Source organism: Pseudomonas sp. EA_65y_Pfl1_P113, assembly GCF_963970525.1.
Taxonomy (GTDB): domain Bacteria; phylum Pseudomonadota; class Gammaproteobacteria; order Pseudomonadales; family Pseudomonadaceae; genus Aquipseudomonas; species Aquipseudomonas tritici.
Genome location: NZ_CAXAQM010000042.1, coordinates 1 through 43,218 on the forward strand (window position 1 = coordinate 1; position 43,218 = coordinate 43,218).

At 59.1% G+C, this 43,218-nt stretch carries 38 protein-coding genes; 16 read left to right on the forward strand and 22 right to left on the reverse strand.

Annotated elements, in window-relative coordinates; genetic code table 11:
- On the forward strand, nucleotides 1-120 hold a 120-nt coding region (locus tag AACY52_RS25040), incomplete at its 5' end, for a transposase (protein WP_141228961.1).
- A gap of 356 nt (nucleotides 121-476) precedes the next feature.
- On the opposite strand, the gene AACY52_RS25045 is transcribed toward AACY52_RS25040, so the two are convergent.
- The 12 genes from AACY52_RS25045 to AACY52_RS25100 all read right to left on the reverse strand — a co-directional run bounded on the left by AACY52_RS25045 (nucleotide 477) and on the right by AACY52_RS25100 (nucleotide 17,876).
- Entirely contained in the window at nucleotides 477-3,215 is a 2,739-nt protein-coding gene (locus AACY52_RS25045) for a type VI secretion system tip protein VgrG (RefSeq protein ID WP_339560914.1), read from the reverse strand.
- Between the two features lie 2 nt (nucleotides 3,216-3,217).
- Complete coding sequence (gene tssH, locus AACY52_RS25050) at nucleotides 3,218-5,875, reverse strand: type VI secretion system ATPase TssH (protein WP_339560915.1); 2,658 nt, start codon at nucleotides 5,873-5,875, stop codon at nucleotides 3,218-3,220.
- 143 nt (nucleotides 5,876-6,018) lie between these two features.
- Nucleotides 6,019-6,510 carry an Hcp family type VI secretion system effector gene (locus AACY52_RS25055; RefSeq protein WP_124377347.1) on the reverse strand — a complete coding sequence of 164 codons (492 nt, stop codon included), beginning with the start codon at nucleotides 6,508-6,510 and terminating at the stop codon, nucleotides 6,019-6,021.
- 15 nt (nucleotides 6,511-6,525) lie between these two features.
- Entirely contained in the window at nucleotides 6,526-8,253 is a 1,728-nt protein-coding gene (locus AACY52_RS25060; RefSeq protein ID WP_339416747.1) for an OmpA family protein, read from the reverse strand.
- An 8-nt stretch (nucleotides 8,254-8,261) separates the two neighbouring features.
- Nucleotides 8,262-8,942, reverse strand: coding sequence for a type VI secretion system protein TssL, short form (gene tssL / locus AACY52_RS25065; protein ID WP_339427386.1), 681 nt, complete (start codon nucleotides 8,940-8,942; stop codon nucleotides 8,262-8,264).
- Nucleotides 8,939-10,294: a type VI secretion system baseplate subunit TssK gene (tssK, locus tag AACY52_RS25070; RefSeq protein WP_339560916.1), complete on the reverse strand. Its 1,356-nt coding sequence runs from the start codon at nucleotides 10,292-10,294 to the stop codon at nucleotides 8,939-8,941. Before tssK ends, tssL begins: the two co-directional genes overlap by 4 nt.
- A 24-nt stretch (nucleotides 10,295-10,318) precedes the next feature.
- On the reverse strand, nucleotides 10,319-11,860 hold the full coding sequence (tssC, locus tag AACY52_RS25075; RefSeq protein WP_339427388.1) for a type VI secretion system contractile sheath large subunit: 1,542 nt from the start codon (nucleotides 11,858-11,860) through the stop codon (nucleotides 10,319-10,321).
- A gap of 34 nt (nucleotides 11,861-11,894) precedes the next feature.
- Nucleotides 11,895-12,398, reverse strand: coding sequence for a type VI secretion system contractile sheath small subunit (tssB, locus tag AACY52_RS25080; protein WP_339416743.1), 504 nt, complete (start codon nucleotides 12,396-12,398; stop codon nucleotides 11,895-11,897).
- Between the two features lie 1,253 nt (nucleotides 12,399-13,651).
- On the reverse strand, nucleotides 13,652-15,484 hold the full coding sequence (locus AACY52_RS25085) for an ABC transporter ATP-binding protein (protein WP_339416742.1): 1,833 nt from the start codon (nucleotides 15,482-15,484) through the stop codon (nucleotides 13,652-13,654).
- Nucleotides 15,485-15,567: 83 nt separating this feature from the next.
- Nucleotides 15,568-16,131, reverse strand: a complete 564-nt coding sequence (locus tag AACY52_RS25090) for a peptidylprolyl isomerase (protein ID WP_065873821.1) — start codon at nucleotides 16,129-16,131, stop codon at nucleotides 15,568-15,570.
- 3 nt (nucleotides 16,132-16,134) lie between these two features.
- Nucleotides 16,135-16,938: an alpha/beta hydrolase gene (locus tag AACY52_RS25095; protein ID WP_339416738.1), complete on the reverse strand. Its 804-nt coding sequence runs from the start codon at nucleotides 16,936-16,938 to the stop codon at nucleotides 16,135-16,137.
- Between the two features lie 14 nt (nucleotides 16,939-16,952).
- Nucleotides 16,953-17,876: a LysR family transcriptional regulator gene (locus tag AACY52_RS25100; RefSeq protein ID WP_339416736.1), complete on the reverse strand. Its 924-nt coding sequence runs from the start codon at nucleotides 17,874-17,876 to the stop codon at nucleotides 16,953-16,955.
- A 49-nt stretch (nucleotides 17,877-17,925) separates the two neighbouring features.
- Between AACY52_RS25100 and AACY52_RS25105 the strand changes: the two genes are divergently transcribed.
- The 3 genes from AACY52_RS25105 (at nucleotide 17,926) to AACY52_RS25115 (ending at nucleotide 20,060) form a co-directional block, all read left to right on the forward strand.
- Nucleotides 17,926-18,240 carry a 3-phosphoglycerate kinase gene (locus AACY52_RS25105; protein ID WP_339416734.1) on the forward strand — a complete coding sequence of 105 codons (315 nt, stop codon included), beginning with the start codon at nucleotides 17,926-17,928 and terminating at the stop codon, nucleotides 18,238-18,240.
- Between the two features lie 151 nt (nucleotides 18,241-18,391).
- On the forward strand, nucleotides 18,392-18,991 hold the full coding sequence (locus AACY52_RS25110) for an FMN-dependent NADH-azoreductase (RefSeq protein ID WP_339427390.1): 600 nt from the start codon (nucleotides 18,392-18,394) through the stop codon (nucleotides 18,989-18,991).
- 202 nt (nucleotides 18,992-19,193) lie between these two features.
- Nucleotides 19,194-20,060: a carboxylate/amino acid/amine transporter gene (locus AACY52_RS25115; protein ID WP_065873817.1), complete on the forward strand. Its 867-nt coding sequence runs from the start codon at nucleotides 19,194-19,196 to the stop codon at nucleotides 20,058-20,060.
- Between the two features lie 113 nt (nucleotides 20,061-20,173).
- On the opposite strand, the gene AACY52_RS25120 is transcribed toward AACY52_RS25115, so the two are convergent.
- Nucleotides 20,174-21,472 carry a mechanosensitive ion channel family protein gene (locus AACY52_RS25120; RefSeq protein WP_339416728.1) on the reverse strand — a complete coding sequence of 433 codons (1,299 nt, stop codon included), beginning with the start codon at nucleotides 21,470-21,472 and terminating at the stop codon, nucleotides 20,174-20,176.
- A 193-nt stretch (nucleotides 21,473-21,665) separates the two neighbouring features.
- On the opposite strand from AACY52_RS25120, the gene AACY52_RS25125 reads away from it, so the two are divergent.
- Nucleotides 21,666-23,012 carry a DEAD/DEAH box helicase gene (locus tag AACY52_RS25125; RefSeq protein WP_339437489.1) on the forward strand — a complete coding sequence of 449 codons (1,347 nt, stop codon included), beginning with the start codon at nucleotides 21,666-21,668 and terminating at the stop codon, nucleotides 23,010-23,012.
- 50 nt (nucleotides 23,013-23,062) lie between these two features.
- Here the strand turns inward: AACY52_RS25125 and AACY52_RS25130 are convergent, their stop codons facing one another.
- Nucleotides 23,063-23,338 (reverse strand): hypothetical protein, encoded by a 276-nt coding sequence (locus AACY52_RS25130; protein WP_339416725.1) that lies wholly within the window; start codon nucleotides 23,336-23,338, stop codon nucleotides 23,063-23,065.
- Between the two features lie 156 nt (nucleotides 23,339-23,494).
- Here AACY52_RS25130 and AACY52_RS25135 point away from each other — a divergent pair, with 156 nt between their 5' ends.
- A complete protein-coding gene (locus AACY52_RS25135) occupies nucleotides 23,495-23,884 on the forward strand; it encodes a transcriptional regulator (protein ID WP_339560917.1) in 390 nt (129 codons plus the stop codon).
- Between the two features lie 95 nt (nucleotides 23,885-23,979).
- Here AACY52_RS25135 and AACY52_RS25140 read toward each other — a convergent pair whose 3' ends face one another.
- The 3 genes from AACY52_RS25140 to AACY52_RS25150 form a co-directional block, all read right to left on the reverse strand.
- Nucleotides 23,980-24,846, reverse strand: a complete 867-nt coding sequence (locus tag AACY52_RS25140) for a DUF6279 family lipoprotein (RefSeq protein ID WP_339427393.1) — start codon at nucleotides 24,844-24,846, stop codon at nucleotides 23,980-23,982.
- 65 nt (nucleotides 24,847-24,911) lie between these two features.
- The gene (locus AACY52_RS25145; protein WP_339416719.1) at nucleotides 24,912-25,634 is read right to left on the reverse strand and encodes a TorF family putative porin; all 723 of its coding nucleotides are present in this window, start codon (nucleotides 25,632-25,634) and stop codon (nucleotides 24,912-24,914) included.
- Nucleotides 25,635-25,842: 208 nt separating this feature from the next.
- Complete coding sequence (locus AACY52_RS25150) at nucleotides 25,843-26,022, reverse strand: hypothetical protein (RefSeq protein ID WP_003193095.1); 180 nt, start codon at nucleotides 26,020-26,022, stop codon at nucleotides 25,843-25,845.
- Nucleotides 26,023-26,358: 336 nt separating this feature from the next.
- Here AACY52_RS25150 and AACY52_RS25155 point away from each other — a divergent pair, with 336 nt between their 5' ends.
- From AACY52_RS25155 to AACY52_RS25165, 3 genes are all read left to right on the forward strand, one after another.
- Nucleotides 26,359-27,195 carry a S1-like domain-containing RNA-binding protein gene (locus AACY52_RS25155; RefSeq protein ID WP_339560918.1) on the forward strand — a complete coding sequence of 279 codons (837 nt, stop codon included), beginning with the start codon at nucleotides 26,359-26,361 and terminating at the stop codon, nucleotides 27,193-27,195.
- Between the two features lie 52 nt (nucleotides 27,196-27,247).
- Nucleotides 27,248-27,646 (forward strand): DUF2177 family protein, encoded by a 399-nt coding sequence (locus AACY52_RS25160; protein WP_339416715.1) that lies wholly within the window; start codon nucleotides 27,248-27,250, stop codon nucleotides 27,644-27,646.
- A 198-nt stretch (nucleotides 27,647-27,844) separates the two neighbouring features.
- Nucleotides 27,845-29,287, forward strand: a complete 1,443-nt coding sequence (locus AACY52_RS25165) for an NCS1 family nucleobase:cation symporter-1 (protein ID WP_339416713.1) — start codon at nucleotides 27,845-27,847, stop codon at nucleotides 29,285-29,287.
- Here the strand turns inward: AACY52_RS25165 and AACY52_RS25170 are convergent.
- Nucleotides 29,199-30,407: an MFS transporter gene (locus tag AACY52_RS25170; RefSeq protein ID WP_339416711.1), complete on the reverse strand. Its 1,209-nt coding sequence runs from the start codon at nucleotides 30,405-30,407 to the stop codon at nucleotides 29,199-29,201. The genes AACY52_RS25165 and AACY52_RS25170 overlap by 89 nt on opposite strands.
- 103 nt (nucleotides 30,408-30,510) lie before the next feature.
- Between AACY52_RS25170 and AACY52_RS25175 the strand changes: the two genes are divergently transcribed.
- Together AACY52_RS25175 and AACY52_RS25180 are read left to right on the forward strand one after the other, a co-directional pair.
- Nucleotides 30,511-31,404 (forward strand): LysR substrate-binding domain-containing protein, encoded by an 894-nt coding sequence (locus AACY52_RS25175; protein ID WP_339416709.1) that lies wholly within the window; start codon nucleotides 30,511-30,513, stop codon nucleotides 31,402-31,404.
- A 142-nt stretch (nucleotides 31,405-31,546) separates the two neighbouring features.
- Nucleotides 31,547-31,669, forward strand: coding sequence for a PA1414 family protein (locus AACY52_RS25180; protein ID WP_003193089.1), 123 nt, complete (start codon nucleotides 31,547-31,549; stop codon nucleotides 31,667-31,669).
- A 513-nt stretch (nucleotides 31,670-32,182) separates the two neighbouring features.
- Here the strand turns inward: AACY52_RS25180 and AACY52_RS25185 are convergent.
- The 4 genes from AACY52_RS25185 to speB are packed head-to-tail and all read right to left on the reverse strand — an operon-like array spanning nucleotide 32,183 to nucleotide 36,505.
- Nucleotides 32,183-33,565 carry a sodium:solute symporter gene (locus AACY52_RS25185; protein WP_339416707.1) on the reverse strand — a complete coding sequence of 461 codons (1,383 nt, stop codon included), beginning with the start codon at nucleotides 33,563-33,565 and terminating at the stop codon, nucleotides 32,183-32,185.
- Nucleotides 33,566-33,599: 34 nt separating this feature from the next.
- A complete protein-coding gene (locus AACY52_RS25190; protein WP_339427395.1) occupies nucleotides 33,600-35,111 on the reverse strand; it encodes a cytosine permease in 1,512 nt (503 codons plus the stop codon).
- Between the two features lie 21 nt (nucleotides 35,112-35,132).
- On the reverse strand, nucleotides 35,133-35,555 hold the full coding sequence (locus tag AACY52_RS25195; RefSeq protein ID WP_339416703.1) for a nuclear transport factor 2 family protein: 423 nt from the start codon (nucleotides 35,553-35,555) through the stop codon (nucleotides 35,133-35,135).
- Entirely contained in the window at nucleotides 35,555-36,505 is a 951-nt protein-coding gene (speB, locus tag AACY52_RS25200; RefSeq protein ID WP_049712093.1) for an agmatinase, read from the reverse strand. Before speB ends, AACY52_RS25195 begins: the two co-directional genes overlap by 1 nt.
- A 242-nt stretch (nucleotides 36,506-36,747) precedes the next feature.
- On the opposite strand from speB, the gene AACY52_RS25205 reads away from it, so the two are divergent.
- The 5 genes from AACY52_RS25205 (at nucleotide 36,748) to relA (ending at nucleotide 43,069) form a co-directional block, all read left to right on the forward strand.
- On the forward strand, nucleotides 36,748-37,641 hold the full coding sequence (locus AACY52_RS25205) for a LysR family transcriptional regulator (RefSeq protein WP_339416701.1): 894 nt from the start codon (nucleotides 36,748-36,750) through the stop codon (nucleotides 37,639-37,641).
- 7 nt (nucleotides 37,642-37,648) lie between these two features.
- The gene (locus tag AACY52_RS25210) at nucleotides 37,649-38,254 is read left to right on the forward strand and encodes a DTW domain-containing protein (protein ID WP_339427396.1); all 606 of its coding nucleotides are present in this window, start codon (nucleotides 37,649-37,651) and stop codon (nucleotides 38,252-38,254) included.
- 196 nt (nucleotides 38,255-38,450) lie between these two features.
- Complete coding sequence (gene cysM / locus AACY52_RS25215) at nucleotides 38,451-39,353, forward strand: cysteine synthase CysM (protein WP_339416697.1); 903 nt, start codon at nucleotides 38,451-38,453, stop codon at nucleotides 39,351-39,353.
- On the forward strand, nucleotides 39,353-40,705 hold the full coding sequence (gene rlmD / locus AACY52_RS25220; RefSeq protein ID WP_339416695.1) for a 23S rRNA (uracil(1939)-C(5))-methyltransferase RlmD: 1,353 nt from the start codon (nucleotides 39,353-39,355) through the stop codon (nucleotides 40,703-40,705). The genes cysM and rlmD overlap by 1 nt, the downstream gene beginning before the upstream one ends.
- Nucleotides 40,706-40,825: 120 nt before the next feature.
- Nucleotides 40,826-43,069 carry a GTP diphosphokinase gene (gene relA / locus AACY52_RS25225; RefSeq protein ID WP_339416694.1) on the forward strand — a complete coding sequence of 748 codons (2,244 nt, stop codon included), beginning with the start codon at nucleotides 40,826-40,828 and terminating at the stop codon, nucleotides 43,067-43,069.
- Nucleotides 43,070-43,218: the final 149 nt, after the last annotated feature.

Here is a 43,218-nt window from a genome sequence, read left to right on the forward strand (position 1 = left end):
ACCGGTCAGTTGGAAGGAATAAACAATCGAATAAAGGTCATCAAACGAATGGCGTACGGTTACCGGGACAGCGAGTTCTTCTTCATGAAGATCAAGAGCGTCTTTCCCGGCAATCCGTGAAGAACCTAAAATAACCCATAAAAACGCACCCACCAAAAAGCCAGCAGACAACTTCATGCGCAACCTTATAGCGCCTGGCAAGCGAGCAAGTTTTTTAGGATTAAACATTCCACTACGAATATGCTTACCAGAAAAAATCACACTTCCCATCACGATATAAGATAATGTAAAGCGCGTCAAAAACGAGCCATCACGCCATATATCCCCATAAGAGCTGACGATAATACTCTCTCTAAAATTATCTAAAACCTTATTCAAATCTCGACACACAATATAAGTATTCACTCCTGCAGAAGCGAAAAACATAAGAAATGGAAAAATAATTAATGCAAAAATCTTCAAAATTACCATTTTGATTATTTCGCCAATTTTCTTAGTAGACTTTCCGCACCACTGGGTACATTTTCTTGATCGCTCAGACGTTCCACCTCAAACTTTATGCAGGAGCTTCCGGTAAAAGAATAAAAACTCGCTTTGTTCTCACTATCAAACTCACCCTGTAGAACCGTTCCGTCATCCATCGTCGCAGTGCACTTTATGCCTTCGTAATTCAATTCAGGCGGGGCAGAAAAACTGATCCATTTTTCGGACTCTGGCAGTTCAATCTTCAAGCCACCTGGCACCAAGGTGTGGACGCTCATGGTCAGACCGTCCTTGTCAGTCACCCCGCTGAATACCTCGCCTTGTTGGGTGGTTACTCGGTAGCGAGCAAATGGCATCGGTGCTTGGGCTTCGTCTTTCAAGGTGTAGCCGCCGGCGTACCCAGACGGCAACAGTGACGCCGGGGTATTAAGGCTGGCGCTGCCAAGCTTTTGCACATTGGCAGTCTTGAGATAGATGTTTCCGGGTGCCCCCAACTCTATATCGCCGTCCTTGAGACGGATGTAGGCGCCACCACAGTTAAGTACCAGCTCTTGCGGGGCGCTGATTTCTATACGGCCTTCGACGCTTTCGATCTTGATGTCGGTCTTTGCCAGAGCGTGCAGGTCGTTGCCCTGAGCGTGCAGTTCGACTTTGCCTTGAGCGGCCTTGAGTTGCAGGTCGGCAGTTTGTGCGAGCACGCTGACGCCGCCCTCGGCGGCTGCGGTGATGTCTTGCCCGGCGCTGATGTCAGTGTTGTGGGCGGCCATGATGCCCACGCTTTCCCCACCGGACGACAGGCATACGGCTTTAGGGCTGAGCACGCCGATACCCGCTGGTGCATGCAGCAGAACACCTGGTTGTACCAACCCCTTGAGTGCCTCAACCAAAGCTAGTTGGCTCTCGGTATCGTTGGACTTCACTTCAGCGCTACGGGCAGCTTGAGCCATGGAGCGAGCCAGTGATAAGGCGCTTTCCAGTTGCTCAATAGCGGCCTCCATATCGAGTTGCTCACCCCGAGCCTGACCCTGTTCATCAGCACTGATAAACAACCCTTTCCCACCCCTAATCGCACCCCAACCATCAGTGCGCAGTTCAAAGCCTTCACCGCGCTTGTGCTTCTGCGCATCGACCAGGTGCCCGAGGTTGAGTTGGCTCTTGCCGCTGTGCTCGGTACTGAGCTTGATGTGCTCCTGCCCGCGCAGGTCTTCCATGCGCAGCTTATTGTTGGCTGGCGTGCGCAGCACGTTGCGCGTGTAGTCGCGTTTACCCAGCGTCACGTGGTCGGGGTGCTGGCTGTCGTGCAGGGCATGGGCGATGTACGGACGGTCCGGGTCGCCCTGTTCAAAGGCAATGGCGACTTCGGTGCCAGGAATCAGCGGCAGGTGCAGACCGTGGGTATCGCCGGCGTAGGGTCGGGCCAGGCGTAGCCACAAGCTTTCTTCACCGGGTTTCCAACTGTCGCGGTCAAACAGGAAGCTGACTTTGTAGCGCCCTTCGATATCGATGTGGCCGTAGGGGTCGTGCTCCTGCGGGCTGGTGACACGGGCCGGGACGGTGCCGGCAATTTGCGGTTTATCTTTCAGCTCCGGGCGAAAACACACCGTTTCCGAGTAGGGAATGGCCTCAAAGCTGACCTCAAAACTACGGTCGCGAGCAGCGCGGATGGTCAAATGAGTGATCACCGCACCCGGTGCAAAAGCCTGCGGGGCGCCACCGGATATTTTAAGCACCTGACCAGGCGCCAAGGTGGCGCTGCTGCTGATGCCGCTAAGTTGCGTCTGGCCATTGAGGTAACGTTCATGACGCAGGCGTGCATAGAAAAAACCGCTTTCGCTTTGCAGGTCTTCGTCATGGGCATAGGGATCACCCAGTACGGTGTACGGTTCGGCGTAGTGGTAGGCCTCACCGTAGGTGGTGCTGGCACCACGGGTTTGATCGATGTCGCCGTTCAGGTGCGCATTGGCGACGCGGTGATGGTAGGCACGGATATTGACGTGCTGCTCCACCACCTGATGGCTCGATTGCAAGGCCCACACGCCGTCTTGCCCGCTGCTGCTCAGGCCCGATTGCGGGCGATACGCCAGCGCGACGTCGAACTGATAGTGACGTTGGTCATCGTGAAACTCCACCACGTCGATGTTCAGGCGCTCGTCACGGGTGAAGCGGTACCAGATGCCGACGTCGGCCAGCAGACGGTTGATGAAGGCCAGATCGCTTTCGCCGTACTGCATGACTTGTTCGCGCTTGGGGTATTCACGCACTAGGTTGAAGAGAAAGTCCTGGCCTTCAAAATCGTGGCGGGTACGCAGAATACTTTCGACGATCTGCGGCACCGACTGGTGTTGGTAGATCCGAAATTGCCGGCCTTGGCCAAGCAGCGCCAGGTGTGGTTCGAGGGTGATTTCGTAGCGGGCTTCATCAATGGAGCCGGACAGGCGTTTAAATCCGGTGACCACACCGTGCAGCGTGCGCAGTGGCTTGACCTTGGGCGCACTCAGGCCCAAAAACGGCAGGTTGTGCGGTGCACCGTGCAGGCTGAAACAGGCGTTCTGGCCGAGGATTTTTTCGGCGCCGATATCGCTGTCGAAGCAGGTGAATTCAACACGGTAGTTGAACGGTTGGCTCAGGGCCTCTGAACCCTCGAAAGCGAGAACGTCGAGCCGTGCGTCAACGTCGCGAACGGTGAGTGTGTGACGGCTGTGATCGAAGAAAGTGCGCAGTTCGTTGAGCATGTTCAGACCTCCATGGCGACGGGTAATGTCGCGTCTTGGGTGTCTGTGAAATTCAGCACAATGCCTTCTTCATCGCTGTAGCCCAGGGTCACGCCGAGGATTTTCTGCTGGGCGGCCTGGCGTTGCAGCAATTGCTGACTGAGCACCGGCAGGATCTGCTGATTGAGCAGACTGTCGATGTTGCGCGCTCCCGTGTCAGGCAGCAGGCAGGCGGTCACCAGGGCCTCGTTGAGGGCTGCGTCGATCTGGCAATCCAACCCGTAGTGGCGCTGCAGACGTTTGGCGACCTGAGCAAGCTTGATCGCGACGATGTTTTTGAGGGCGTCGGCTTGCAGCGGGCGGTAGATCAAAGTCTGGAAGCGCGCCAACAGGGCCGGCTGGAAGTGCTCGCGCAGGATCGGGCGCAGCAGCTCGTGCAGAATGCTGTCCGGCGCGCCGGGGAACTCTTGCAGGCAGGCTTGCAGTTCATCGCTACCCAGGTTGGAGGTCATCAGAATGACCGTATTACGAAAGTCGATTTCCCGTCCTTCGCCATCACGCATGCAGCCACGGTCGAAGACTTGATAAAAAAGATTGAGGACGTCGCGGTGCGCTTTTTCTACCTCATCGAGTAGCACCACGCTGTAAGGACGTTGGCGCACCGCTTCGGTGAGCACGCCGCCCTGGCCGTAACCGACGTAACCGGGCGGTGAGCCTTTGAGCTGGCTGACCGTATGGGCTTCCTGGTATTCCGAGAGGTTGATGGTGATCAGTGATTTTTCGCCACCGAACAGCTTGTCGGCCAGGGCCAGGGCGGTTTCGGTCTTGCCGACGCCACTGGTGCCCACCAGCAGGAACACACCCAGCGGTGCCTTCTCGTCCGTGAGTCCGGTCTTGGCCGCACGCAGGCGTTGGGCCAAGGCGCCGAGGGCGTGGTCCTGGCCGATCACTTGTTCACCCAGTTGTTGCTCCAGCTCCAGCAGGTTGGCTTGTTCGTCCTTTAGCAAGCTGCCCAGCGGCACGCCGGTCCAGTCGGCAATCACTTCGGCCACGCTGCGGGCGTCAACGTCCAGGGAGAGCAATGGCTGGTTGCCCTGGGCGTCGCTCAGTTGTTGTTGCAGGTGCAGGCAAGCGTCCATCCGTGGCGGTTCGGCCTGACGGGCATCAAGCAGTTGTTGGGTGAGGTCGAGTTCGCGGCGGTATTGCTCCTCAAGCTCTAGTTGCTGGCGGTGCAGGTTGGCGTGTTGCGCGGCAATGATCGCCAGACGCTCGCCTGCGGAGCTGCCGCTCAGTTGTTGATCTTCTTCTAGGGCTTGACGCTCCAGCTCCAGGGCGGTCTGCTGGGCCTTGAGGCGGACCAGCGCCTGGGGCTCGCAATCGAGGCTCATGCGTACCCGTGCGCTGGCGGTGTCCAGCAGGTCGACGGCCTTGTCCGGCAGTTGGCGGCCGGTCAGGTAGCGCCGCGACAGGTTGACCGCCGCCTGTACCGCAGCGTCCAGAATATGCACGCCATGGTGGCTGGCATAACGCGCCTTGAGGCCGCGCAGCATCAGGCTGGCGTTGGCGTCATCCGGTTCGTCGACCTTGACCATCTGGAAACGTCGTTCCAGGGCGGCGTCACGTTCAAAATACTGTTTGTATTCGCTCCAGGTCGTGGCTGCGATGGTGCGCAACTCGCCGCGCGCCAGGGCAGGCTTGAGTAGGTTGGCGGCGTCAGCACCGCCGGCCTGGTTGCCGGCGCCGATCAGGGTGTGCGCTTCGTCGATAAACAGCAGTACCGGGTGAGGCGATTGCTGCACGGCGTCGATGACGTTTTTCAGGCGTTGTTCGAACTCGCCTTTCACCCCGGCGCCGGCCTGCAGCAGGCCCAGATCCAGCGTGCGAACACTGACAGGCTTGAGGCTGTCAGGGACATTGCCTTCAACGATGCGCAATGCAAGGCCTTCAACCAGCGCGGTTTTACCCACCCCGGGTTCACCCACCAAGATCGGGTTGTTCTTGCGCCGGCGACTGAGAATGTCGATGACCTGCCTAATCTCATCGTCACGGCCGAACACCGGATCGATCTGTCCCGCCCAGGCCTTAGCGGTAACGTCGTGGGTGAATTTGTCCAAGATGACTTTCAGGGCTTCTGACTTGTCCGCACTGGATGAAGCCTGTGTTACAGAGGTCTCGGTTCGGTTCAGCACGGCCTCTTGTTGCACCTGTGGCCGCTCTTCGGAATGCTGGTCGAGCATTTCGAATAACCGCTGTAACTGGGTGTCGCTGATACTGAGCAGCGGCCAGGCGGCATCACAGGTGAGCAGGCTGGGCGTCTCCAGCAGTGCGCCGAGCAGGTGGGCCGAGCGCAACGTGTCGTTGTTGCCATCCAGGGATGCCTGCAACCAGGCGTTCTTGATCAGTTGTTGCAGCTTGCCACACAGCTGCGGCTTGGCCTGCACACTGCGCGGCAGACTGTCGAGGTGATCGAGCAGGCCGCGCCAGAGTGCATCCATATCCCATTCGTAGCGACGGGCGATGAGGGTCAGGTCGCCTTCGCCCTGCTCCAGCAACTTGAGCAACCAGTGCTCGATACTGATCAGCCCATGGGCGCGGCTCTGGCACAAGGATGCCGCCGCGCTCAGTGCCTGAGCGCAATAGGGGTTGAGGCGGCGAAGCAAACGGGCAGAACTCTGAGCCATGGGATACATCCCTGTTGTGGATTTTCGGTGTGCCGTCTACAGCACAGACAGTTCGATGTGTTTGGCTCAGCGCCCGCGAGCGGACGCTCAACCCTGCACACCGCGAACCAGCAGACGGAAACCCGCCTGCTGGCCTTCTCGCATCAGGCGCTCTGGCGTTCGTTCCAGGAATCGGAGTGAATGATGTTGCCGTCTTTGTAGGTCCAGGTGACCTTCTCGTAACGCAGCTCGATCTGCTCCAGGTGGTTGTGCTTTTCCTTGCTCGGGTCTTTGACGTCGTGCATTTTCGGCGCGACTTTTACGACCTTGACGTTTTCCAGCTTGGTGATGAAGTACTCGACTTCCTGGCCGGCGTCATCGATGCGGTACCACTTGAACTCGGCGCTCTTGAGGGTCTGGCCAGTGGTCACCGCCTTGTACAGGTAAGGACTGGACGCATCGATTTCCTTGGAGAACAGGAACGGGGTGTGCACCCGGGTGCCAGTCAGCTTGCCGGTGTTGTTGTCGGTGGGGATGTACAGGCTGTGGTCCTGGGCGATGACCTCGATACTGCCTTCGCGCTTTTGTACGTCCACGGACCCTTTGATTTCAGCACCGCCGTCATCTTGCAGCCAGAGGTAAACGGGAATAGCCATGTAAAGCTCCTTTTCTCAAAATTTGAATGCCGCTGGATGCGGCCGGGGGTGTCTGTCCAGCACCGCTGTGGGCAACGCACAGGCCCCCACCTCCGGCACCAGACGGATATCGACGCGACGGTTGGCAGCACGCCCAACCTCGGTGTCATTGCTGGCCACTGGCTGGTTGGCACCAAAGCCCTGGACCGCAAAACAACTGTCGGGGATGTCGCCCATGCGCTGCATCCAGTCACGCACCGAGGCGGCGCGGGCGCGGGACAGTTCAAGGTTTTGCTCGGGGCTGCCGGTGACATCGGTATGCCCGGCAATAACAATCAGCCAGCCTGGCTGGGCCTTGATGTTGACCAGGGCGTTGATCAGCACCTTGGTCGAGCCAGCCTTAAGTTCAGCGCTGCCCGTGCCGAACAGTGACAGGCTGTCCAGGCGCACCGGGTTGGGAACCTTCGCAAGCGGGGGGGCTTTGGGCGGTTGTCGATGACTGGCGATGGTCGCCAACAGCGGCTGGCGCAAAATTTCGCCGCGATACAGTCCCAGGCCCAGTGCCAGCGGTTCGCCCTGTCGGTAGTAGTCGTCCAGGCGACTGGCATCTTGGCGCAACACTGCAACAGCGTTTTCACGCAAGACGAATTGGGGTTGGTCACGACGCTCGGCTGGGGGAATGGAGGCATAGCGTCGCAAGTCGTCACTGACCTGCCGCAGCAGCAGGTTGTTCTGCCATGCCGAGCTGGCCAGGGCCACGACGCCAGCTACCGCAAACAACCAGCACGCCACTACACTTGCCCACAGGGCTGGGGAGCGTCGGGCGTGGAGCGGCAGCAGATTCAGCAAGGGATCAGGAAACGGTAAAGCCGGACTTACCTCCACCAGCGGTTGCCCGGCATCACTCAACCCCACCTTGTCACGTAACCATTGTTGCCATAGATTGCCGGCGACCTGTAGGGGTAGAACCGGTACCAGAGTGATGGCGCAGGCCAGTGGGTGATGAGTGTCACGGGGCTCGAAGTGCGGAAGTAGTGTTTCCTTCAGCCACGTCGCCACGCTGCTGACCTGAACGCTCCTGCACAAACGTGCGGCGTAGGTTGCACTGTCGGCGGCCTGCCGCTGCCAGTCGGTCAGGCTGATACAGGCACCAGCCTCGCGCACCAGAGGGCTGGGTTGACCGGCCTCCCAACTGAACCAGGTCCTTTCGCCTTTTGCGGCTTGCACATAACTCACCAGCATTAGCGGCAGTGCCAGGCCGCGCTTGCGCACCAGGGCGAGCTGATGGCAAAAGACGCGCACCTGACCCGCAAGCTCTGCGGCGTCGGTGTGCTCGCCGGGGTTGGCAACAAACATGACGCTAAGTTGCCCACCCCAGTCCGGGCGAAAGGCCTGGATGCCCGTGATGATCGGTAATAGTTGCTCAAGGCTGGGGATACGCACATAACACCCCTGCGAGGTGGTGCGCAGGGCCAATTGGTCAGCTGGCACCGCACCGAATAGACCACTCAGGCCATCGCCACAGACCAATATCACCGGCTGACGGTAGGCAGTCGGTGGCAGGAAGGTATCGCCGACCAACACCAACTGCTGGCCCTGCCGTGCAAAACGGCGTCCCACCCGGACCCAGGCCCAGGCGACCACGATCACAACGACCAATGCCGCCACGGCACTTATCCAGCCGGCGAACGGTATGACCATCAGCAGCATCAAGGCAAGCGTGCCGCCCCACAGCCAAAGGTTTTGTGTCAGCTTGAGCGTCATACCACCACTCACGCCTGGCCAGGTACAAGCGTGGCGATCAGACTGCCCAGCCAGTGATCCAACCCCCACCAAGCACCGATCAGTAACAGGCCCGCCGCCAGGATATGAACCAGTGGAGATCGCAACCCACGCAGAGGATTCATTCGATGGCCGATGCCCTGGGTCATGACCGCCTGGTTGAGCGCCAGGGGGGCGACCCGTGCATTCAACGCGTCCAGCAGTTGCTCACGCTCGGGATCGCCCACGTTACGGTACCGGCCCTGAAAGCCGAGCATCAGGACCCGCTGAAAGGCTGTCAGTACCAGTACGTCAGGCGAGGGCTGGCGAAGTGATTCGCGCATGTCTTCATACAAAAACTCACCGGCCTGGTGGCGATTGAAGAACTTGGCCTGCAAGGGCTCACTGGCCCATTGGGCATGGGCATCACCCTTGGCACAGCTGAGCGCGGTCTCGTCCAGCAAGGCACACAGGGCGTGACTGATCAGCTCAATGCTGCGTGTGTTTATGTTCGCATCCTTGAGCCCCTGCTGGACCTGCTCGACCTGCTTCTCGCAGCGTTTCCACAGTTCCGGACCATCTTGTATCGAGGCGCCCTGGCGCAGTTCGACGACCAGTAGGTAGCTGTCTTGCAACAGCGCATCAAGCTCCTGCGCGGTGACGGCATGTTTTTTCGAGGGAGTCAGATTCATGCGCGCAGTACCGCAAACAGTTCGAGTTTGATGTCAACCAGCGTGCTCGGCACATAGAAGGCGCAGGTCCCTTCGGCCAGCATGGCTTGCCCTTTGGCGTGACCTAGATCCAGAACGAAGTACTGGTTTTCCAGGCGCAGCGGAATGGCCGCCGGCACATGACTGAGCGGCTGCAAGGGAACACCGTCGAGCGCAGCATTGACCAGATAATCGACATCGTCCGGCGTCCCCACCTTGCACAGACGCGGGAACTGGCTCTGCAACTGTGCGGCCGGCATTCGGCAGCGCACCGACAGGTAGAAGTCGGCACCGTCCCTCTCACGCAGGCGTGCATCGTTGAGTGTGACTTGCCAGCGATTAGCCCCCACTTCCTCCAACTCCAGGGCAATAACCCGCGACGGCAGACTGGCTTCCAGCAAGGTGGAGATGGTGCGCATCAGGGGCGGGAATACACTTTCCAGCTGTTCGTGTCGGTAAGCAGGAATACAGTCCAGGTCCTGCTCCAGCGAAAAAGTCAGCAGGCTGCCGGCCAGCTTGATCAGCTCCAGGTACACCTGTTCGGGGTGCCGTGCCGGATGTACCTTGAGGTCGGCCAGTACCGGTTGGTAGGTGTTCAATGCATTGAGCAACCAGAACAACGACACATCGGCCACGGCAAAATCCGCCATGCGCTGATTGCTCTCGCGGCGCATGCCCATCAGCCGTTGCCGCTTGGCGGACAATTGGGTCAGCAGGTTATCGAGCTGGGTCAGCAGCCCTGGATGGGCCGCGAAGCTGAGTAACGGCGGCACATAATCAGGATCAAGGTTCCACTCGCCCTGTCCGTCACGCACCAGACGTACGATCGGACAGGTCAGGTAATCGGCATTTTCGTCGTCAGCCAAGCGCAGGGTCAGGGCGTGCTCCAGCACGCCAATCGACTGCACCTCGTCGGCGTAGATATCCTGCACTTGCCGCCAATCCTGGCGATAACGCGTTGGCCGCTCGGCCCTCGCTCCGTCGAACACACAGTTATTGCCATTGGCTTGTTCCAGTGGCAACGCCAAGAGCAACGTAGCCTCTTGGGCGTCATCGGGCAGCAGGCGAGCCAACTCCAGGGCGGCCGGCAACCGATCCACATGGTCGGTATCGACCAACGTGCCATCAGGCATACGCACCCGCACATGAGTGGCCTTGAGCTTACCCAGGCGTAAGGCTTGCAGGTCGAACGCCACCCCCTGAACACCCCAGGGGTGTACCAGAGACAGATGGGCCACACTCTCGTTAGCCCAGGCCTCCCAGCGTGCCTGCTGCTGGAATTGTTGCGGGGACAGTAAGGCCCCCGCAGCCCACAGGGGGCGGTCGATCTTCATGACATCATTTCCCTACGAAGTGGCTTAGGCTTTTGCCTTGGGCATCTGCGAAACCAGCGACAAGTTCACGTCCATGCCTTCGACCTGAAAGTGCGGCACCGCGTACAGCTTGACGCGGAAGAAGCCAGGGTTGTCCTCGATGTCTTCTACCGTCACCTTGGCATCGCGCAGCGGGTGGGAGGCTTGCAAGTCGTCGCCAGGGTCGGTCATTTCGGTGACCAGGCCACCGATCCACTTGTTCAGCTCCAGTTCCAGCAAACGGCGGTCCTTGGTCGTCCCGATGTTTTCGCGCTGGATCAGCTTCAGGTAATGGGCGATGCGCGACAGCAGGAAGATGTACGGCAGACGCGCATTGATTCGGCTGTTGGCCGTGGCGTCAGCAGTGTCATACAGCGCCGGCTTTTGCGCCGAGTTGGCCGAGAAGAAACACGCGTAGTCGCGGTTCTTGTAGTACGACAGTGGGATGAACCCGAGGTTGGCGAATTCGAATTCGCGGGTTTCCGGAATCATTACCTCGGAAGGAATCTTCACCTGGTTGCCAGTGCCCAGGTCGTACAGGTGAATCGGCAGATCGGTGACTGCGCCACCCGATTGCGGTCCGCGAATCTGTACGCACCAACCGTTGGTGATAAAGCTCTTGACCATGTTGGCGGCGAAAGCGAACGAAGCGTTGGTCCACAGGTATTTCTCGTGATCCGGGCCCTTGACGCTTTCGCTATAGTTAAAGCTGCGCACCGGGACAGTGTCCGGGCCATACGGCAGACGACCCAGCACGCGGGGCATGAGCAAACCGATGTAACGGGAGTCGTCGCTGTCGCGGAACGCCTTCCACTTAATGTATTCGGCCCGGTCAAAGTAGTTGCCGATATCTTTGATCGCCGCCACTTCTTCCATCGACTGCTTGCCAAAGAACGCAGGACCTACGGAACCAATGAACGGCATGTGCGCCGCTGCTGCCACTTTGGAGATATTACGCAAAAGAGCAATATCCTGCGGGCCGCGATTGAACTCGTAGTTGGAAATCGCCGCTGCAATCGGCTCGCCACCCGGGGTGTCGTATTCCTGGGTGTAGGTGTGCAGATACAGACCGCTTTGGGCAATTTCAGGCGCATCTTCGAAGTCTTGGACCAGATGATCCTTGCTGATATCCAACAGTTCGATACGCACGTTCTGGCGGAAATCGGTCTGGTCAATCAACGATTTCACGCCGCGCCAAGTCGACTCGACACGCTGAAAGTCGGGATGATGCATGACCGCGTCGAGTTGACGGCTGATCTGTGCGTCCAACGACGCAATGTGTTCATCCAGCAGGGCTTTGTCTAGGCGCTCGACTTTATGTGACGACTGTTTGAGCAGGTCCAGGAAGACACTGACGGCCGCAGTGACCCGTTCATCCGCAGACGCTTCGGACAGGGCCTCGGAGTTTTGAAACGCTTCGATGCCACTCAACTGCGCAACCGGGCTGAGGTTGATCTTGGCGAACAAAGCGCCATAGATACCTTGGCCGCTGTCTGCGTCGTGGGTTTTAGTCAACTGCGAGGGTGCGGATGATTGTTCTGCGGACATGGTAAAAACTTCCTTATTAACGAACCGAGGGCAATTAACGATCTTCTTGTGGTGCCAGAGCGGCCAGTTCGACTCGTAGCTCGTCACTCAGCGCGTCATCTCTGAGGATGCGTTCCAGCTCGTGGCGGAAGGTCGCGTTGTCCAACAGGTTGGATTTGAGGTCGCGTAGCAGATTGCGCATCGCCAGCAGGGCTCGCAGTTGCGGAATTTGCCGCGCTACCTGCTCTGGCTCGAAATCTTTCATGCTCTGGAAATTCAACGCGACAGCGGTGTCGGCGTCATCATCGACCAGGGTATTTTCCACCGCCAATTTCAAGCTTGGAGAAAACTCAGCTAAGACACTGTCGAAGTTGTTTTTATTAATGCCTACCTTGCTTCTTTCTGATAACGAGCGCTGTTCTTTACCGTTGCTGTAATCGCCCATCACCATCAGCTTCAGTGGTAATTCAATTTTTTTCTGTGCCCCGCCGGTGTGCAAATCGAGCTTGATATTGACCCGTGCCTTGGGCACTTCATTTTGAAAGCTGTTTGAAGCCATACATCCTCCAGACATAACTCTACGAGACGGAAGAACGCCATCACGAAAACCAGGCAGCTCAGAGCAAAATTACTATTTGGTGTATTGCGTGGTAGGAAATTACCGAGGAGGATTCTAGTCAGCTCACAAGATTAAAAACAACCAATAAATAATCAAGCGTTATGAAATACTCATGAGTCTTTATGAATTCAATTTTGTATGTAGGAAATTACCGAAATACTATGAGATCTGTCTGATGTTGATTTGCATGGCAGTGCCATACCACCCTCACAGCCCTTTGCAGTCCACGCGGAACGGGCCCCGCAGGGTGCCGAACGCAAAGTCTCAGCAAGTAAGAGTTCACCTGACGAAAGCTCGTATCGTTAGTTTGCTTATCAGGAAATGAGGGGGTTTGCGCACCCTCAGTTAACGAGCAGCTTTTCGCGGAAGAACAGGTAGAAAGCTACTTGAGTTGATCGTGGTTTATACGATTGCGGCAGCGGTAGCGAAATATTATGTTGCACATTGTCGTGAGCAACCTGTAACTACTGAGTTTAAACATCGTTGAAATAATTTGCATTATGAGCATGTGAATATGGTCGTTTTCGATTGCAGGCTGTTACAGCTTTGGAATCTGCTGTCGATTGATGGTGGGTAGAGGGTGGGATGGAAACTGCTCATCCAATCCCGGCTGTAAGCGTTGTAGGCCCACCGTACAAATTGTTCGAGTAGCCGATCATTCTCCCTCTGTAGACGCTCGTTCTCACCTTTCAAACGCGCAATGCAGTCGTGTGCCACTTGCAGTTCGGGACTGCTGAACTTGTTCGCCCGAACCGAAGTTGAGAGTGCCTGTTTGCGCAACATGAACGCGCGCTGAATTCGCTCATGTTTATGCAAGGTAAACAATGATAAACCCTAGGCTACAATTCTGTTTACGCAAAAAAACGCGCTTTTTTTTATTATATTTTCATCACGACTATTTACGTTTTAATAGAAGTCAGCCCTTCTGACAAACCCCGCTGACAACCTGCGCCACGATGTACACCGGTAATTCCCTGGCCCGAAACCTTCCGCCAACACGCGGCCAACACCAACCAAACCGTACCTAACCCCGCTGTGACTGAACGCTTGAACACGTGCAACACGTCCTTGATAGATCGCTCTACCGAATCAGTAAATCAGTGATGCTCCCTGCAGATTTACTTCCGCGCCCGTGTGGGCAGTGCACTGCGTACAGCACGATTGCGGCTCCCACAGGGGATCGCGGTGTTGTTTCAGTCGATACCGACGAAGCCACCCGTCTGGTGCTGCCACAACCGCGCATACAACCCCCCATGCGCCAGCAACTCGGCATGGCTGCCACTCTCGGCAATCAGGCCCTTCTCCAGCACCACCAGGCGGTCCATCCGTGCAATGGTCGACAAGCGGTGCGCAATCGCAATCACCGTCTTGCCTTTCATCAAGGTCTCCAGGCTTTCCTGGATCGCCGCTTCCACTTCCGAGTCCAGGGCTGACGTGGCTTCGTCCATGATCAAAATCGGCGCGTCCTTGAGCAGTACGCGGGCGATGGCGATACGTTGGCGTTGCCCACCGGAGAGTTTCACGCCGCGCTCACCCACGTGAGCATCCAGCCCTGTACGGCCTTCAGCGTCCGAGAGCAGCGGGATGAACTCGTCGGCGCGGGCCTTGTGCACGGCGGCCCAGAGTTCTTCGTCGGTGGCGTCGGGCTTGCCGTACAGCAGATTGTCGCGGATCGAGCGGTGCAGCAACGAGGTGTCCTGGGTGATCATGCCGATCTGTGCGCGCAGGCTTTCCTGGGCGACCTCGGCGATATTCTGGCCGTCGATCAGGATGCGCCCGCCTTGCAGGTCGTAGAGTCGCAGCAACAGGTTGACCAGCGTCGACTTGCCCGCACCGGACGGGCCGATCAGGCCGATCTTTTCACCGGCCTTGATCTCAAGGTTAAGGCCGCCAATGATCCCGCTCTTCTTGCCGTAGTGGAAATCTACCTGCTCGAAGCGCACTTCGCCCCGGGGCACACTGAGGCGCGGGGCGTTGTCGCGGTCGATCACGGCCAGTGGCTGTGCGATGGTTTTCAGGCCGTCCTGCACCATGCCGATGTTTTCGAAAATGCCGTTGACCACCCACATGATCCAGCCGGACATGTTGACGATGCGAATGACCAGGCCGGTGGCCAGCGCGATGGCGCCCACGGAAATCAGCGACTGCGTCCACAGCCACAGCGCCAGGCCGCTGGTGGTGACAATCAGCAGGCCGTTCATGGTGGTGATCACCACGTCCATGCTGGTCACCACGCGGCTGGCCAGCTGGGTTTTTTCAGTCTGCTCGATGATCGCTTCCTTGGCGTATTCCTGCTCGGATTGAGTATGGGCAAACAGCTTCAAGGTGGTGATGTTGGTGTAGCCATCGACGATGCGGCCCATCAGTTTGGAGCGCGCCTCGGACGAAATCACCGAGCGCTCCTTCACGCGGGGCACGAAATAGCGCAATGCCAGGCTGTAGCAGATGATCCAGCTCACCAGTGGGATCATCAGGCGCCAGTCGGCCTCGGCAAACAGCACCAGGGAACTGATGGCGTAGATCGCCACGTGCCAGATCGCGTCCACCGCAGCCACGGCAGAGTCACGCAGCGAGTTGCCGGTTTGCATGATGCGCTGGGCGATACGCCCGGCGAAGTCATTCTGGAAGAAGTTCAGGCTCTGCTTGAGTACGTAGTTATGGTTCTGCCAGCGGATCAGGCTGGTCATGCCGGGGCTAATGGTCTGGTGCACCAGCAGGTCGTGCAGGGCGCCGAAGATCGGACGCAGCAACAGGGCAACTACGGCCATCCAGATCAGCTCGGTGCTGTGGACCTGGAAGAAGTTGGCGGGCGGCGTGCCTTGGGCCAGGTCGATGATACGGCTCAGGTAGCTGAACAGCGCGACTTCGATCAATGCGCCGATCAAGCCCACCACCAACAGCGCGGCAAAACACGGCCACACCTGGCGCAGGTAGTAGAGGTAGAACGGCAGGACTTTATCGGGCGGGGCGGCGCTTGGCGCGTCGCGGAAAATATCGATCAGTTGTTCAAAACGACGATAGAGCATTAGGGTTGACGCCCGCCTGGCGGGCTCTCCTGTTCAAATGCGCGCGCAGCCTTGTGGGCTGCGCACGGAGCTTCCTGCAGACCTCAGTCGATGCGCTTGGCCGACTTGATGTAGACAGGATCGATAGGCACGTTCTGCATGCCTTGCTTGGTGGTGGTCTGCGAATTGACGATCACGTCGACCACGTCCATGCCCTTGACCACTTTGGCGAATACGGCATAACCGCGATCACGGCCTGGGTCGAGGAAAGCGTTGTCGGCCACATTGATGAAGAACTGGCTGGTGGCCGAATCCGGATCACTGGTGCGCGCCATGGACAAGGTGCCACGTACGTTATGCAGGCCATTGCTGGCTTCGTTCTTGATCGGCGCTTCGGTTGGCTTTTGCGACATCGATTGGGTGAACCCACCGCCCTGGACCATGAAGCCCGGGATCACACGGTGGAAAATCGTGTTGTTGTAGAAGCCCTTGTCGACATAGGCCAGGAAATTCTTGGTGCTGATCGGGGCCTTGACCGGGTCCAGTTCGATTTCAATGTCGCCGTTGGTGGTGGTGATCAGTACGTGAGGCGCCTTGGCGGGTTCGGCCGCCATCAGGTTGGCAGCGAACAAAACAGAACCGGCAAGAAAGGCGATTTTTTTCAGCATGGGTCAATGATCCTGGGTAGTGGTTTCGACTGTCTTTATAAAATCGAGCAGCGTGGCGTTAAAGACTTCAGGTTGATCTAAGGGCGTGGCATGGCGGGAATCTCTGATCACCACCAGTCGCGCATCGGGCAGCAGTTTTACATAGTTTTCTTTTTGCGCCACGGGGGTGTAGTCGTGGTCGGCGCTGATGACCAGGGTTGGACAGGCAATCCTCGAAAGGCGTTCCTGCACACCCCAGCCTACAATCGCATCGAAGCTGGCGAGATAAGCACGTTTGTCGTTTTTTGCCCAGCGTTCGGCCATCTTGCGGCGCAGGTCGGCCTGGTGCGGGTTGGGAAACAAGCGGTCGCCCAGCGCCTTGCCGATAGTGGCGAGGCTGAACACGCGCGCCAGGCTCCAGCGCTTGGCCCACTGCCAGTAATCATCGGCGCTGCGTACCTTCACCTCCGGCGCGCTGTTGACGATGCACAGGCTCTTGACCCGCGCCGGTTCATCCACCGCCAGTTGGAAGGCAATCATGCCGCCCATGGATAAACCCACCACATGGGCGGGCGGCAGGTCCAGGTGTTCGATCAGCGCGAGCAGATCAAAGGTGAAGCCCTGGATGCTGTAGCGTTCGTGCGGTTTATCCGAGCGCCCGTGACCGCGCACATCCACCACGAGCAGGCGGTAATGTTTGGCCAGCACCGGAATCTGCAGCTCCCAATCCTGGCAACTTGAGCCCAGGCCGTGGATCAGGATCAGCGGGGTGCCGTGGCCGTATTCTTCGTAGTGCAGGCTGCATCCTTCGTGGTCGAACCAGGCCATGCATGAACTCCGTTTCAGGCTTGCCGGGGGGCGGCGAAAGGCGCGTCCAGGGGTGCCGTGTCAAAGGCGCGCAGCAGTTCCACGAGGATCTGCGTCGCCGGCCCCAAGGGTTTGTCTTTGTTGGAATACAGGTAGAACGTGGGGTGGCGGCTGCCACCTTGTTCCAAGGGTAGCTGCTTGAGCACGCCTTCGGTGAGTTCACGTTCGATCATATGCCGAGGCAACCAGGCAAAGCCCAGGCCGCTGCCCACAAAGGCGGCGGCGGTGGCCAGGCTGCCGACGGTCCAGCGCTGTTCGGCGCCGAGCCAGCCCACATCGCGCGGTTGCTGGCGACCGGAGTCGCGGATCACCACCTGCATCTGGCTTTCCAGGTCCTGGAAACTCAGTTCGCGATTCATGCGGTGCAGGGTGTGCTCGGGGTGGGCCACGGCGACAAATTCCACATCGCTCATTTCCGTGCCCAGGTAGCCGGGGATGCTAAAGCCGCAAATCGCCAGGTCGGCCACGCCTTCAATCAGCAGCTCTTCAACGCCCGACAGCACCTCCTCACGCAGGCGCACGCGGCAACCACGGCTCTGCGGCATGAAGGCGGAGAGGGCGCGTACAAGGCGCGCGTTCGGATAGGCCGCGTCCACCACCAGACGGACCTCGGCTTCCCAGCCCTGCTCCATATGGTGCGCGAGGTCTTCCAGCTGGCTGGCGTTTTTCACCAGTTGCCGGGAGCGGCGCAACAGCACTTCACCGGCGTCGGTGAGCACCGCCTTGCGCCCATCAATGCGCAGCAGCGGTACACCGAGCTGGTCTTGCATGCGGGCCACGGTGTAGCTCACCGAAGACTGCGAACGGTGCAGCGCTTCGGCCGCCTGGGCGAAGCCGCCATGGTCGACCACGGCTTGCAACGTGCGCCACTGATCGAGGGTAACGCGGGGCGCTTTCAAGATGGGTTCCTCTTGTCCTAAGCTGACAGCCCTTATTGGAGACTGCCGAATGAGAAAATTCTGTTGTGTGTTGCTGGCGCTGCTGCCGATGAGCGCATTTGCCTACCCCATCGACGTCAAAAAAAAGATCGACGGCGTCAGTATCGATTACACCACCTACGATGTGGACGGCGATATCAGTTCGATCCAGCTCAATAACTACGGCACGATTGACGCCGTATGCTCGGTAACCTTCACCAACGGCCCGGAATCACCGCGTCGCCGTACGGTCACGGTGCCGGCGGGAAAAAGCACGAACACCACGGCCAAGTTCAACCGCGCCATTATCAAGATGCGCATCGCCTTGGCTTGCGCGCCGAAGTAACCCGAGAGCGGAGCATGCCGACAGCGATACTCCGTTTATAAGCAGATTTATAGATGGGTTATAGCAGTTTTTTGCGCTTTTTAATCGAATTGGCTCTGTTTAATCTTCACTCCATCGAATTACAGCAATTACAGATGGAGCCTACAAAGCCATGTCCAATGTTCTGATCATCGAAAGCAGCGCCCGCCAGCAGGATTCGATTTCCCGCCAACTCACCCGGCAGTTCATCAGCCAATGGCAGGCCGCCCACTCGGCGGATCAGATCACTGTGCGTGACGTGGCCCTCAACCCGGTCCCGCACCTGGACGCCAACTTGCTCGGCGGCTGGATGAAACCTGCGGATCAACGCAACGGCAACGAGCAGGCGTCCCTGGAGCGCTCCGACGAATTGACCAACGAACTGCTGGCGGCCGACGTATTGGTGATGGCTGCACCGATGTACAACTTTGCCATCCCCAGCACCCTCAAGGCCTGGCTGGATCACGTGTTGCGTGCGGGTGTGACCTTCAAATACACCGCCACCGGCCCTCAGGGTTTGCTGGCCGGCAAGCGCGCCATCGTGCTCACCGCGCGCGGCGGCATCCACACGGGTGCCACCTCCGATCACCAGGAACCCTACCTGCGTCAGGTTATGGCATTCATCGGGATTCACGACGTCACCTTCATTCACGCCGAAGGGGTGAACCTGAGTGGGGACTTCCAGGAAAAAGGCATTAACCACGCCAAGGCGCTGCTGGCACAGGTCGCCTGATCGTTTAATCGCCAGATAATCCCTCGATGTTTATCTAGCTCCACGCAACCCTTCAAGTACGCGTATCGAACCTCCCTTTGCACTTTTTGCTCCTGAGTGCTCCTGCCCGACTGACGCATTAGCGAGGTCGGGTTTTTTTTGCCCCGAGTTTCTTCAATCGTCGAAAACCTTTAATGTCCCGCCCATTCGAAACGAGGCGCGCATGGGCTATCTACTGGTTGTCACTCTGATTCAGGCATTTTCCTTCAGCTTGATCGGCGAATACCTCGCCGGTCACGTCGACAGCTACTTTGCCGTGCTGGTGCGCGTGTTGCTGGCCGGGCTGATATTTATCCCGCTGACGCGCTGGCGTTCGGTGGAGCCAGCCTTCATGCGCGGCATGCTGGTGATTGGCGCGCTGCAGTTTGGCGTGACCTACGTGTGCCTGTACCTGAGCTTTCGCGTGCTCACGGTGCCGGAGGTGCTGCTGTTCACCATTCTCACGCCGCTGCACGTGACCCTTATCGAAGATGCCCTCAACCGCCGTTTCAACCCCTGGGCGTTGATCGCCGCGTTGGTGGCGGTAGCCGGCGCGGCGGTGATCCGTTTCGACCAGATCACCCCGCACTTCCTTGGGGGCTTCCTGCTGTTGCAACTGGCCAACTTCACCTACGCCGCCGGGCAGGTGATGTACAAGCACTTGGTCGCTCGTTATCCCAGTGATTTGCCGCACTACCGACGCTTTGGTTACTTTTACGTGGGCGCGTTGCTGGTGGTGTTGCCGGCGTTCCTGCTGTTCGGCAAGTCGAACTTTCTGCCGGAAGCACCGCTGCAATGGGGCGTGCTGGTGTTTCTTGGACTGGTCAGCACCGCCCTGGGGATGTATTGGTGGAACAAAGGCGCCTGCCTGGTCCATGGCGGCACCTTGGCGGTGATGAACAATCTGCATGTGCCGGTGGGGCTGCTGCTGAACCTGCTGATCTGGAACCAGCACGAACCGCTGGGCCGCTTGGCCTTGGGTGGGTTGGTGATTCTGGGGGCGGTGTGGATCAGTCGGTTGGGTGTGCGAAAGGCGCCATTGTTACGCTGAACCCCTTGTGGGAGCGGGCCTGCTCGCGAATGCGGTATGTCAATCAGCACCTCTTTTGTTTTGCTGACTCATCACCTTCGCGAGCAAGCTCGCTCCCACAATAGGCCGCGTCGTTAAATCGATATTTTTTCCGGGGCCGGCAAATGACTGGCCCCGAGCACCGCCGGCAACATCCCTGCGCGCAGATCATTGCCACTCGGCTGCTGATACAAGCTCAAGCCAAACTCCGGCAATACCGCCAGCAGGTAATCAAAGATATCCCCCTGGATCCGCTCGTAATCCGCCCATGCTGTGGTGCGGGTAAAGCAGTAGATTTCTAGCGGCACGCCCTGGGCGGTGGTTTGCATCTGGCGCACCATACAGGTCATGTTCGGCTGGATGTCCGGGTGGCTTTTCAGGTACGCCAGGGCGTAAGCGCGGAAGGTGCCGAGGTTGGTCATTCGGCGCAGGTTTGCCGACAATTGCGCGCTGTTCCCCTGAGCTTCGTTCCAGGCCTTGAGTTCAGCCTGCTTGCGCCCGATGTAGTCGGTGAGCAGGTGCACCTGGGTCATGCGCAGTTCTTCATCGTCACGCAGGAAGCGCACACCGCTGGCGTCGATATACAGGCAGCGCTTGATGCGGCGCCCGCCAGAGGCCTGCATCCCGCGCCAGTTCTTGAACGACTCGGACATCAGGCGCCAGGTGGGAATGGAGACGATGGTCTTGTCGAAGTTCTGCACCTTGACTGTGTGCAAGGTGATGTCCACCACATCGCCGTCGGCGCCGACCTGGGGCATTTCGATCCAGTCACCGACCCGCAACATGTCGTTGCTGGTCAGTTGTACGCTGGCGACGAACGACAGCAAGGTGTCCTTGTAAACCAACAGGATCACCGCCGACATCGCACCCAGGCCTGAGAGCAGCAACAGCGGCGAACGGTCGATCAGGGTGGCGACAATAATGATCGCGCCAAACACGAACAACACCATCTTCGCTAACTGCACATAGCCCTTGATCGAACGGGTGCGTGCGTGTTCGGTGCGTGCGTAGATGTCCAGTAAGGCGTTGAGCAGTGCGCTCATGGCCAGTACCAGGAACAGAATGGTGAGCGACAGGGCCACGTTGCCGATAAACAGAATAGCGGTCTTGCTCAGGTCCGGCACCAGGTACAGGCCGAACTGGATCATCAGCGATGGCGTCATTTGGGCCAGGCGATGAAAGACTTTGTTGTGCCGCAGATCGTTGACCCAGTGCAGGGCCGGTTGCCGGCCGAGCAATTTGACGGCGTGGAGAATGAGATAACGCGCTACACGTCCAAGCAGCAGCGCCACGACCAGCAACACCAGCAGCCCGAGGCTGGCATGGAGCAATGGGTGTTGATCGAGGGTGCCCCAAAGGTCTTGGACGTTGATCCAAAGCTGTTTGATATCCATGGATGAGACCGATTCTTCTGTAAGACAAGACGGAGCGATTAGAGCATTTAAGTGCGACAAAGTTGACGTCATGGACAAATGCCCTGACAAAAAAGCAGATGATTAGTACCGTTCGCGTAAAGAAACTCGGTTTGGACGCCCGAAACCGGTAACCTATGCAGCTGTTTTTTTGTATTTCTTCGAGGTAGCACCCGTGTTTTCCCAATTCGCCCTGCACGAACGCCTGCTCAAAGCCGTGGCCGAGCTTAAATTTGTCGAGCCTACGCCGGTGCAAGCAGCGGCCATCCCGCTCGCGCTCGAAGGGCGTGACCTGCGGGTGACTGCTCAAACCGGGAGTGGCAAGACCGCCGCTTTCGTCCTGCCGATTCTGCATCGTTTGATTGGCCCGGCCAAAGTCCGCGTCAGCATCAAGACCCTGATCCTGCTGCCGACCCGCGAGCTGGCCCAGCAGACCTTGAAGGAAGTGGAGCGCTTCTCGCAGTTCACGTTCATCAAGTCCGGGCTGATCACCGGCGGCGAAGACTTCAAGGTCCAGGCCGCCATGCTGCGCAAGGTGCCGGATATCCTGATCGGCACCCCTGGCCGCATGATCGAGCAACTCAACGCCGGCAACCTTGACCTCAAGGAAGTTGAAGTGCTGGTATTGGACGAAGCCGACCGCATGCTCGACATGGGCTTTGCCGACGACGTGCAGCGCCTGGTAGCCGAGTGCGTCAACCGCCAGCAGACCATGCTGTTCTCCGCCACCACCGGCGGTTCGACCCTGCGTGAAATGGTCGCCAAGATCCTCAACAACCCTGAGCACCTGCAGGTCAACAACGTCAGCGACCTGAACGCGACCACGCGTCAGCAGATCGTCACTGCCGACCACAATGTGCACAAAGAGCAGATTCTCAACTGGCTGCTGGCCAACGAGACTTATCAGAAAGCCATCGTGTTCACCAATACCCGCGCTGCGGCCGACCGCATCTATGGTCGCCTGGTGGCCCAGGAATACAAGGCGTTCGTGCTGCACGGTGACAAAGACCAGAAGGACCGCAAACTCGCCATCGACCGCCTCAAGGCTGGCGGCGTGAAGATTCTGGTTGCCACTGACGTTGCCGCGCGCGGCCTGGACGTGGACGGCCTGGACTTGGTGATCAACTTCGACATGCCGCGCAGCGGCGACGAATACGTGCACCGTATCGGCCGTACCGGGCGTGCCGGCAACGATGGCTTGGCCATTTCGCTGATCTGCCACGGCGACTGGAACCTGATGTCGAGCATCGAGCGCTACCTCAAGCAGTCGTTCGAGCGTCGCACCATCAAGGAAGTCAAAGGCACCTACACCGGGCCGAAGAAGGTCAAGGCGTCGGGCAAGGCGGTTGGCGTGAAGAAGAAAAAGACCGACGCCAAGAGCGACAAGAAGAAAACCGGCGCCAAGTCGCCGACCAAGCGCAAGATCGCCAACCGGCCGAAGACCGACAACCTGTCGCTCGTGAGCAAGGATGGCATGGCGCCACTTAAGCGCCGCAAGCCGGAAGCACCGGCTGCTGAGTAAGGCTTGAGTGATGGAAAAAAACCGGACATTTGTCCGGTTTTTTTATGCCTTCAGCTTTTGGCTTTGGCGGCTGCTTCCTTGAGCTCCTTGAACCGGGCGTCGATCAACTGGCACTTGTCAGGAAACTCGGCGCTTTCGGTATCCAGATCCATCTTCTGCAGCTCGTCGTTTATCTCCTTGGCCTTGGTCGGGTTCTGTTCGGTCAGTTTGGCCACTTCCTGGGCCAGTTGTTCTCGCTTGGCCGTGGCCTCGTCTGGTGTGCAAGCCCAGGTTGGCAGAGCAGTCAGCAGCGTGGCGGCGATAGCCAGGTTTTTCAGGGTTTTCATGGAGAGACCTCCTTGGCGGTTATGTGCTGTTGAGGGCGCGAACGTCTGGAAAGTTCAGAGAAATGGCCCGCCGTCTATTTGGCTGAACGGCGGCTGACGTGACGGGTCACACCTCAAGACGGGCTACTTTTCCTTAAGCCTGCAGGAGGAATCAGGATGACGACTTACAACTGGGATCTGATCGAACGGCTGTTGCATGAAGTGCAGAACGGCGAGGGCAGCTTCGCGCCGCGCAAGTATGCCGAGCAGGAAGCAGCCGAGAAGGCAACGGCGGGCGACTCGACCGGCAACCTGGATGCGCTGAAAAGGACTGCTGCCGATTATGAGGCGCTGCTGTTCAAGCGTGGCTTTATTGAATTGCGCCCTGAGGAAGAGGGCGGTAATGGCGAGAATTTCATCCTGACTGCACTCGGTGCGCAGCTGCTGGCACTGATCGACAGTTCGATCCCGGGCAACGATCACCCGCGTCAGGTGTTGGATGAGCAGGCGGATGCGCTGGATCCGGCGACGTTTGCCGAAGTGGCTTCAAAAGCTCAGATTGCCTGAGCTCCCCTGTGGGAGCTTGCCCGCGGTGACAGCGTGTCAGTCGATATAATCGTTACTGACCCACCGCTATCGCGGGCAAGCCTGCTCCCACATTGTCAATGTGTGGCGGCCTTCAGGCATTTGAGTGCCTTGAATTCGCTGCGCACCCCATCAATCTTCTGCGTCAGCTTCAAGCGTTGTTGCGCACTACTGTCACCCATCAGGTCGACCAACAGACTGCGCGCTGCCGCTTCTGTCTGGGCATAAGCGGCGCGGTATTGCGGGGTCCACAAACTTTCCCGATCCACCAGCAGCTGCTGCATTTTCTGCGGAAAGTCGGCGCTACCGCGGTGTTGCACGGCGTCGATGAATTGAGCCTGCCACTGCGCACGGTTGCCGATCCATCCCGTGTTCTGGTCTCCCAAAGCGAGCGACCAGGCCGTTACGCGACTTTGCTGACGGGTGCTGAGCGGGCCGATCCACGCATCCAGGCGCTTGCTCATACGCTCGGCGCGCTCTTTGATCTGCTGGGCGAGGGGCGGCTTGATGTATTCATCCCGGCGCTTGCGTAGATCCTTGGCCAATGCCTCGTTCATTTCCCTGACCTGCTGATCGTCCAGGCCCTTGAGCAGTTCGATGGCTGATGGCGTGATCTCACGGGCGATCTCGTCAATAGCCTGTTTGGCCTCGACAGTTCTGGACTGTAGTGCGGCTTCGGTGACTTGATTGTTGTCGACCATCTGTTGCAGGCGATCCAGCCAATCCAGATAAACCGGCAGTTGCGTGGTGCAGTGCCAGGCCAGGTGTTCCTTGAGTCTGTCGTTGAACCAGCTCTTTTGCCCGGCGTTCATGTCCAGATAATCGTTGAGGGTCCAGGGGATGATCACGTCCAGGTTGCGGTAGGCCAGGCCCACACGATTGCAGCCGGCGAGCATCAGGCTCACGGTCAGTAATACCACCAGTAATTTGAGCCGACGCAGCATGGGCGGGTCCTTCGCGGAATGGGGTGTCACATGTGAACCCGCGCTGGGCGCGACAGTTCAGCCCATTAATAGAACGTCCGCGCAGCCTTCAACGTCAACAGACCATCGCATTGCGAATTATGTCCGGAATACGCCGAGCAATCCCCGCCGCTCAGGCTGGAGTCGCTGTAGATCAGGTTCAGGTCAACGCCCATCCAGTCCCGCGAGAACTGCACCGACCAGTCACTGAAGGCGCGGATGGAGCCGCCGTCCACCGAGACTGGAGTGCCCAACTGATGAGTGGTGTATTTCATGCTGACCCCAATGCCGAAAGGCTGGGTGCCGCCGAGGTCGGCAAATAGGGTGCTGTCTTGGCGGTCCGGGTCGTTGCTGAAGGAGGCGCCAAAGCGATTGCCCAGCAGGTTCAGGCCGCCGTAGAACTCCTGGCTGTCGAGGGGGCTGAGCTTGGGGTAGCTGTAATGGATCAAGCCCACTTCGTAGCCTAAGGTCTGGTCGAAGGGGTGTTTGAAACCCATGTAGGAATCGACTTCGAGGGTGCTGGCTGAGGACAAGCCCATATTTGGGGAAAACTGGCCGAAGTACAGGCCGCTGTCGTGGCTCAGGTCCAACCCGCCATGGAACGAGTCGCTGCCAGGCGACGTCGGCTTGACCAAGCCCTGCGCCATGCTGCGGCTGGGAGTGGTGCCCAATTTCAAATCGAAATCGCCAAATTCGCGCTGAAAGATTTGCGCTTCGGCGAAGGGGCTGGCCAGCAGGGCTGCGACCAGGAAAATACAGGATTTGAGCATGCTTCACACCATGAAAAGCGAGGAGCAGTGACGAAGGACATCGGGCAGATGCCCGCGCTAGACGCGTGCAAGCATACCGGCGAATGCCGGCAGGTGAGGCCCGTTCGTCGATTCATGCAAATATGTGGATGATTGGAGAGGGTATTTCGAACTCTAGTCCTAGCGCCTTGAGGGCAAGACGCTTAGGGACCAGGCGTGTTGCACAGTATTACTTTTTACCCAAGCTGATCTGCTTGGATGGGCCGAAAGTCTGGCCGCTCACGCCTTTGGCAATTTGCTGGATTTCGCCGCCGGACTTAAGGAACGCAGCGATCTGGCTGTTGATCGATTCGCTGGTTTCAACGGCTGGAGCTGGCTTTGCTTTGCTGTTGGATGCTTTTACACGCATGGCGGCCACTAACCTGTAGAAAATTAACTTGGCCAGGCATCGTACAGGAAATACTTGACAATTGCTTGGTAAATATCTCCCGGGAATAAGTGCTGCGGCCGGAAATGGTAAAGTTTCATTGTTGAAATAAACCCCCTAACTTATTGTTTTAATTCGAAACCATGGGGTGGACGACGGTTGGCGGCTTGGAAAAACCAGCCGGTTGATCGGACGAGCGGGGGCTGTGCGTTGGGTGGTGCTATTGCTAGGCCACGTCAGCCCGCGTTTTTTCAGGCGCCCGCGCGTGGCGGGTCCAACTCGGGTAGAATGCCGCTCACGCAATGAGGGTATTTGGACATGGCTTTAGTCGGGCGCTACAACAGCTTGCAAGTGGTAAAACACACTAACTTCGGTTTGTACCTGGATGGTGCGCAAGACGGTGAAATCCTCTTGCCTAATCGGTATATCCCTAAAGATATTCCCAGCGAAGATGAAGACTGGCTTAACGTTTTCATCTATCTGGACAGCGATGACAAACTCATCGCCACCACTGAAAAACCAAAAGTTCAAGTGGGCGAATTCGCCAGTTTGAAAGTGGTGGAAGTCAACAGTATTGGCGTGTTCCTTGACTGGGGCTTGCCCAAGGATCTGTTGCTGCCGTACTCGGAAGAAAAACGCCAGATGACCGCAGGTGAATACTGCGTGGTGCACGTTTATCTCGACAAACACACCAAGCGCATCACCGCCACTGCACGCCTGGATCGTTACCTGGACAAAACGCCGGCGAACTACCAGGTGGGCCAGGAAGTCGACCTGCTGGTGGCTGAAGCCACTGATATGGGTTTCAAGGCGATCATCAACAACAAGCATTGGGGCCTGATCCACAAGAACGAAGTGTTCAAGTTCCTGCGCCCGGGCAAGGAAGAAAAGGGCTTTATCAAAGAGATCCGCGCTGACGGCAATATCAGCCTGAGCCTGCAACCGGTCGGCCAGGAAGCAGCCTCCAGCCTGAACGCGAAGATCCTCGCCAAGTTGCGTGAAAACAACGGCACCTTGCCGGTCAGCGACAAAAGCGACCCGACGGTCATCAGTAACGTGTTCGGCGTGAGCAAGGGCAACTTCAAGAAAGCCATTGGTGCGCTGTATAAGCAGGGCCAGATCATGATTCACGCGGATCGCATTGAACTAAGCTGATCGCACTTTGCTCTTCTGTAGGCGCCGTCCGGTGCCTACAGAGGTTTCATCAATGACCAAGAAAACGCTCTTCGCCTACCTCGGCACTCTGCTCGCGTTCCTGATCCTGGACGGCCTCTGGCTTGGCGTCCTCATGGGACCCACCTACAAATCCCTGCTGGGTCCACTGATGCTGGATCAGCCCCGCCTGTTGCCCGCGACATTCTTCTATCTCCTTTATGTACTGGGTTGCGTAGTGTTCGTGGTCTTGCCCAGCACCCGTTGGCAACGCGCCGCCCGCCTTGGAGCCTTGCTTGGGCTGGTTGCCTACGGCACCTATGACCTGAGCAACTGGGCCACGCTGCAAGGTTGGTCCGCGCAGTTGGCAATCATGGACATGGCCTGGGGCACCTTTCTGACTGCGGCGTGCTGTACGGTGGGCTACTTGTGTGCACATCGAGTGCACCGTTGATTGTGTACAGGATTGATGTGCACCGTAGCTGAGCGTAGTCCCTGCTTCTAGACCTGTATCAATCGCTTTGGAACACCGTATCAAAGGGATTGCGCTCAATTGGCACGCATTCTGCTGACTGTCTCGTATACAAACCATACCGCCTCCCGTATGCACCCCGTGACGGAAGCGCAGGCCGGTATTTCGAGGAGCCCAGCGATGACCGAACAATTGCCCAAAGGCTACAGCCCGCGCCTGTATAACAAGGACTTGGGCCCACTGCCGCAAAAGTGGACCTGGTACAACATATTCGCCTTCTGGATGAGCGACGTGCACAGCGTTGGCGGCTATGTGTTCGCCGCCAGCCTATTCGCCCTGGGGCTGGCCAGTTGGCAGGTGTTGATCGCCTTGCTCGCCGGTATTTGCATTGTGCAGTTGATCGCCAACCTGGTGGCTAAGCCGAGCCAGCAGGCCGCTGTGCCTTACCCCGTGATTTGTCGGCTGGCGTTCGGCGTGTTCGGTGCGAATATCCCTGCTGTGATTCGTGGCTTTATCGCCGTGGCCTGGTACGGGATCCAGACGTATTTGGCATCAAGTGCGTTGATCATTGTGGTGCTGCGCTTCTTCCCACAGATGGCGGTGTATGCCGAACCGCATTTTGCAGGCCTGTCCTACCTTGGCTGGTTTGGTTTCCTGAGTCTGTGGCTGCTGCAGGCGGCCGTGTTCTGGGCTGGTATGGAGTCTATTCGCCGCTTTATCGATTGGGCGGGGCCGGTGGTGTATGCGGTGATGTTTGCCCTGGCCGGCTGGATCGTGTGGAAGGCGGGTTGGTCGAATATCAGCTTCACGCTGTCAGAGAAATCCCTGTCGGGTTGGCAGGCGTTTGGCCAGGTGATCGTGGCCACCGCGCTGGTGGTGTCGTACTTCTCCGGGCCAACCCTGAATTTCGGTGACTTCAGCCGCTACTGCCGCAGCATGCAGGACGTACGACGCGGCAACTTCTGGGGGCTGCCGGTGAATTTCCTGGCGTTTTCCCTGGTCACCGTGGTGATCGTCTCGGGCACCTTGCCGGTGTTCGGCGAAATGCTGCATGACCCGATTGCCACGGTTTCGCGCATCGATAACAGCATGGCGGTGTTGCTCGGTGCCTTTGCCTTTGTCACCGCGACCATTGGCATCAATATTGTCGCCAACTTCGTTTCCCCGGCGTTTGACTTCGCCAACGTCGCGCCGAGCAAAATCAGTTGGCGTGCGGGAGGGATGATCGCCGCGGTGGCGTCGATCTTTATCACGCCGTGGAACCTGTTCAATAACCCGCTGATGATCCACTACACCCTGGATATCCTCGCCGCCTTTATCGGACCACTGTTCGGGATTCTGATGGTAGATTTCTACCTGATCAAAAAACAGAAGATCGACGTGGATGCACTGTTTGATGACAGCCCCAGCGGGCGCTACTACTTCGACGGTGGCGTGAACTGGACGGCGGTCAAGGCGCTGGTGCCGGCGACGCTGGTGGGTGTCGCGATCACCTTTACTCCGGCGTTGCAGGTTATGGCCAACTTCGCTTGGTTTACCGGCTGCTTCCTGGGTGGGCTGTTTTTCCTGGTGTTGGCTCGGCGTGAGCAGATTCGTGTGCCTGGGCCGCTGGTTGTCGGCTGAGCAGTACCGAGCCCGCTATTAAAAGGCCCGCGCCGGCAATCGCCAGCGCGGGTTGCAACCCGCCGCTGAGGTGGCTGCTGACCGATGCCAGCAAAGGGCCGCTCAGTTGGCCGATGGCAAAGCTGGCGGTCAGCAGCCCGGTACTGCGCTGGTAGCCGTGGGGCGCGACGTCCCGCAGGCGAGCCATCACCAACTGCATGCAGGCCAGGAACGGCCCGCCACACAGCAGCACGCCCAGCGCCAAACCCCAGCCATTGCCGAACAGACAGGCGAACACACCGGCCGCTTGCAGCCACAGCGTGGTCATCAGCCAGCGGCGCGTGGTGTGCGGGTCCTTGCGGCGCAGGCTCGCCACTCCCACGCCAATCGCTGCGGCCAGGCCAAAGCACGGCCAGAACAGATCGGCCTGCCATGCGCCTTTGAACTGAGCGCTGGCCATCTGCGACAGGAAGGTTGCCGGAATGATGTAACCAAGGCCGAACAGCACGTAGATCCAGCACAAATGCGCGATGCTGCCGTTGCTGCCTACCTCGGTGCCGCTGGCAACCGCTGGGCCATCGGCATAAGGCCTGGGCAGGAAAGGCAGGATTGCCAACAACATCACCAGCGCCACCACGCCATACACCAGCCACAACGTTGCCGAGTTTTGCTCCAGCAGGTTGGAGCCCAGGGCCAGTAACCCGGTCAACAGTATCCCCAACCCTGGTCCGGCGAATACCAAGGCGCCCAGGCGTGGACGCCCGGCTGCAATCGCCAATGGTTGGCTGAGGCTGGTGATCATCACCAGTGCCCATGCACTCGCGACACCGGTACCAAAGCGCAGCAATAAGTGCGGCCAGAACCCATAAGCCCAATACGACGCCAGCGTCAGCAACACACACAACCATAAGCCGCCATACAAGCGCCCGCGCACCTGGTGGTGCCTGCGCGCAAAGATCGAATCCACCGCGCCGACGAAGTAGCCCAGGTAGTTGGCGGCAGCGATCAGGCCGGCGCCGGTCAGGTCGATCTGCCCCTCACTGAGCAGGTGCGGCATTTGTGGGGTGAGGGCGAAGCGGCCAATGCCCATCGCCATCATCAGGGCGACAAAGCTGGCAAGTAAGCGAATCAAGGGAGACATGGTCAAATTTCCTGCGGGTAAGCGAATACCCACAGGCTAAAGCTGATTGACTTTCTGTAAAATTGAATAATAGTGAGCAACTTGTTCAGTTTTGGAGAAAGGTATGGAGTTCAGTCAATTGCGCATTTTCCAGGCCGTGGCCGAAGAGGGCTCCATCACCCGCGCCGCCGAGCGTCTGCATCGGGTGCCGTCGAACCTGTCGACCCGGCTCAAGCAGATGGAGGAACAGCTCGGCGTCGAGCTGTTCGTGCGTGAACGCCAACGCTTGCAGCTTTCTCCGGCAGGCAAGGTGTTGCTCGACTACAGCACCCGTCTGCTGGCGTTGCACGACGAAGCCCATGGCGCCGTGCAAGGCGGGCAACCGGCTGGAGATTTTGTGTTGGGCAGCATGTACAGCACGGCAGCGGTTCACTTGCCCAAGCTGCTGGCGCGCTATCACAAGGCTTATCCGATGGTGAACCTGCAAGTGCAATCGGCGCCCAGCGGTGAGTTGCTCGAAGGCTTGATCACCGGTCGTCTGGATGCTGCATTCGTGGACGGCTCCATCACCATCGCGTCCCTGGACGGCGTCGCCCTGTGCGAGGAACGATTGGTGCTGATATGCGAGGCCGATCACCCGCCGGTGCGCGGGCCGCAGGATGTGGCCGGGCGTTCAGTGTTCACCTTCCGCCGCAGTTGCGCTTATCGCACTCGCCTGGAAACCTGGTTTTCCCACGAGCGTGTGGCCATGGGGCGGGCAATCGAGATTGAATCCTATCAAGGCATGCTCGCCTGCGTGATTGCCGGCTCCGGCGTGGCGTTGATGTCCGAGTCCATGCTCGAGAGCCTTCCAGGCAAGGAAAATGTGTCCGTTCATCCGCTGATGGGGCCTTTTGCCACTGCGACCACCTGGCTGATGTGGCGAAAGGGTATGCTCGGCGCTAACCTCAATGCATGGATCGACGTTCAGCAAGAGGGCAGGGCAGAGGTCCTGCGAGACGCACGTGCAATTGCTTGAACGATCCGTCAGGATTTGAATCAATTCAGTAATAGTTCGTTGTGGTTTCGTTCATGCATTACGTAGGACTTAGGGCTACTATCAATGTAGGAAAAGGCGACAGAACTTGCGCCTACCAGCATTACCCTCAAGGGGGGCAACCATGAAAGAGAAAATTCAAAACTGGCTCCATGATCTGGGTGTTGCACTGGGCTTGATCGAGCCTCCGCTACAACCGGTGCCTATTCGCACAGATGATGAGCAGCGCCGCCCGCGCCGCAGGTAAGTCCTGAAGCGCTCATGCGATCGATTCGTTGATCGTGCGGGCGCTGTGCAATGGGGTGTTTTTCAGGGCGTGCTCGGTTCCCTGTCATTCGCGCGCAGCCGCAGTTTGTTCCCTACCGCTTTACTGGATTATTTGACGAGACCAGGGTTGTCGTCGGACCCTTCTTCCTATCCTGTCATCCGTGTCTTTTTCCGGTTCGTCCTTCTCTATTTTCGTCTTCACAAGGACGCAAGGGTAGTGGGATGTCGAGCATTGATGGCGAAGGTATGGTGATTTCCGACAGGGTTGAGCGTCGTCGGTTTCTATCGATTGAGCAGGCAGATTTGCGTAGCGTGCGTGCCTTGGTGATTCACCAGACGGATGCCCCAAATTGAACAACGCATGGATTGGTATGGGCCTCTTTAGTCCAGGAAATCATCCAGCAAACTCACACTTGAGCGTTGAGGGATAAAAAACGGGTGCGACATCCGACGTCGCACCCGCTGAAGAAACCGCTCTACATTCTGTTATGCATCACACAGCCCGAGCCACCACCGCCTCCGGCTTACGCGACAACAAACTCACCAGTACAAAACTCACCAGCCCGACCGCCAGGCTGTAGTAAATCGGCGTGTTCGCATCCAGCCCGTCCTTGAACATAAATACCAGCGCCGTCACAAACCCCAAGGTCATTGAGCTAATCGCCCCCGACGTCGTCGCGCGCTTCCAGAAGATCGCCCCCATCAACGGAATCAACATACCGCCCACCAGCAGGTTGTAGGCCAGGGTCAGTGCGCTGATCACATCGTTCACTACCAGTGCGATACCCAGCACGGCAATACCGGTCAGCATCGTGAACAAACGGTTGATCGCCAGGCTCGACTGTTTACCGCCACGCAGGCGCGGCAGCAGGTCTTCGGTGAGGACGGTGGAGGCGGCCAACAAACCGGCGCTGGCCGTGGACATCATCGCCGCGAGAGCCGCGGCAATCACCAGGCCGCGAATCCCGTCGGGCAGCGACACTTTCACGATCGCGGCAAAGGCGTTGTTGACGTTATCCAGGTCCGGAATCAGCACCTGCGCCGCCATGCCGATCAGTGCACAGGCCAGGCCGTAGAGGATGCAGTAGAAGCCGGCGAAGGTGCCTGCGTATTGTGCGACTTTTTCGTCACGCGCGGTGAACACCCGTTGCCAAATGTCCTGGCCGATCAGGATGCCGAAGAAGTAGATCATGAAGTAGGTGATGATCGTGTCCCAGCCGATGGCGGTGAAGCTGAAGCTCGACGCCGGCAGCTTGGCCACCAGCTCGTCCCAGCCGCCAACGCGATACAGGCAGATTGGAAGCAGGATAAACATCAGGCCAACGGTCTTGATCACGAACTGCACAATATCGGTCAGCGTCAGCGACCACATGCCGCCGATGGTCGAATACACCACCACCACGCCACCGCCGAGCAGCACCGAAATCCAGAACGGCAGGCCGAACAGCACTTGCAACACCGTGGCGATGGCCAGGATCGAGGTCACGCCGATCATCAGCGCATACGCCAGCATGATCACCGCACTGGCCTGACGCGCCATGGGGTTGTAGCGCTTTTCCAGGACCTGGGTGACGGTGAAGATCTTCAGCTTGAGCAGCGGCTTGGCGAGGAACAGGTTCAGCGCAACGATGCCCATGCCCAGCGCGGCACATAGCCAGAAGCCGGAGATGCCATGCACATAACCCAGGCGCACGGTGCCGACTGTCGATGCGCCGCCCAGTACCGTGGCCGCCATGGTGCCCATGTACAGTGACGGGCCCAGGTTGCGCCCGGCCACCAGGTAGTCTTCATGGGTCTTGGCGCGACGCATGCCGTAATAGCCGAGCACGAGCATGCCGGCCGCGTAGATGAGTACGACGAATAAATCCAAAGCCATGGCGGCGAGTCTCCAATTATCTTTTTTTTGAGGATCAGGCGGCGGGTTGCAGTGCCGGTTTAACGCCCGCATCCATGCGCTTAGTGCGGGGATCGGTTGGGCCGTAGACAGCCGCCGGTTCCGGAAACACACGCAGCAAGGTCAGGTACACCACCGACGCCAGCCCCAGCGTGACCGGCAGGCTGATATCAATTCCATCGGCCAGGTTGCCCAGCGGCCCGACAAACTGCCCCGGCAGGTTGACAAAGCACAGGCCCACCAGCGCACTCGGAATCCACGCCCCCAGCCCGCGCCAGTTCCACCCATGGCTGAACCAATAGCGTCCGCCGGTTTCACCACGGGTGAACACCTGCAGGTCATCCGGGCAGTAGAAGCCGCGACGCACAATCAGCCCCATGATCATCATCACCATCCACGGGGTGGTGCAGGTGATGATCAGCACGGCGAAGGTCGACACGCTCTGCACCAGGTTGGCGGCGAAGCGTCCGATAAAGATGAAGGCAATCGACATCACCCCAATCAGCAGCGTGGCCTTGACCCGCGACAACAGGCGCGGGAACACGCTGGACATGTCCAACCCGGTGCCATACAACGATGTAGTGCCGGTGGACATGCCGCCGATCACCGCGATCAAACACACCGGCAGGAAGAACCAGGTCGGTGAGACCGCCAGCAAACCGCCGACATAGTTATTCGCCACGATGTAGTCCGGCGCCTTGATCGCCACGATGGTCGCGGTGGCCAGGCCGAACAGGAACGGGATCAAGGTGGCAATCTGTGCCAGGACCACCGCCAGCATGATGCGCATTTTCGACGTCTCACGCGGGATGTAGCGCGACCAGTCGCCGAGGAACGCGCCGAAGGAAATCGGGTTGCTCATGGCTACCAGCGCGGCGCCGATAAAGGCCGCCCAGAAACCGGTCTGCCCCATCGCTACGGTGCCGGCAAAATGGCGGTCGAAAGCCGGGGCAAAGGCGAAGATCCCCAGCAGAAACAGCAGGCTCGCCGCCCACACCGCGATGCGGTTGACCCACAACATGAAGCGAAAGCCGTAGATGCACACCGTCAGTACGAGAAGGGCGAACACGCCGTAGGCCAGGCCCAGGCTCAGGTCGGTTTCCGGCAGGCCGATCAGACGTTTTGCACCGCCCACCAACGCATCGCCTGAACTCCATACCGACAGTGAGAAGAAGGCAATCGCCGTCAGCAGCGACAGAAACGAGCCGACAATCCGCCCGTGCACGCCGAAGTGCGCGCCGGAAGACACCGCATTGTTGGTGCCATTGATCGGCCCGAACAGTCCCATGGGCGCCAGGATCAGCGCACCCACCAGCACGCCCAGCACAATCGCCCAGACGCCGGCCTGAAATGACAAGCCGAACAGCACCGGGAAAGAACCCAGCACCGCGGTGGCAAAGGTATTGGCTCCGCCGAAGATCAGCCGGAACAGATCCTTGGGTGTGGCGGTGCGTTCGTGGTCCGGGATCTGCTCGACCCCGTTGGTTTCTATCTTGCGAATACGTTTACCGTTGTTTTTATTATTCATGATCAGCTCCGATCATATTGGCTAAGGGGGCGGCAGCCCTTCCGGCATAGCGGACAAATGTTCGTGACAGGCCAGCCACAGGCCTTGTTTTTGTTGTGTGCCAGACCCTTGCCGTCTAAAGACAATGGTCTCGCGCTCCTGGCTAAAGAATTGCTCCCCTTGCATGCGCAACTCGGTGGCCACGTCATGCATGAAAATCGCCACGTCACCCTGCTGGCTGACAAAGGCGTTGCTCGAGGTGCATGACAGCACCTCGAACCCCTCGTCCCGGCGCCAACTGTCCCACAGCGCCTGGTAGGCATCGCGACTGAGCAGTGGTTGGGGGAGGGTGTAGAACACAAAGCTGGCATCGGCCGTGAACGCGCCGAAGTACGCGGCGCGGTCATTACGAGCGAAGGCCGCTACCAGGTCGGCGGCGGCTTGCAGCACTTCGTGCGTGCTCATCAGCGGTGCGCCACGCCTGGCAGTACGCAGAGCATTTCGTACAGCAGGTTAGCGCCCAGCAGCGAGGTGTTACCGGTGGTGTCGTAGGGCGGCGAAACTTCTACCAGGTCGCAACCAATCAGGTCGAGGCCCTGGCAGCCACGGATGATTTCGATGGCCTGGATCGTGGTCAGCCCGCCGATTTCCGGGGTGCCGGTGCCTGGCGCCCAGGCCGGGTCGATACCGTCGATGTCGAAGCTCAGGTACACCGGGCCGCCGCCGACTTTTTCACGCACTTCGGCCATTAATGGCGCGAGGGAGTGGTGCCAGCATTCTTCGGCCTGGACCACGCGGAAACCTTGTTTGCGGCTCCAGTTGAAATCTTCGGCGGTGTAGCCCTGGGCGCGCAGGCCTATCTGCACCACGCGGTCGCAATCGAGCAGGCCTTCTTCGACGGCGCGGCGGAAGGTGGTGCCATGGGCGATCTTCTCGCCGAACATATGGTCGTTGACGTCGGCGTGGGCATCGATGTGCACCAGCCCGACCTTGCCATGTTTTTTATGGATCGCCCGCAGGATCGGCAGGGTGATGGTGTGGTCGCCACCCAGCGTCATCGGGATCACGCCGTGCTCGAGGATCTCGTCGTAGGCTTCTTCGATGATGCGCACGGCGTCGAGCAGGTTGAAGGTGTTGATCGCCACGTCGCCGATGTCGGCAACCGACAGCGAATCAAACGGGGCGGCGCCGGTGGCCATATTGTAAGGGCGGATCATCACCGATTCGGCGCGGATTTCACGCGGCCCGAAACGGGTGCCGGCACGCAGCGAGGTGCCTATGTCCAGCGGCACGCCGACAAAAGCGGCGTCCAGGCCCTTGGCCGATTGCAGGTGGGGAAGGCGCATCATGGTGGCGATGCCGGCAAAGCGCGGCATTTCGTTGCCGCCCAGTGGTTGGTGAAAAATCTTGTCCACGGGAGTGCCTCATCGTTGTTTTGTTTATTAGGGGCCGATTCTGCGAAATCCCTGGAAACGAAAGAATCGCCAGGGGCAAATACTTAGTTCAGATTTTTCTAAACTAATGGCTGAGGTAAACTCGGTTCAAATGTGGGCTTGCTCGCGAATGCGGTGTGTCATTCAAAGATCGTTTGACTGATCCACCGCATTCGCGAGCAAGCCCGCTCCCAGAGGATTTTGTGTGTGCCTTCGGAGACCCCATGGCCAGTGCTCTGCCCGACCTGAAACTCTTGCGCATCTTCGTCAGCGTCGTGCGGCACCAGGGGTTCGCCAATGCCCAGCACGCACTCAACCTGTCGACGTCGGCCATCAGCACTTATATGAGCCAATTGGAATCGGCGCTGGGGCTGGTGTTGTGCCATCGCGGCCGGGGCGGCTTCAGCCTGACCAGCAAGGGCGAGTTGTTCCATCAGGAAACCCTTCGCCTGCTCGGTGAGTTGGAAGGGTTCGAGCAATACGCGGCGGCGTTGAAGGGCGAATTGCGCGGTACCCTCAAGCTCGGCGTGCTCGACTCCACCGTCAGCGACAAAGCCCTGCCGTTCGCCGAAGTCATCGGCGCCTACAGCCAGGAACACCCGGCGGTGCACCTGCACTTGTCGGTGATGAGCCCTTACGAACTGCAATTGGGCGTGCAGGACAATCGCCTGGACCTGGCCATCGGCGCTTTCTCCAACCGCATGAGCGGGCTGATCTACATGCCGCTGTATCGCGAGCAGCATTGGTTGTATTGCAGCACCCGGCATCCTCTATTCAATGAACGGCGTATCCCCGAGCAAGTCATCACCCAACAACGCATGGTCGGTCGTGGCTACTGGAGCCAGGCCGAACTGGCGCGCCACGGTTTCAAGCACAGCGCCGCGACCGTGGAAAGTATGGAAGCGCAGTTGATCCTGGTGCTGTCCGGCGCCTATATCGGCTACCTGCCCGAGCACTACGCCCAGGCCTGGGCCGACAAGGGCGACCTGCGCGTGTTGCTGCCGGCGACCTTCGGCTACCAGGCGCCGTTCTCGATGATCATGCGCCGCGGCCGCAGCCGTGAACCACTGATCCAGACCTTCCGCGACTTGCTCAAAGCCCAGCTCAACCAGGCCTGAAACCACTATGTCCAGACCCCAATGCACCCGCTGCTTGCGGCCCACCACCCACTGCCTGTGCGCGCTGATCCCCAGCCTCGACAGCCGCACCCGCGTATTGCTGTTGCAGCACCCGAGTGAGGTCAACCATGCGCTGAACACTGCGCGTTTGGCGGCGTTGGGGTTGAACAATGCGCAATTGGTAGTGGGGGAGACGTTTGATGACTTGCCTACCTTGCTGAATCCGCACGGCTACCAAGCGCGACTATTGTTTCCTGCAGAGGACGCGCAGCCGCTGCAAGCCTATGCTCCCGGTGATCAGCCCGTGTTGTTGGTCGTTCCCGACGGCACCTGGCGCAAGGCGCGCAAACTGCTGCACCTCAATCCATTGTTGGCGGCGTTGCCCCGGGTAACGTTGGCCGAGGGCGCCGTTTCCCGGTATCGGCTGCGCAAGGCGCCAGGGCCGGGTGCCTTGTCCACAGTGGAAGCCATTGTGCAGGCATTGCAAGTGCTGGAAGCCCCCTCCTCATTCGAACCATTGCTCAAGCCCTTCGAAGCATTGATCGAAGGCCAGATTGCGGCGATGGGGGAGGAGGTTTTTCAGCGAAACCACGGCGATGGACGACTGGGTTAGCAGGCTGACCGCGTCGCGGCCATCGCAGGCAAGCCAGCGTCCACAGGAGAATGTACTCCAAGCGTGGGAGCGGGCTCCCAGGCAACACATTCTCTGCTTATGCCTTTAAGCCATAAGCACCGCACTTTGCGTGATATGGCCTGCCGGGCTTTCCCGGTATGATGTCCGCCCCCGCAGTCTGGATTGCGAATACGCCATGACCTTGCAGTACCCTACAATCGCCGATTGCGTCGGCAACACGCCCCTTGTCCGCTTGCAACGCATGGCGGGCGAAACCAGCAATACCTTGTTGCTCAAGCTCGAAGGCAACAACCCGGCCGGCTCCGTCAAGGACCGTCCGGCGTTGTCGATGATCACCCGCGCCGAGTTGCGCGGGCAGATCAAGCCGGGCGACACCCTGATCGAAGCCACCTCGGGTAACACCGGGATCGCCCTGGCCATGGCCGCCGCGATCAAGGGTTACAAGATGGTGCTGATCATGCCCGACAACAGCAGCGCCGAGCGCAAGGCCGCGATGACCGCCTATGGCGCCGAGTTGGTGCTGGTGACCCAGGAAGCAGGCATGGAAGGCGCGCGCGATCTCGCCGAACGCATGGCCGCCGAAGGCCGTGGCCAGGTGCTGGACCAGTTCGCCAACGGCGACAACCCCGAGGCGCACTACACCACCACCGGCCCGGAAATCTGGCGCCAGACCGGGGGCACCATCACCCATTTCGTCAGTTCGATGGGGACCACCGGCACCATCATGGGCAATTCGCGCTACCTCAAGGAGCAGAACCCCGAGATCCAGATTATCGGCCTGCAACCGATGGAAGGCTCTGCCATCCCGGGCATCCGCCGTTGGCCCGAAGAGTATCTGCCGAAGATCTACAACGCGACCCGCGTGGACCGCATCATCGACATGGCCCAGCGTGAAGCCGAAGACACCACCCGCCGCCTGGCCCGTGAAGAAGGCATCTTCTGCGGCGTGTCCTCCGGTGGCTCGGTGGCCGGTATGTTGCGATTGTCAAAAGAAGTGGAAAACGCGGTGATCGTTGCGATTATCTGTGACCGAGGCGACCGTTACCTGTCGACCGGCCTCTTCGACGAACCTCACTGATGGCCAAGCACGAGAGGGGGCTGCGTTTCCAACCGACGGGCGGCAGCCGAGCCCCGCAGATCCCCGTAGGAAAGAAACAACGCCTGACCATCGAACGCCTGGCCAATGACGGGCGCGGCATCGTGTTCTTTGAGGGCCGCACCTGGTTTGTGAATGGTGCGCTGGCCGGCGAAGAAGTCGAAGCACGGGTACTGGGCGCCCACGGCAAGATCGTCGAAGCGCGCACCGAACGTGTGTTCACCGCCAGCGAACTGCGTCGCCCGGCACCGTGCGCGCACGTTGGCCGCTGCGGCGGTTGCAGCGTGCAGCACTTGCCCCACGCCGAACAACTTGCCCTGAAACAGCGCATGCTCGCCGAGCAACTGTCCCGTGTGGCGGGTGTCGAACCGCAAGAGTGGGCTGCACCTTTGAGTGGCCCGGAGTTCGGTTACCGTCGCCGCGCCCGTGTGGCCGTGCGTTGGGATGCCAAGGCCAAACATCTGGAAGTCGGTTTCCGCGCCGTGGCCAGCCAAGACATCGTTGCCATCGATGATTGCCCGGTGCTGGTACAGGCCTTGCAACCGATCATGCAGCGCTTGCCGAACCTGTTGCGCCGGCTGAGCAAACCTCAGGCCCTGGGGCATGTGGAGCTGTTCAGCGGTACGTCCATCGCGTTATTGCTGCGGCATATGGCACCGTTGTCGGACGCGGACCTGCTGATCCTCAAAGAATTCTGCCATTTCCATGAAGCGCAATTATGGCTGCATGGCGAGGGCCAGCCGGAACCGGTCGAACCCGACTCGGTGTTGGGGTTTCGATTGGAACAGTGGGACCTGGAGTTGGCCTACCGGCCAGGTGACTTCGTGCAGGTCAACGCCGGGGTCAACGCGGCGATGGTCGCCCAGGCCTTGGAATGGCTGGCGCCACAACCCGACGAGCGGGTACTGGATCTGTTTTGCGGCCTGGGCAACTTTGCCCTGCCACTGGCGCGCCAGGTGCGTGAAGTGGTGGCGGTGGAAGGTGTGCAGGCCATGGTGGAGCGGGCTGCCGTCAATGCCGTCAGCAATGATTTGCATAATGCGCAGTTTTTTCAGGCCGATTTGTCCCAGCCTTTGACTGACGCAGAATGGGCCAAACAGGGCTTTTCTGCGGTACTCTTGGACCCACCGCGTGATGGTGCCCTGGAGGTTGTGCGCAAGCTTGCGACCCTCAAGGCCAAGCGTCTGGTGTATGTGTCCTGCAACCCAGCCACGCTGGCGCGGGACACGGTTGAGTTGGTCAAGCAAGGCTACCGGCTAAAACGTGCCGGGATTCTCGACATGTTTCCGCAAACCGCGCATGTCGAGGCCATGGCGTTATTTGAAGCGGGCTAGGATGCCCGTTTAATCCGACTGGCCTGCATTCTTCAGGGTCGTGAACTGCCAGGGAGCTTGCAGCAGAGGTCGGGATGATTTTTGGCGCCCCCAAGGTGCGTCGTAGGGAAGGTAAGCAAGATGGTACAGGTGAGAGCACACCAGCCGATCAACACCGACGGCAGTATCAATCTCGAGGCATGGCTGGATCATGCCATCAGTGTCGACCCGGCACTGGACCGTGAAGCCTTGAAAGCAGCCTGCGAGTTCGCTCGTGAGTCTGAGCAGCAAGACAATGCGGCCAAGAACCTGTGGGCCGAAGGCACGTCAAGCTTTCGCACCGGGTTGGAAATCGCCGAGATCCTCGCTGATCTCAAGCTGGACCAGGATTCGCTGATCGCCGCCGTGCTGTATCGCGGCGTGCGTGAAGGGCACATTCAGTTGGCGACCGTTGGCCAGCGTTTCGGCTCGGTAGTGGCCAAGCTGATCGACGGTGTGCTGCGCATGGCCGCGATCAGCGCCAGCCTCAGCCCGCGTCAGTCCTTGGTGCTGGGCACTCAGGGTCAGGTCGAAAACCTGCGCAAGATGTTGGTGGCCATGGTCGACGACGTACGCGTCGCGCTGATCAAGCTGGCCGAGCGTACCTGCGCGATCCGTGCGGTAAAAACCGCCGACGACGAGAAGCGCAACCGCGTCGCCCGCGAAGTCTTCGATATCTACGCGCCGCTGGCGCACCGCCTGGGTATCGGCCATATCAAGTGGGAGCTGGAGGACTTGTCCTTCCGCTACCTCGAACCCGATCAGTACAAACAGATTGCCACGTTGCTGCACGAGCGGCGGCTCGACCGTGAGCGTTTTATCGCCGACGTGATGAACCAGTTGCGCTCGGAGTTGCAGGCCACCGGTGTCGAAGCCGACATCAGCGGCCGCGCCAAACACATCTATTCCATCTGGCGCAAAATGCAGCGCAAAGGCCTGGCTTTCAGCCAGATCTACGATGTGCGAGCCGTGCGTGTGCTGGTGCCAGAAATGCGCGACTGCTACACCGCGCTGGGTATCGTCCACACGCTGTGGCGGCACATCCCCAAGGAGTTTGACGATTACATCGCCAACCCCAAGGAAAACGGTTATCGCTCGCTGCACACCGCGGTGATCGGCCCCGAGGGCAAGGTGCTGGAGGTGCAGATCCGCACCCACGCCATGCACGAAGAGGCCGAATTGGGCGTTTGTGCGCACTGGCGCTACAAGGGCACCGACGTCAAGGCCGGGTCCAACCAGTACGAAGAGAAAATCTCCTGGCTGCGCCAAGTGCTGGAATGGCACGAAGAACTCGGTGACATCGGCGGCCTGGCCGATCAGTTGCGGGTGGATATCGAGCCGGACCGGGTCTACATCTTTACCCCCGACGGCCACGCCATCGACTTGCCGAAGGGCGCCACGCCGCTGGATTTCGCCTACCGCGTACACACCGAGATCGGCCACAACTGCCGGGGCGCCAAGATCAACGGGCGCATCGTGCCGCTCAACTACAGCCTGCAGACCGGTGAGCAGGTCGAGATCATCACCAGCAAGCACGGTACGCCGAGCCGCGACTGGCTTAACCCGAACCTGGGCTACATCACCACGTCGCGGGCGCGGGCGAAGATCGTCCATTGGTTCAAGTTGCAGGCGCGTGACCAAAACGTCGCCGCCGGTAAAACCTTGCTTGAACGCGAACTGGCACGCCTGGGCCTGCCGCAGGTGGACTTCGACAAGCTGGCCGAAAAAGCCAACATGAAGATTGCCGAAGACATGTTCGCCGCCCTCGGTGCTGGCGATTTGCGCCTGGCGCAACTGGTCAACCTGGCGCAGCAACTGGTCGAGCCGGAACGCGGCAGCGAACAGCTGGAACTGATCCCGCGCAAGGCCATCGGCTACAAGCCTGGCAAGCGTGGCGATATTCAGATCCAGGGCGTGGGCAACTTGATGACACAAATCGCCGGTTGCTGCCAGCCATTGCCCGGGGATGCCATCGTCGGCTATATCACTCAGGGCCGTGGCGTTAGCATTCACCGCCAGGATTGCGCCTCGGTGCTGCAATTGGGCGGGCGTGAGCCGGAGCGGATCATCCAGGTCAGTTGGGGCCCGGTGCCGGTGCTGACCTACCCGGTGGATATCATCGTTCGCGCCTACGACCGTTCCGGTTTGCTGCGTGACGTGTCGCAAGTGCTGCTCAATGAGCGGATCAACGTGCTGGCGGTCAACACACGCTCGAACAAAGAGGACAACACCGCGTTGATGTCCCTGACCATCGAGATTCCGGGGCTGGACGCACTGGGGCGGTTGCTGGGGCGGATTTCCCAGTTGCCGAATATCATTGAAACCCGGCGTAATCGCGCACCATGAGTCACTGGATAACCGCGGTTTGAAATGTGGGAGGCCCCACTACATCTTCGACGTAGCGCTGTCGCGCATCAAACTGGTTCATCGTAAGGTTATAGAACGCGTGCGGGGCAAAGGCCGTAGCCAGCACTGGTGTGTCAGCACCCGAGTGG

Bases quoted from the DNA above. Each gene is read 5' to 3' on its own strand.
- AACY52_RS25045 (WP_339560914.1), bottom strand. From the start codon at position 3,215: ATGCTCAACGAACTGCGCACTTTCTTCGATCACAGCCGTCACACACTC.
- tssH (WP_339560915.1), bottom strand. From the start codon at position 5,875: ATGGCTCAGAGTTCTGCCCGTTTGCTTCGCCGCCTCAACCCCTATTGC.
- AACY52_RS25055 (WP_124377347.1), bottom strand. From the start codon at position 6,510: ATGGCTATTCCCGTTTACCTCTGGCTGCAAGATGACGGCGGTGCTGAA.
- AACY52_RS25060 (WP_339416747.1), bottom strand. From the start codon at position 8,253: ATGACGCTCAAGCTGACACAAAACCTTTGGCTGTGGGGCGGCACGCTT.
- tssL (WP_339427386.1), bottom strand. From the start codon at position 8,942: ATGAATCTGACTCCCTCGAAAAAACATGCCGTCACCGCGCAGGAGCTT.
- tssK (WP_339560916.1), bottom strand. From the start codon at position 10,294: ATGAAGATCGACCGCCCCCTGTGGGCTGCGGGGGCCTTACTGTCCCCG.
- tssC (WP_339427388.1), bottom strand. From the start codon at position 11,860: ATGTCCGCAGAACAATCATCCGCACCCTCGCAGTTGACTAAAACCCAC.
- tssB (WP_339416743.1), bottom strand. From the start codon at position 12,398: ATGGCTTCAAACAGCTTTCAAAATGAAGTGCCCAAGGCACGGGTCAAT.
- AACY52_RS25085 (WP_339416742.1), bottom strand. From the start codon at position 15,484: ATGCTCTATCGTCGTTTTGAACAACTGATCGATATTTTCCGCGACGCG.
- AACY52_RS25090 (WP_065873821.1), bottom strand. From the start codon at position 16,131: ATGCTGAAAAAAATCGCCTTTCTTGCCGGTTCTGTTTTGTTCGCTGCC.
- AACY52_RS25095 (WP_339416738.1), bottom strand. From the start codon at position 16,938: ATGGCCTGGTTCGACCACGAAGGATGCAGCCTGCACTACGAAGAATAC.
- AACY52_RS25105 (WP_339416734.1), top strand. From the start codon at position 17,926: ATGAGAAAATTCTGTTGTGTGTTGCTGGCGCTGCTGCCGATGAGCGCA.
- AACY52_RS25110 (WP_339427390.1), top strand. From the start codon at position 18,392: ATGTCCAATGTTCTGATCATCGAAAGCAGCGCCCGCCAGCAGGATTCG.
- AACY52_RS25115 (WP_065873817.1), top strand. From the start codon at position 19,194: ATGGGCTATCTACTGGTTGTCACTCTGATTCAGGCATTTTCCTTCAGC.
- AACY52_RS25120 (WP_339416728.1), bottom strand. From the start codon at position 21,472: ATGGATATCAAACAGCTTTGGATCAACGTCCAAGACCTTTGGGGCACC.
- AACY52_RS25130 (WP_339416725.1), bottom strand. From the start codon at position 23,338: ATGAAAACCCTGAAAAACCTGGCTATCGCCGCCACGCTGCTGACTGCT.
- AACY52_RS25135 (WP_339560917.1), top strand. From the start codon at position 23,495: ATGACGACTTACAACTGGGATCTGATCGAACGGCTGTTGCATGAAGTG.
- AACY52_RS25140 (WP_339427393.1), bottom strand. From the start codon at position 24,846: ATGCTGCGTCGGCTCAAATTACTGGTGGTATTACTGACCGTGAGCCTG.
- AACY52_RS25145 (WP_339416719.1), bottom strand. From the start codon at position 25,634: ATGCTCAAATCCTGTATTTTCCTGGTCGCAGCCCTGCTGGCCAGCCCC.
- AACY52_RS25150 (WP_003193095.1), bottom strand. From the start codon at position 26,022: ATGCGTGTAAAAGCATCCAACAGCAAAGCAAAGCCAGCTCCAGCCGTT.
- AACY52_RS25155 (WP_339560918.1), top strand. From the start codon at position 26,359: ATGGCTTTAGTCGGGCGCTACAACAGCTTGCAAGTGGTAAAACACACT.
- AACY52_RS25160 (WP_339416715.1), top strand. From the start codon at position 27,248: ATGACCAAGAAAACGCTCTTCGCCTACCTCGGCACTCTGCTCGCGTTC.
- AACY52_RS25165 (WP_339416713.1), top strand. From the start codon at position 27,845: ATGACCGAACAATTGCCCAAAGGCTACAGCCCGCGCCTGTATAACAAG.
- AACY52_RS25170 (WP_339416711.1), bottom strand. From the start codon at position 30,407: ATGTCTCCCTTGATTCGCTTACTTGCCAGCTTTGTCGCCCTGATGATG.
- AACY52_RS25175 (WP_339416709.1), top strand. From the start codon at position 30,511: ATGGAGTTCAGTCAATTGCGCATTTTCCAGGCCGTGGCCGAAGAGGGC.
- AACY52_RS25180 (WP_003193089.1), top strand. From the start codon at position 31,547: ATGAAAGAGAAAATTCAAAACTGGCTCCATGATCTGGGTGTTGCACTG.
- AACY52_RS25185 (WP_339416707.1), bottom strand. From the start codon at position 33,565: ATGGCTTTGGATTTATTCGTCGTACTCATCTACGCGGCCGGCATGCTC.
- AACY52_RS25190 (WP_339427395.1), bottom strand. From the start codon at position 35,111: ATGAATAATAAAAACAACGGTAAACGTATTCGCAAGATAGAAACCAAC.
- AACY52_RS25195 (WP_339416703.1), bottom strand. From the start codon at position 35,555: ATGAGCACGCACGAAGTGCTGCAAGCCGCCGCCGACCTGGTAGCGGCC.
- AACY52_RS25205 (WP_339416701.1), top strand. From the start codon at position 36,748: ATGGCCAGTGCTCTGCCCGACCTGAAACTCTTGCGCATCTTCGTCAGC.
- AACY52_RS25210 (WP_339427396.1), top strand. From the start codon at position 37,649: ATGTCCAGACCCCAATGCACCCGCTGCTTGCGGCCCACCACCCACTGC.
- cysM (WP_339416697.1), top strand. From the start codon at position 38,451: ATGACCTTGCAGTACCCTACAATCGCCGATTGCGTCGGCAACACGCCC.
- rlmD (WP_339416695.1), top strand. From the start codon at position 39,353: ATGGCCAAGCACGAGAGGGGGCTGCGTTTCCAACCGACGGGCGGCAGC.
- relA (WP_339416694.1), top strand. From the start codon at position 40,826: ATGGTACAGGTGAGAGCACACCAGCCGATCAACACCGACGGCAGTATC.